Below are 55,697 nucleotides of genomic sequence, written 5' to 3' on the forward strand. Positions count from 1 at the left end.
GGTCGAGGTGCTCGACGGCTCGCACGAGGTGGAGGTCGAGTACGTGCTGGGGTCGGCGGCCGTGGCGGCGGGGCCCGTGTCGGGTGGGGCGGCCCGGTCGGGTGCGGCGTCCGGTTCGGGCGCGGGCTCTGATACGGGCGCGGACTCTGATGCGGGCGCGGGCTCTGATGCGGGCGCCGGCGCGGGTTCGGGCTCGGACGCGGTGGTCGACTCGGTGCGCTGGGCCGCCCTCCTCGAGTCGTGGGAGTACGACTCCAACTGGGGCGACGACCCCGGCCTCGACCCGTTGCGCCTGGAGCTCCGGATGCCCGAATCCCTCGCCTCCGAGGCGATCGCCGGCGGCTGGATCACCCTCGACACCGACTCGGCCGACGAGCCGAGTCAGTGGGCCGAGGACGTGATCCCCTTCGGCGCGGTCGGCGACGACCTCGCCCCGTCCAGCGACTCCACCGCGACCACCGACGGGATGCGCTCTTACGTGCTCGACCTGAAGCAGGACGGCGACGCCGGCTGGCCCTTCGAGCTCACCACCGACGACCTCGGGGCCCGCCTCGACTTCCCGGCCGGAACCTTCGCCGGCCCCGATCCCGACGCCCTCGCCGCGACCCGGGCCGCCGCCGTGCTCCCGGTCGCGGTGGTCGGCGCCTTCGGCGGCCTCGCGCTGCTCATCGGCCTCGCCGGCCTCCTGCTGCGGCGCCGGCATCTCGCGTCGCTCACGACACCCGGCCTCGCCCGTGACCTCGTGCGCTGGCTGGCGCCGGCCCTCGGCCTGGCGGCGGTCATCCTCTTCGTCTGGATGACGATCGACATGCCCGACGACCGCCCCGAGTTCGCCCCCCTCGCCCTGGCGGCCCTTGCCGCGGCCGCGGGCATCGCCCTCGCCCTCACGGCCACCCGCCGCCCCCGCCCCACCCCTGCCCGCGCCCGCCCCTGAGGCCGGCGTCGCCGCCGCGTCGCCCCGAACGGGTGGGGCGCGGCGGCGGCCCGGTTCCCCTACTGTGTGCACAGGGGCGGACGGCCGGGACGGGGTGCGGTGAGCGGGCACAGCGACCACAGGCGTGCGAGCGGCAGGCCCCCGGCGAGCACCGCCGGCACGCAGAGCGACGACGGCATGGCCGAGTTCGGCTACCGCCCCACGCTCTCCCGCAGCATCGGCCGCTTCGCCAGCTTCGCCGCCGGCGTCAGCTACATATCGATCCTGACCGGCACGTTCCAGCTGTTCTACTTCGGCTTCCTCAACGGCGGCCCGGCCTACTGGTGGTCGTGGCCGCTGGTGTTCGGCGGCCAGCTCACGGTGGCGCTCTGCTTCGCGGAACTGGCCGCCCGCTATCCGGTGGCAGGATCCGTCTACAACTGGAGCAAGCGAGTCGCCGGCCCCACCGTGAGCTGGCTCGCCGGCTGGCTGATGGTGATCGCGTCGATCGTCTCGCTCGCCGCCGTCGTGCTCGCCTACCAGGTCACGCTGCCCCAGATCTGGAGCGGCTTCCAGCTGGTCGGCGACGGCACGGGCGCGAGCTTCGGCGTCAGCGCGGTGATCTGGGGAACGATCCTGGTCGTCTTCACCACCGTGGTGAACGCGGTCGGCGTGACGCTGATGGCGCGCATCAACAGCATCGGCGTGATGATCGAGCTGGTCGCGGCCGTGCTGCTCGTCGTGGTGCTCGCGGCGAACGCCGTCAACCCGCCGTCGGTGCTCGTCGAGACCGAGGGCTTCGGCACCGGGATGCCCGGCGGCTACGCGGGCGCCTTCCTGATCGCGGCCATCGCGTCGGCCTACGTGATGTACGGCTTCGACACCGCGAGCTCCCTGGGCGAGGAGACGATCGACCCCCGCCGCACCGCGCCCACCGCGATCCTCCGCGCCGTCGTGGCGTCGTTCGTGATCGGCGGGCTGATCCTGCTCTTCGGCATCCTGGCCGCGCCCGACCTCGCCGATCCGGCCCTCGGCGAGCCCTCGGGCGGGCTGCAGCTGATCGTGCTGCAGGTGCTGGGCGGCCCGCTCGGCTCCGTCTTCCTCGGCTGCATCGTCGTCGCGATCACGGTCTGCGCGCTCGCGGTGCACACGGCGGGCATCCGTCTGGTCTTCGCGATGGCCCGCGACAACGCCCTCCCGGCCAGCGCCGCCCTCGCGAGGATCGACCCTCGCCGCCGAACGCCCCTGATCCCGGCGATCGTCATCGGCGTGCTCGCCGTGCTCATCCTCGCCGTGAACATCGGCACCCCACAGATCTTCACCGCGGTCACGAGCGTCGCGGTCATCCTGATCTATCTCGCCTACCTGCTCGTCACGCTGCCCCTGCTGATCAGGCGCCTGCGCGGCGAATTCCGGTCGACGGATGCTCGTGCCGGCCGCTTCTCGCTCGGCCGACTCGGGCTGCCGATCAACATCCTCGCCGTACTCTGGGGCGCGGCGATGGCGGTCAACCTGGCGTGGCCGCGCGTCGAGGTCTACGGCTCCGACGGGCTGCTGCAGTACATCGCGGTGATCGTGATCGGCGCGGTCGTGGTGCTTGGGCTCGCGTGGTACCTGCTGCGGGGGCGGCACCGTGACGGCACGCTGCCGGAGCACGCGGAGCCGACCCGGAATGCCGGCCAGCCCCGGAATGCGGGGGAGGCCGGCTAGACGCCGGGACGGCCCCAGAGCGCCAGGACGCTCAGCACCAGCGCGGCGACGGCCGACGCCGAGACCGCGAGGGCCTTCAGAGCCGCCGAGCGGCGTTCGCGGACCTGGTGCCGTGCGATGTCGGGGTAAGCGGTGTGGATGTCGATCGCCATGGGTTCTCGCCTTTGAGTGGGTGGCAACGGGTGGACGGATGATCCGGGTGGCCGGGGACCACGACGGAACCCGGTCATCCGATCATGCCATGACCGCCGCACTCGGGCGAGGGTGCCGGCGCGTGTCGGCGGGGCCCGTCAGGCGCGGTCGTGCAGGGTGATCTGGTAGCCGTCGGGGTCGGCGAAGGTGAAGGTGCGGCCGAAGGGGCCGTCGATCGGCTCCGCCACGATCGTCACACCGGCCGCGACGAGGGCGTCGTGCACGGCCTGGGTGTCGGGGGTGTGCAGCCAGACGGCGACGCCGATGCCCGGCTGAGGGATCGTGTCGAGGTCGACGCCCGGGAGCGCGCTCCGCACCGCGAAGGCCGCCGGGGTCGTCGCGAAGACGACGGCATGGGGAGGGCCCGCCTGGCGGGTGAAGCCGAGGTGCGTCTCGTAGAACACCGCGGAGGCGTCGAGGTCGCGCACCTGGAGGGAGATGAAGCCGGGGCCGGAGGAGGTCATGGGAGCTCGCTTTCGTTGATGTCAGTTTGTTGACATGTTCGACTATGTCAGAATACTGACATGAAAAGCGAATCCCTCGGTATCGAACTGCCCACATCGGTCGGATACCTCCTGAAGGAGGCGGCGACGGCGCTGAGGGTCTCGATGGAGGCGGTGCTGCGTCCGCTCGGGATGAGTGTCACGCACTATTCCTGCCTCGAGCTGCTGGCCCAGCGACCGGGGCTGTCGAACTCGGAGCTGGCGCGCGGCGCCTTCGTGACGCGGCAGTCGATGAACGTGCTGCTGCAGTCGCTCGAACGGGACGGGCAGGTGACCCGTCCGGAGCAGCCGTCGTCGGGTCGCGTGCTGCCGACCGAGCTCACGCCGGAGGGGCGCCGTCGGCTGGCCGCGGCCAGCGCCGCCGTGCGACGGGTCGAGGACCGGATGGTCTCCGGCCTGAGCCCGGCCGAGCGGGCGACCTTCGGCGAGCTCCTGGCCCGCTCGGTCGCGTCCCTCCGAGGCGAGACGGACGCCGCCCCTCCGCAGCGGTGACCACGGGTACTATTCCGGGCATGGATGCTCGACGGCCGTTGCCTCGCATCGGCGCCCCGGCCGTCCGGGCGCTCGCCGAGGCCGGGGTGCACGACCTCGACGACGCAGAGGAGTTCGGTCTCGACGCGCTGGCGGCGCTCCACGGGGTGGGCCCGAAGGCCATCCGCCTGCTGCGGGCCGCCCTCGAGGAGTAGCGCGCCCCGACGTCGACGCCGACGTCGACCCCGACGCCCGCGCCGCCACCGGTCAGACCAGGACGAGCTTGAGCCCGAGCTTGAGCTCGAGCCCGAGCCCCATCCCGCCTACCGCTCCTCGGCCCTGCACGACGGTCGTCAGGCGGCGGGGAGGGCGCCCGCCACGACGCGGCCGCGCGAGATCACCGCCACGATGCGGGAGGTGTCGAGCTCGGCGAGGTTCTGCCAGGGTCGTCCCTCCATCACGAGGAAGTCGGCCGCCGCGCCGGGAGCGAGGGTGCCGAGCCGGCCCTCCTCGCCGATCGCCCGGGCGGCGCGGGAGGTCGCCGACTCCAGCGCCCGCGCCGGCGACCAGCCGAAGGTCGCGGCCATCAGGCGCACCTCCTCCATCTGGTCGCCGAAGTCCACGTGGTGGCCGTTCGCGTCGGTGCCCAGCACGAAGTCGACGCCGAGGTCGGCGGCCTCGCGCATCCGGGAGTCTCGCTCCACGACGAGGGCAGCCGCCTTCTCGGCCTGCTCGGCCGAGACCCCGGCCCGGCCGGCCGCGATGCGGTCGTTGATGAGCAGGGTAGGGGCGACCGTGATGCCGAGGCCGACGATGCGGCCGGCCTGGGAGGCGCTCAGGAGCGTGCCGTGCTCGATCGAGTCGACCTCGTGCCAGATGGCCGCGTCGATGCCGGCCTCGGTGTGGGCGTGGGCGGCGACGCGCAGGCCCAGTGCGTGCGCCTCGTCGACGATCGCATCGATCTCGGGCGCGGTGTAGTTGCGCCAGGCGCTCTTGTCGCCCACTGAGAGCACGCCGCCGCTGGTGGCGATCTTGATGCCGTCGGCGCCGGCGCGTGCCCAGTGCCGAACCAGCTTGCGGCACTCGTCGGGGCCGTCGGCGACCGGCTTCCGCAACGGGAACGCCGGCGGGATGAACAGGTCGCCGTGCCCGGCGGTCATGCTGACCATGCCGTGCGCCTGCAGCCGTGGACCCTCCACGACACCCTGATCGAGTGCCCGCCGCAGCGAGAACTGGATGTCGTCGGCCGAGAGGTCGCGCAGCGTCGTGACCCCGCCACGAAGCGCGGCGCGCGCGTTGGCGAGGCCGTGCAGGGTCTGCTCCTCGGGGCGGGTGGTGAGCGGCCAGGTGAGGAAGTCGCTGGTGCCGTGGCCGGCGTGGCCGACGAGGTGCACGTGGGTGTCGATCAGCCCCGGGATGATGCTCAGCCCGGCCGGCAGAGCGGATGCGGGCAGAGCGGATGCGGTGGTGCCGCCATCAGCCGGCCGCAGCCCCGAGATGGTTCCGTCGACACCGTCGACCGTCCAGTCGAGGGTGACGGTGCCGCGGGCGGAGGTGCCGTCCCAGAGCTCGGCGGTGAGGGAGTGGTTCATGGGGTCCTGACGGGTGGTGAGGGCCGCAGCATCGGCGGCGAGCAGGGCGGATGGGGCGGGGGCGATCGGGGCGGGCAGGCGGAACGGCGGGTCAGCTGCGAGAGGTGCGGCGGGGGAACAGGTGCCCGAGGGCCGCGGGCGGCCGCATCGTGGTGCCCGCCACCACGAGCACCGCGAGAGTGACGAGGTAGGGCGCCGCCGTGGCGAGCTCGGGCGGCAGGGGCACGAACAGGAACACCAGCACGAGCACCGCGCCGAGCGCGAGCGGGGCGATGCCCGAGCGACGGGCGCCGCGCCAGAACCGCAGGGCTCCGACGACGAGGAAGATCACCGCGAGGATGAACAGCAGCGCCCGGAACGTCTCGGGCCGCCCCAGCCCGACGGCGTCGGAGAAGCCGAACAGCGACGATCCGAGGAAGACGCCCGAGGGCATCCAGTTGCCGAAGATCAGCGTCGCGAGGCCGATGAAGCCGCGCCCCGCGGTCTGGTTCTCGACGTAGGCCTGGGAGATGAGCGCGAGGTAGCCGCCGGCGAAGCCGGCCAGCCCGCTGCCGACGAGCACGGCGATGTACCGGGTGCGGTGCACCTTGCCGCCGAGCGCCTGCAGCGCAGCCGGCTCCTCACCCGCGGCCCGCCAGCGCAGGCCGAACTTGGTGCGCCAGAGCACGTAGGCCGTGGCGGGGATGAGCAGCAGCCCGATCACGGCCGCGAGCGAGACGTCGTGGGTGAGCCCCCCGACGATGCCGCCGAGCTGCGAGACGACCGGGATGCCCGACTGCTCCATCGTGGCGGTGAGGTCGGGCGTGCCGAGCCCGCCCGAGAGGAACGGCACGCTGAGCACCGGCAAGGAGCCGTCGATGCGCGGCGAGCGGGCGATCGTGCCGCCGTCGACCCCGTTGAAGACGATGTCGCTGGCGAAGCGCGCCGACGCTCCGGCGATCACGTTGATGGCCACACCGACGACGAGCTGGTTCAGCCCCATCTCGATGCAGAGCACCGCCATCAGCAGCCCGAACACGAGGCCGCCGACCACCCCGCCGCCGAGGGCGGCCCAGGGGCCCCAGAGCCAGCCGAAGACACCGGCCATCCAGGTGCCGCCGATCATCATGCCCTCGAGGCCGACGTTGATGACGCCGGCCCGCTCGGAGTAGAGGCCGCCGATGGCGACCACCGCGATCGGCACGGTGAGCCGCAGTGCCGAGCCCCAGGTGGACGAGGCCGCGATGCCGGGCGCGTCGGCGACGTACTGGGCGACGATGATGAGGCCGAGGCCGAGCAGGCCCCAGCGGAGGCCGGCGCGCAGCCGCTGCCGGCTGGGGGCCAGCGAGCGCGGGGCGGCCGCCGGGGCGGTGGGGGCGGTGGGCTCGACGGTGTCGGTCATCGCGAGGCCTCCATTCCGGTCGGCAGGGGAGCGGCGGGCGGCGGGGTCTCGCGGCGACGGCGGCGCAGCGCGTTCCAGAGAGCGACGCGCTGGTCGGCGCGCTCGGTGAGCCAGTAGCCGACCGCCGAGCTCAGCAGGATGACGGCCATGAACACCGAGCCGACCTCGGTCGGCAGCTGCACGAGACCGAGCACCTGCGAGCTGCGCTCGACGAAGGCGAGCACGAAGGCGCCGGCCGCGATGCCGATCGGGTGCGAGCGGCCGAGCAGCGCGGCTGCCAGCCCCGTGAACATGAGGTCGGTGGGCAAGGTGCCGTCGAAGCGGAACGCCGTGCTCAGCACGTGCGGCATGCCGACCAGCCCCGCGATCGCACCCGAGCCGAGCATGGCCCAGATGATGCGCCGGTTCACCTTGATGCCGGCCGACTCGGCCGCCTCGGGTGAGCGCGACGCGACCTGCAGGGTGAAGCCGAAGACGGTGCGGTACTGGATCAGGTAGAACAGGATGCCCACCACGATCGCCACGACGAGGAACCCGGTGATCGAGGTGCGGTTGCCGATTCCGAGGTCGATAAGCACGGGCATCGCGCCCTCGTCGCCGATGATCGCGGTGCCGGTGTTCTGACCGCCGCCCGAACGGAAGACGTCGGCCAGCAGGATGGCGACGACCGTGGTGGCGATCGCGTTCATCAGGATCGACGTGATGACCTCGCTGACGCCCCGGTAGACCTTCAGCAGCGCGGGCACGAGGGCCCAGAGGGCGCCGGTGACGCAGCAGACGATCAGGGTGATGGGCAGCCGGAGGTAGAGCGGCAGCGGCAGGTTGGCGGCGACGACCGCGCCGGCCAGGGCGGCGACCCGGTACTGGCCGTCGACGCCGATGTTGAACAGGCCCATCCGCAGCGCGAAGGCCGCGGCGACGCCGGCGAGGTAGAGCGGCACGGCGTTGTTCAGCGCCGAGACGAGCGAGGCGGGTTCGATGCCGTAGTTCCACATCACCTCGTAGGCGCTCGTGGCCGAGTAGCCGCCGATCGTGAGGAACAGGGTGGTGACGAGCAGGGCGAGCAGCACCGAGACGACGGGGCCGGCCAAGGTGACCGCGATGCGCCGGATCATGCGGCACCTCCTTCGGCTGTGTTCTTCGTGTGGCCTCGCACCCCGGTCATGTACTCCCCGAGCTCCTGCGCATCCACCCGCCGCGGGTCGAGCGCCCCCACGATGCGCCCGCGGTAGAACACCAGCAGCCGGTCGCTCAGCGCCAGCAGCTCGTCGAGGTCGGCCGAGATGAGCAGGGTGCCGAGACCGCGGTCGCGGGCAGCGGTGAGCTCGCTCCAGACCGCCGACTGGGCGCCGATGTCGACACCGCGGGTCGGATGCGCGGCGATCAGCACGCGCGGATCGCTGCCGAGCTCCCGCCCCACGATGAACTTCTGCTGGTTGCCGCCCGAGAGCGCCGACGCGGGCGTGGACGGGTCGCCGCCCCGCACGTCGAAGCGGCTGATGATGGCCCGGGCCTGGGCTGCGGCACCGGCCCGGCTGAACCACGGCCCGCGCTTCACCGGCGGCCGGCCGTGGTAGCCGAGGGCGGCGTTCTCGCGCAGCGCCATCGACAGCACGACGCCGTCGCGGTGCCGGTCTTCGGGGATGTAGGCGAGCCCGCGGGCCCGCCGGGTCTCGGTGGGGAGGGCGTCGATGCGCTCTCCTCCCATGCTGATGCGCCCGGTGTGCGTGACGCGGCCGAGCAGGGCCAGCAGGAGCTCCGACTGCCCGTTGCCCTCGACGCCCGCGATGCCCACGATCTCGCCGGAGTGCACCTCGAGCGAGACGTCGTCGAGCGCCGGCACCTCGCCGGCCTCCCCGACGGTGACCCCGTGCGCGGCGAGCACCACGTCGGTGCCCGGCGGAACCGCCCGTGGGGCGACCGCCGGCATCGCGACCTTGACCATCAGGGCGGCGAGGTCGGAGGCGGAGGACTCCGAAGGGGTGGTGTGCCCCACCACGGCGCCGGCGCGGATGACGGTGATCTCGTCGGCGAAGTCGAGCACCTCGTCGAGCTTGTGCGAGATGAAGATGACGGCGGCGCCCGCCTCGGTGAAGCGGCGCATGGCGGCGAACAGGGATGCCGCCTCGCTCGGCACGAGAACGGCGGTGGGCTCGTCGAGGATGATGATCTGCGCGTCGCGGTAGAGCACCTTGAGGATCTCGACCCGCTGGCGGCCGCCGACCCCGACATCGCGCACGACCGCGTCGACGTCGACCTCGAAGCCGTTGCGCGTCGCGAGCGCAGCCACCCGTGACCGGGCGGCGGCGCTGTCGAGCCGGAAGGCCGATCCGGGTTCGTCGGCCAGCACCACGTTCTCCCACACGCGCAGCGCCGAGGCGAGCAGGAAGTGCTGGTGCACCATGCCGATGCCGGCCTGCTGCGCATCCCGAGGCGAGGAGAAGGAGCGGGGGGAGCCCGCGATCTCGATCGTGCCCTCGTCGGGCCGCTCCTCGCCGGCGAGGATCTTCATCAGGGTCGACTTGCCGGCCCCGTTCTCACCCACGATCGCGTGCACCGTGCCGGCGCGCACCGTGAGGTCGATGCGGTCGTTCGCCACGAAGGCGCCGAAGCGCTTGACGATGCCCGTCAACCGCACCAGCACGTCGTTCTCGGCTGTCTCGCTCATCGGGTGCTCCTGTCGGGGGAGGGAAACGGGGGACGGAGGCGGCGGGGGGAGTGGAAGCGCCCGACCGCCGGCGGTGTGGGGCCGCCGGCGACCGGGCGCCGTCTGGGTGCGCGGATCAGACCGCGCTCGGCACCTCGATGGTGCCGTCGATGATGTCCTGCTTGGCCTTCTCGAGCTGGTCTGTGTATGCATCGAGGAAGTCGCCACTTGTGGAGTAGCCGACGCCGTCGTTCGAGAGGTCGAAGTCCTGCTCGCCCGCCTCAAGGCTGCCGTCGAGGAACGACTTGATCGAGTCCTCGACCGCGACGTTCACGTTCTTGATCGCCGAGGTGAGGATGAACGGCTTGATCGACTCGTCCACCTGGTTGTAGACGTCGCCGTCGACCCCGATGGCCCAGTTCTTCTGCGCATCCGTCGACGAGGCCGCGGCCTGCTCGTAGACGCCCTGGCCCGAACCGCCCGCGGCGGCATAGATCACGTCGGCGCCACCGGCGTACATCGAGGCGGCGGCCTCCTTGCCCTTGGTGGGGTCGGAGAAGCCGGTGAAGTCGCCGAGGGGGGAGAGGTAGGTGGTGTCGACCGTGATCGACGGGTTCACCGACTTCGCACCGGCCTCGTAGCCCACGAAGAAGTTCTGGATGCTCGGCTGGTCGACGCCGCCGATGAAGCCGATGTGGCCGGTCTTCGAGGTGAGGGCGGCGGCCACGCCGACGAGGTAGGAGGACTGCTCGGCCGCGAACGAGATGGTCGTGACGTCGGGGATCGAGGTGCCCTTGTCGATGTCGACGGCCACGAACTGCGTGTCGGGGTGCTCGGTGGTCTGCTCCATCGGGGTGGCGTACTGGAAGCCGATGCCGATGGCGAGACCGGCGCCCTGCGAGATCGCGAGGTCGAGACGGTCCTGGTAGTCGTCGGTGTTGGGGCTCGAGAAGTCGAGCGGGGTGAACGAGAACTCCGACTGCGCGTCGGTGAAGCCCTTGTAGGCGCTGTCCATGAAGGAGAAGTCGCCGGTGGTGCCGTAGAGCATCGCGACCTTCGGCAGATCGGCGTCGGCGCTCGGCTGCACCGTGGCGGTCTTGCCCGAGCAGGCCGAGAGCAGCAGGGCTGCGGTGAGGGCGGTGGCGCCGAGGGCGGCGGCCTTGCGGGAGAACGTCATGGGGCTCCTTGGAAATCGTTTGCAGAAACGTCGGGTGAGAGGAACGGAAACCGGTGCGAGACTCAGTGTTCGCCCGCGCCGTTGCCACCGCATTTCTCGAATGTTTCTAGCATGTTTAACGTCGGCAAGGCACTGCAATCGTTTGCCGAGAATTGCCCGAAGCGCGGCCCCGGAGAGCCTATGCTGTCGGCATGCAGACCCCCGAGCCGACCCTCGCCGACGTGGCCGCCCGCGCCGGCGTCAGCGTGGCCACGGCCTCGCGGGCGCTCACCGGGGCCCGGCCCGTCAGCGACACCCTGCACCGCAAGGTGCGCGACGCCAGCCGTGAGCTCGGCTATCGGCGGAACGCCGTGGCGAGCGCCCTCCGCCTGCAGCGCACCGAGACGGTCGGCCTGGTGCTGCCCCGGTACACCACCGGCTTCCTCTCGGCCCTGATCGAGTCGGTCAGTGACGGCCTCGAGCGCAACGACCTGTCGCTGGTGCTGCGCTACTCCGAGCCCGACGCGCTGCACGACGTCGGCAACGTCGAGTCGCTGATGGCGCGCCGCGTCGACGGCATCATCATCTGCCCCTCCTCCCTCGAGGCGAGCCAGGAGTCGATCGAGGCCGCCGGCTCCGTGCCGATCGTGCAGGTCGGCCGCTTCGTCATCACCGACCGCTCCGACTCGGTCGGCCTCGACGAGGACCGCGCGACCGCGATGCTCGTGGCGCACCTCGTCGAGCGGGCGGCCCGGCGCATGCTCGTCGTCGGGCTCGATCCGGATGCTCCCGCCGACGCGCGCCGCATCCGGGCCCTCCGCGGCGCCGCCGAGGGCGCGGCGGTCGTCGACGTCGCCCCCTTCACCCCGGCGGTGCTCGACGGCGGCATCCGTGCCGCCGAACGTCTCGGGGCGGCCGGACCAGCTGCCCTCCCCGACGCCATCGTCTGCGCCAACGACGACGTGGCCGCGGGCGTGCTGGCCGTGCTGCGGATGCGCGGCCTCGCCGTTCCCGCTCGGGTGCAGGTCGCCAGCCTGCTCGATCTGTCGCCCGGCCGGGAGGATCTCACGGTCACGACCCTGCGGCATCCGTGGCCCGAGATGGGGCGGGAGGCGGTGCGCCTGCTGCTGGACTCGCAGCAGCGGGGGCGCGGGCCCGCCGCCGAGCGCATCGCCCGCCGCGTCAGTCTCGCCCCGCAGCTCGTGCCCGGTCAGTCCACCCGCGAGCACCCCGTTCCCGAACCCCTCGTCGCCGTTCCGACGACGACCGCCACCACCCCTCATTTGAAGGAGACCCCGTGACCCGAATCCTGCTGCTCGGAGAGTCGTGGTTCGTGCACTCGATCCATCAGAAGGGCTTCGACTCCTTCACCACCTCGGAGTTCACGCTCGGCGGTGCCGAGTTCACCGCCGCCCTGCGCGAGGCGGGCCACGAGGTGACGCACCTCCCCTGCCACGAGATCGTCGACGGGCTGCCCGGCACGGCCGAGGGGCTGCGTGCGATCGCCGACGTCGTGGTGATCTCCGACGTCGGAGCCAACACCTTCCAGCTGCCGCCGGCCACGTTCAGCCGCTCGGAGACGACGGTCGACCTGATCGAGGTGCTGCAGCGTTTCACCGAGCTCGGCGGCGGGCTGATGATGGCGGGCGGGTACATGACCTTCTCGGGCATCGACGCCAAGGCCCGGTGGGGGCGCACCGCGCTCGCCGAGGTGCTGCCGGTGGGCGTGCTCGACCGCGACGACCGGGTCGAGCTGCCGTCGGGAGCGGCGCCGTCGACGGTGTCCGCCCATCCGGTGACGGCGGGCCTCGAGGGGGAGTGGCCGGCGCTGCTCGGGCTGAACGAGGTCACGGTGCGCAAAGGAGCGGTGGAGCTCGCACGGTGCGGCGGGCATCCGCTGCTCGTCGTCGGAGCCTACGGCGAGGGCCGCACCGCTGCGTTCAGCTCGGACATCGCGCCGCACTGGGCGCCGCCCGGTTTCGTGCAGTGGCCGGGCTACGCCACGCTCTTCGACCGGCTCGTGCGGTGGCTGGCGGGGGAGCAGCTCCCGCTGACGTCCGAGCTGGCCGCGGGCGCGACGAGCGAGGTGTCCGCGTGAGCGGCGACGAGCGGATGCGCGCCGACTCGGTCACGCTGGCCGACGGTTCCGACACCGTCGACACCGTCATCACGCCGGTAACCGTGCTGGCGGGCACCACGCGGCCCGCGCCGGGCTACCCCGACCTGCCGCGCGACGACGTGGCCGCCCGGGGGACGGCCACATTCCTCGAGGGGCATGCGATCGGCATCCGCGACGGGGTGATCGCCTGGATCCGGCCGGCGGCCGAGGTCGAGGCCGCCACTCTCGCGCAGGCGGCGGTGATCGACGGCAGCGGGCAGGTCGCCATCCCGGGCCTGATGAACTCGCACACGCACTCGCCGATGACCATGTTCCGCGGTTCGGCCGAGGACGTTCCGATCAAGGACTGGTTCAACAAGCACATCTGGCCGATGGAGGTGAACCTGACCGAGCGCGACGTGACACTGGGCGCCCGCCTGGCCGTCGGCGAGATGCTGCTCGGTGGGGTGACGAACTTCGCCGACCACTACTTCTTCACGGATCGCATCGCCGAGGTCGTCGCGGAGAGCGGCGCGCGCGGGCACCTCGCCTCGACGTTCTTCTCGTCGCAGGGCACGGAGGGGCTCGAGCGCTCGGCCGCCTTCGCCGAGCGGTGGAACGGGGCGGCCGACGGGCGCATCACGACCGCTCTCGGACCGCACGCGACCTACACCGTGACCGACGCCGACCTGGAGGCGACGGCGGAGCACGCCCGACGGCTGGGGGTGCGCACGCACGTCCATGCCGCCGAGAGCATGAACCAGACGGAGTCGAGCCTCGAGCGGCACGGGCGCACGCCGGTGCAGGTGCTGCACGACACCGGAATCCTCGAGACCGGTGCGATCATTGCGCACGGCGCGGGCATCGTGGAGAGCGACCTCGAGTGGCTGGTGCCGTTCGCCGACCGGGTCGCGGTGGCCTCGTGCACGAAGGTCTACATGAAGCACGCGCACACGACGACGCCGGTGCGGATGCTGCACGACGCGGGTCTCACCGTGGGGCTCGGCACCGACGGTCCGGCGTCGCACAACACGCTCGACGTGCTGGAGAGCATGCGGATGATGTCGCTGAAGCAGAAGGACGACCACCTCGACGCCACCTGGCTGACCTCGGCCCACGCCCTCGACCTCGCCACCCGGCAGAGTGCTGCGGCGTTCGGGCTGCAGGACTCGCTCGGGGTGCTCGCGCCGGGCTACAAGGCCGACGTGGTGCTGATCGACCTGCAGAAGCCGCACCTGCAGCCGATGCACGACCTCGCAGCCGCACTCGCGCTGAGCGTGAAGTCGAGCGACGTCACCACCGTGCTCGTCGACGGCCGGCTCGTGGTGGAGCACGGCCGGCTCGTGACGATGGACCTCGCCGACACCATCGCCGAGCTCAACCGCCGCCTGCCCGAGCTCACCGACCGCTCTCGCGGCACGATCCAGGACTACGCCCCGTGAGCGCCCCTGTGCCTGCCCGCGCGCACACGCCGGGAGGCCGGCCGATGACCCGCGTTGACGCCTACTCCACGCCCTGGACCGACGTGGCTCGCCACCTCGCCACCGGCGACGGGCTCGCGCTGCTGCCGTTCGGCGCGCTCGAGCAGCACGGCCCGCACCTCCCGCTCGGCACCGACACGGCCACCGCCGTCGCGGTCGCGGAGCGCCTCGCCGACCGGCTCGACGCCCTGCTCCTGCCGCCGATCCACTACGGCGACACCTGGAACAACGCCGGCTACCCCGGCACCGTGTCCCTCTCGCCCGAGACGGTCACGGCGATCGCCGTCGACATCGGCCGCTCGCTCGCGGCGTCGGGCGCCCGAGCGCTGATCGTCGTGAACGGGGATTGGGGCAACCGACAGCCGCTCTACACGGCGGTGCGGCGGCTGAACGCCGAGCGCATCCTGCCCGCTCTCGCGCTGGACTACCCGGGGATGGACGAGGCCGTCGCCGAGGTGCGCACGAGCCGCGGCGCCGCCCCGGGGCTCAACCACGCCGAGGAGGTCGAGACGTCGATCATGCTGGCCCTCGAGCCGGGGCACGTGCATCCGGAGCGCTACGCGGCCGAGTACCCCGGGTTCCCGAGCGACTTCGGCACGCGGCCGATGCAGCTGCACCCGTTCTCGCCGACGGGCGTCTTCGGCGACCCGTCGCACGCGACCGCCGCCAAGGGCGAGCACATCCTCGCCGCCACCGTCGAGGGCTCGCTCGCTGTGCTCGCCGACTTCATCGCGGGGCTGCCCTCGCGCTGAGCGATGCGGCCGGGAGCCTCACCAGTCCGCCGGCCCCGCGCTCCCCGCCTCGTACTCCTCGAGCGGCGTCTCGCCCGCGGCCCACGCGTTCAGCACCGGAGTGACGATGCGCCAGCACTGCTCGGCGATGTCGCCCCGCACCGACAGCAGCCGGTCGTGCGCCAGGATGCCCGCCAGCACCTGCCCGTAGGCATCGAGCTCGGCCTCCCCGGGCCGCGCCTCGAGCCGCACCCGCTCGAGCCGGTCGGTGTCGTCGGCGCTGTTGACGAACAGGTCGAGGTCGACGTCGCCATTCAGGAGCGACATCCGCAGCACGGTGCCCTCGCCCGCGTCGGCGCCGCCGAGACCCTCCGGGGGAACCGACGGCCGGAAGTGCACCGCGACCTCGGCGCGCGGCGAGCCGATCGCCTTGCCCGAGCGCAGCACGAACGGCACGCCGGCCCAGCGCGGGGTGTCGACCTGCAGCAGCAGCTGCGCGAGGGTCTCGATGCCGTTGGCGGGATCGACGTCGTCCTCGTCGACGTACGAGGGGAAGAACCGGCCGTCGACGCGGCCCTCCGTGTAGCGGGCGCGGCGGGCGGTGTGCGGATCGTCGCGCCAGAGCCGCACGGCGCCGAGCACCTCGGCCATCCGGTCGTGCACGTCGTCGGCCGTGATGCGGTCGGGCCGTTCGAGCGTGGTCAGCGCGAGCACCATCGGCAGGTGGCTCTGCAGCATGTCGCGCAGAGCGCCCGTGGAGTCGTAGAACGCGGCCCGGCCCTCGAGCCCGAGCTCCTCGTCGAAGACGATCTCGACCTTCTCGATCTCGTCGGCGCTCCAGCCCGACTCGAGCAGACGGTTGCCGAAGCGGAGCCCGAGCATGCCGAGCACGGTGGCGTTGCCGAGGAAGTGGTCGATGCGCCAGAGCCGGTCCTCGGGGATGACGGTGGCCAGCGCCTCGTTCAGCGCGCGGGCGTCGTCGAGGTCCTCGCCGAAGGGCTTCTCGATCGCCACGACGAGGTCGTCGGGCAGCTCGAGCTGCGCGAGCGACTCGGCGACGGCGTGCCCCATCGCGGGCGGCAGGGCCACGTAGAGCACGGGGGAGGACGGGCAGGCGTCGAGCAGGGCCTTCAGCTGCTCGGGGTCGGAGGCGTCGGTCGCCACGAAGCGCGCCGCCTTCGACAGGGCGTCGACGGTGGCCGGCGCGATCTCGGCCGCCTCGAGGCTGCGGCGCACCAGGCCCTGCCACTCCTCGTCGCTCTGCGGCGTGCGGGCGGCACCGATCAGGGTGATCTCGAGCCCGCCGGCGAGCTCCGCGACCTTCCCCAACCCGGGCAGCAGCAGCCGCTCGGTGAGGTCGCCGCCGGCGCCGAGGATGGCGATGCTCCGCGGCTCGCGGCCGAGCGACTCGGCGTCGGGGATTCCGGGCTGATCCGACATGGCTGACTCCTCGCTGATGCGGCCCGTGCAGCCGCTCCGAGCGCGACCCTACCCGGCCTTTCTGGCCATGGCCCGCCCCGGCCCGCCCGCGGCCGGCCCGCTTCCGCGCCGCACCCACCATGCGTCACACTGGCACCACCACGGCCGGCAGGAGGCCGACCACCAAGGAGGACCCATGTCGTTCCAGGCCTACCTCGACACCGTCGAGAAGAAGACCGGCCTCACCCCCCGCGAGCTCGTCGCCCAGGCGACCGAGCGCGGCTTCGGCCCGGACACCAAGGCGGGCCCCATCCTCGCCTGGCTCGCCGAGGACTACGGCCTCGGCCGCGGTCACGGCATGGCCATGGTGCACGTCATCACCAAGGGCGATCGCATCGCGTCGAAGCACGTCGGCTCCGGCACCGCTCACAGCGATCCGAACGACCACCTCTGGCTCGACGGTGTCGCCACCAAGCCCGAGGGCTACTGACCCAGCCGGGTTGAATCGTTATACCGGAAAGAAGTCCGCGCTTGACAGCGATCCCCGGCGTTCTTATGGTGGTCACTTGAAGCGCTTCAATTACGAAGGCTCGCACTTCAAGGAGGAATTGTGACCACAGCACGCACCGCTCGTCTCCGCCGCTCCCTCGTCCCCATGGTCGCGCTGGCCGGTGCCGGCGCCCTGGTTCTGACGGGATGCTCGGCGGGAGGCGGAGGCTCAGAGGGTTCCGGCGACGGAGCCTCCGAGTTCACCTACCTGTCCCTCACCGAGAACACCGCGGTGGCCGACATCCTGACCGGTCTCAGCACCGGCGCCTGCAAGGCCGAGAACGACGCCCTGCCGCTGAAGATCACGAACCAGCCGCAGGCGAGCTTCGACCAGCAGCTCCAGCTGCTCGCCGGCCAGGACGCCCTGCCCACGATCTTCGCCGCCGGCAACACCCCGCAGCTCGCCAAGGACCTCAACGACAACGGCCAGCTGCTCGACATCCAGAGCACCTTCGACGACCTCGGTGTCTCCGACGACCTCCTGCCCGCCGCGACCTCGACCATCGAGAGCCTCTACGGTTCGGTGATCGCCCTGCCGACGGAGTTCAATGTCGAGGGCCTCTGGTACAACAAGCAGATCCTCGAGCAGAACGGCATCACCCCGCCCACCACGTGGGACGAGCTGACCGACGCCGCCGCGACCCTGAAGGCCGCCGGCGTGCAGCCGTTCTCGGCTTCGGGCGAACAGGGCTGGCCGCTGACCCGCCTCGTCGGCAACTACTTGTTCCGCACGATCGGGCCGGATGCGCTGCAGAAGGTCGCCGACGGCGACGCGAAGCTCACCGACCCCGAGTACGTCGAGGCCGCCGCCGCCGTGGCGGAGCTGGGCTCCGAGGGCTACTTCGGCGAGGGCGTCGGATCGATCGACTACGACACCTCGCTGAACACCTTCACCACCGGCAAGGCCGCGTTCCTCTACATGGGCAGCTGGGCGCTCAGCGCCTTCAACGCCGACACGAACGAGATCGGCGCCGACAACATCGGCTTCGTGGCGTTCCCCGACGTCGCCGGCGGCGAGGGCTCGAACGCCCAGCTCGCCGCCAACGTGGGTGTGCCGATCGCGGTGTCGAAGAAGGCCTACAACGACAAGGTCGGCGCGTGGCTGAGCTGCATCGCGGACAACTACGGCGCGGCGTCGCTGGGCGACCAGGGTGTGCTGAGCGGCTTCACGGTGAACGACGACGCGGTCGAGGTGCCGCCGCTGACCGCGGAGCTGCAGACCACGATCGACGAGTCCAGCGACAGCGTGCTCTGGTTCGAGGCGCTGTTCGACGCGCAGGCCACCACGACCAGCCAGACCAACGCGGCCCAGCTGGTCACCGGCGCCATCACCCCCGAGCAGTTCATGGAGCTGGTGCAGGCCGACCTCGGCAACTGACCCCGCTGACCGGGCCGGCATTCCGACCGGCCCGGCCCGGTCGATCCACCCGGCGGCGGAGCGAGCCCTGCTCCGCCGCCCTCACCCAGAAGGCCCACCATGAACAACGTCTTCGGCAACAAACGCGCCGTGCTCGTCTTCGTCGGACCGGCGCTGCTGATCTACACCGTGATCATGCTCGTGCCGGTGCTCTGGTCGCTCGGCTACACGCTCTTCACCGGCAGTGTCATCACCGGGTTCGAGTTCTCCGGCCTCGACAACTTCGCGAAGCTGTTCAGCGATCCCAAGGTCGGCGAGGCGCTGCTCTTCACGCTGAAGTACGCCGTGATCCTCACGGTCGGGCAGGTGCTGGTGGGCTACGCCCTCTCCCTCCTCTACGTCTTCTGGCTGCGCAAGGCCTCGAGCCTCGTGCGCACGCTCGTCTTCTTCCCCATCGTGCTGCCCACCGTCGCGGTCTCGCTGCTGTTCCAGAAGATGTTCGAGGTCGCCCCGCAGAACGGCATCGTCAACGAGTTCATCAACTTCTTCGGGCTTCCCTCCGTGGACTGGTTCGGCTCGCCCGACACCGCGTTCCTCGTGCTCGTGATCATGGACATCTGGCGCTCGATGGGCTTCTACGCCGTGCTCCTGTACGCCGGTCTCCTCGACATCCCCGAGGAGGTGATGGAGTCGGCCCGCCTCGACGGCGCCGGCGGCTGGACCCTGATCCGCCGCATCGTCATCCCGATGTCGCTGCCGGTGCTGCTCTCCTCGATCATCTTCAGCATCAACGGCACGCTCAAGGTGTTCGACTCGGTGCTCGCCCTGACCAACGGCGGGCCGGGATCCTCGACCACCCCGCTGACCCTGCTGATGTTCCGCACGGCCTTCAGCTACGGCGACTACGGCTACGGCAGCACCATCGCGCTGCTGCTCACCGTGATCTGCCTGCTGGTCACGATCTTCATCTTCCGCTCGTCACGACGTGACCTGACCAAGGGCTGATCCCATGACCACCACCGCCTCCGCCCCCGGCCGCCCGACGTCGGCGAAGCCCGGCCGCCCGCTGCGCATCCGTCGCCGGATGACCCCGCGCCGTGCCGGCAGCATCGCCCTGAAGACCCTCGTCATCGGCTTCCTGCTCGCCATCACCGTGCTGCCGCTGATCTGGCTGCTGCTCGGGTCGCTGAAGACCCAGACCGAATGGCTGAACAGCCCGTCGTGGGCGCTGCCCGAGAACTTCCTCAACTTCGAGAACTACCAGGTGGCCTGGGTCGACGGCGACATCGGCCGGTACATCCTGAACAGCGCGCTCGCGACGTTCCCGTCGCTCGCCCTGATCGTCGTGCTCGGCGTCGCCGCGGGCTTCGCACTCGAGGTGCTGATCTGGAGGGGTCGCGGCGGCGTGCTGCTGCTCTTCCTCGCCGGCATCATGGTGCCCGGGCAGATGATCCTGCTGCCGCTGTTCTCGGCCTACTTCCAGACCCACCTGACGGGAACGATCTGGCCGCTCATCCTGACCTACACGGCCACGGGTCTGCCGCTGACCGTGTTCATGATGGCCACCTACTTCCGCGCCGTGCCGCGTGAGATCTTCGAGGCCGCCGCGATCGACGGGGCGAGCATCTACCGCTCCTTCCTCTCGATCGGCTTCCCGATGGTGCGGAACGCCGTCTTCACGGTCGCCCTCGTGCAGTTCTTCTTCATCTGGAACGACCTGCTGATCGCCCTGACCTTCACGAGCGTGGGCGACTTCCAGACCATCCAGGTGGGCCTGCTCAACTTCACCGGTCAGTTCGGCCAGGTGCAGTACGGCCCGACCTTCGCGGCGATCTGCATCAACGTGGTCGGCATCCTCGTGCTCTACCTGTTCCTGAACCAGCGGGTCATGCGCGGCCTCACCGCCGGCTCCGTGAAGGGCTGACGTGACCCGCCTCGACGATTCCCCCGCGGGGGCCCGGATGCTCGACCGCGCCCACCCGCCGGCCGCCCCCGTGGTCATCCGCGTCTCGGCCGAGCACCTCGACGTGCCGTTCGGCCTCGGCACGGCCGTTCCCCGCCTGAGCTGGCAGACCGAGGCGGCGCCCACCTGGAGCCAGCACGGCTACGAGCTGAGCGTGTGGCGCGAGGGTGTCGGCGAGGAGCGGTTCGCCGTCGACTCAGCCGAGCAGCTACTCGTGCGCTGGCCGGCTGCGCCCCTGCGCTCGCGCGAGATGGTCACCGTGGCGGTGCGCGTGATCGGCGCCGACGGTGCGGCCTCCGACTGGTCGGCACCGCTGACGCTCGAGGCCGGGCTCCTCGATCCGCTCGACTGGACCGCGACCGGCATCCAGCCGCCCTGGCCGGAGGACCACTCCGACGACGACCGCCGGCCGCCGCTGTTCCGTCGGGAGTTCGAGCTCGCCGAGGCACCCCGCCGAGCCCGCCTGCACGTCACGGCCCACGGCCTGACGGAGCTCGAGATCAACGGGCGACGCGTCGGCGACGACATCCTCGCCCCCGGCTGGACCGTCTATCAGGACCGCCTGCGCACCCTCAGCTACGACGTCACCGACCATCTCACCGCCGGCGGGAACGCGATCGGCGCATGGATGGCCGACGGCTGGTGGCGCGGACGCTACGGCTTCGACGGCGGCACGCTGAACATCTACGGCACCGACATCGCCCTGCTCGCGCAGCTCGAGATCGAGCGGGCCGACGGCACGGTCGAGGTGATCGGCACGGGAACCGACTGGGTCGCGCATCCGTCGCCCATCGTCAAGTCGAGCCTCTACACGGGCGAGACCTTCGACGCGACGCTGGTGCCGCACGGGTGGACCAAGCCCGGCTTCGACGACTCGGCGTGGCAGCCCGCCAAGGTCGCCGAGTTCGCCCCCGGCACCTTCGTGGCCGCCGAGGGCCCGCCGGTGCGCTGCACCGAGGAGCTCGCGCCGGTGTCCGTGCGGCGCACCGAGCGCGGCTCGGTCGTGCTCGACTTCGGCCAGAACTTCTCGGGGCGCCTGCGCGTGCGCGCCGCTACCGGGGTCGGGGAGCGGCTCGTGCTGCGGCACGCGGAGGTGCTGCAGGACGGCGAGCTCTACACGCGCACCCTGCGCGACGCGACTTCGGTCGACGAGTACCGCGGGTCGACGGGCGCGATCGACTGGGAGCCGCGGTTCACGATCCACGGCTTCCGCTACGCCGAGATCGAGGGCTACGATGGCCCGCTCGACGAGCTCGACGTGGTGGGCCGGGTCTACCACTCCGACATGCGGCGCACCGGCTGGCTGAGCACCTCGCACGAGGGGCTGAACCGGCTGCACGAGAACATCCGCTGGAGCATGCGCAGCAACTTCGTCGACATCCCGATGGACTGCCCGCAGCGCGACGAGCGGCTCGGCTGGACCGGCGACATCCAGGTGTTCGCACCCACTGCGAGCTACCTCTACGACTGCTCGGGCCTGCTCAGCAGCTGGCTGCGCGACCTCTCGGCCGAGCAGGAGCGGTTCGGCACGGTGCCCTGGTACGTGCCGGTCATCCCCGGGGCACCGATGTGGACGCCGATCCAGCCGGCCGCCGTCTGGGGCGACGCCGCCGTGCTCACTCCCTGGGCGCTCTGGCGGGCCTTCGCCGATCGCGAGCTGCTCGCGCGGCAGTACCCGAGCGCCTCGGCCTGGGTCGACCAGGTCACCCGGCTCGCCGGCCCGTCGCGGCTCTGGAACACGGGCATGCAGCTCGGCGACTGGCTCGACCCGAACGCGCCGCCGGACGACCCGGCGCTCGCCGTCACCGATCCGTACCTCGTGGCCACGGCGTACTTCGCCTGGTCGGCCGAGACGCTCTCGCAGACGGCCGCCGCCCTGGGGCTGACCGCCGATGCCGAGCGCTACCACCGCCTGCACCTCGAGATCGCCGACGCCTTCACGGCCGAGTGGGGCGGCGCCGACCGGCCGCTGGATCAGCAGACGCAGACCGCGCTGGCACTCGCCGTGCGCTTCGGGCTGCTCCGCGACCCGGCCCGCCGCCAGGAGGCGGGCGACGCGCTGGCGCGGCTGGTGCGGGACGGCGGACACCGGGTCGGAGCCGGCTTCGCGGGCGTGAACCTGCTGAGCGACGCCCTCACCGAGACGGGTCACGCGGACACCGCCTTCGCGCTGCTGCTCGAGCACCGGAGCCCCTCGTGGCTGTCGATGGTCGACAAGGGCGCCACCACGACCTGGGAGCGCTGGGACAGCCTGCTCGACGACCTCACGGTGAATCCCGGCAGCATGACGTCGTTCAACCACTACGCGCTGGGCTCGGTCGCCGACTGGATGCACCGGGTGATCGGCGGCATCGAGGCGACCTCGGCCGGGTACCGCACGGTGCGGATCGCTCCGCGTCCGGGGCCGCTCGAGCGCGCATCCGCTCGTCTCGAATCGGGCTACGGGCCGATCACGACCGAGTGGTCGGTGCAGGGGGAGGAGTTCTCCCTGCTCGTGCACCTGCCCACCGGCGTGACCGGGGCCGTCGAGCTGCCGGACGGCACGGTGACCGAGGTGGGTCCGGGCGACCACGCGTTCCGGGCGAGCGTCGAGGCGGTGTCGGGCGTAGCGTGACGAAGGCGCCGATCCGGCGTCCGCCGAGGTCCGTCGAGGACAGCTGGGATCACGCGCCATGTCGAAGAAGAAACCCCGCCCGCAGGTCGAGCGCATCCGCAAGGACCTCTACGAGGCGGAGCTGGAGCGGCTGCAGATCGAGCTGGTGACCATGCAGCGCTGGGTGATCGAGACCGGCGCCCGCGTGGTCGTGCTCTTCGAGGGCCGCGACGCCGCGGGCAAGGGCGGCGCGATCAAGCGCATCGTGCAGTACCTCAACCCCCGCTCGGCCCGGGTCGTGGCGCTGCCGACGCCCAGCGAGCAGGAGAAGGGGCAGTGGTACTTCCAGCGCTACATCGAGCACCTGCCCACCACGGGCGAGATCGTGCTGATGGACCGCTCCTGGTACAACCGCGCCGGCGTCGAGCGCGTGATGGGCTACTGCACCCCTGAGCAGTACCGCCTGTTCCTGCGTCAGACCCCGGTGTTCGAGCGGATGCTCGTGGAGGACGGCATCATCCTGATCAAGTACTGGTTCTCGGTCTCCGACGACGTGCAGGAGGACCGGTTCCGCTCGCGGCTGGACGACCCGATGCGCCGCTGGAAGCTCTCGGACACGGATCTGCAGTCGATCACCCGCTGGGAGGACTACTCGCGGGCGAAGGACGAGATGTTCGAGGCCACCGACCACGCGGACGCGCCCTGGTGGACCATCGAGAGCGACGACAAGCGGGCCGCGCGACTGAACGCGATCAACCACCTGCTGTCCCGCATCCCCTACGAGCACCGCGAGCCCGAGCCGATCGACATCCCCGGGCGACCCGTGTCGGACTCGTACGAGCGGCCGGCGCGCGAGCGGTTCCAGTACGTGCCCGACCACGCGCACACGCTGGGCTGACGCGGGGCTGCGCGCTAGCGCCGCACCGAGCTCGCGCGGGCGATGAGGGCCGGTGCCAGCACGACGTGCTCGTGCTCGTGGCCCTCGTCGGCGACCTCGCTCCAGAGCAGGCGGGCGCCGATCTCGCCCATCTCTCGCCCGGGCTGGGCGATGGTGGAGATCGGGATGGCGCTCTCGCGCACGGCGCTGTTGTTGTCGTAGCCGATCACCGCGAGGTCGTCGGGGATGCGCAGCGCCGCCGAGAGCGTCTGCACGAGCCCGAGGGCCAGCAGGTCGGAGGCGGCGAAGACGCCGTCGGGCCGCTCCTCGGGCGCGCGGTCCAGGATGATCGAGCCGGCCGCCCGGCCCTCGGGGGCGTTGACCGCGCCCACGATGATCTCCTCGAGCGTGACGCCGCCGTTCGTCTCGGCCACCGCGCGCTCGGCCCCGAGCCGGCGCTCGAGGAGCGGCTCGAGCCGGTCGGGCCCGCCCACGAAGGCGAGGCGCCGGCGGCCCTCGTCGATCAGGTGGCGGGCGGCGAGGTAGCCGCCCTGGAAGTTGTCGACCACGATCGAGCAGCCCTCGTCGATCGGCACGGCGACGTTCAGCAGCAGCACCGGGCGGCCGTGGCCGCGCAGGCGGTGGGCGCTCTCGGGTGCCGCCTCGAACGGGGCGAGCAGGATGCCCGCGAAGCGCGCCTGGTCGAACAGGTCGAGGTAGGTCTCCTGCTTGGCGTAGTCGTTGTCGCTGTTGGCGAGCAGGAGGGTCATGCCGTTCGCGGCCGCGCCCTCCTCGGCGCCCCGGGCGATGTCGACGAAGAACGAGTTGCCGATGTCGGTGACGACCAGGCCGAGGGTGGTGCTGCGGCCCATCGCGAGCGAGCGGGCCTGGTTGTTGCGCACGAAGCCGAGCTCGTCGATCGCCGTGTGCACCCGCTTCAGCGTGGCCTCGGCCACCTTGTCGGGGTGGTTGAGCACGTTCGACACCGTGCCGAGGGCGACGCCGGCGCGCGCCGCCACGTCGCTCATGCTCGGCATGCTCCTGCTGGTCGACATCGTTCTCCGCGACTGAAGTTCGGGGTGCAGCCGGAGCTCCGCTCCGGGCTCCAGCCAGCTTAGGGAATTTCCCGTCGACTCCTGTTGACACACGCTGACCCGCCGCCTACTTTAACTTGAAGCGCTTCAATACGGCGCCCACAACACCTCTAGTCACATTGGAGTGGCATGAATTCATCGAAGAGATCGAGGCGTGGACTGCTGGCCGGGGGGCTCGCGCTGGCGCTGGCCGCGGGCGGTTCGGCCCTGGCGGCGGGGCCGGCATCAGCTGCCGACGCGACGGCCGGAGCGACTGCCGGCACGGCAGCGGCGTCAGGAGTGACGGCGGCACGAGCATCCGTCGACCTGGCCGAGTGCCCCTGGATGGACACCGCCCTCGGCGCCGACGAGCGCGCCCGGCTGCTGCTGGACGCGAGCTCGCTCGGCCAGAAGTACCGCTGGCTGAACGAGCAGGCGGCGAACACGCCCCGGCAGACCGAGTTCAGCGGGGTCTCGTACCCGGAGCAGGTGGGCTGCACCCCGACGATCGTCTACACCGACGGCCCCGACGGCGTGCGCTTCACCGAAGGGGTCACCGCGTTCCCCGCCCAGATCGCGCTCGCCTCGAGCTGGAACGCCGACCTCGCCTTCGACAAGGGCGCCGCCCAGGCCGCCGAGGCGTGGGACACGGGCAAGGCCGGCGTGCTCGGCCCCGGAATCGCCAGTGGCCGCACCCCGCTCTCGGGCCGCACCGCCGAGTACCTCGGCGAGGACCCGCTGCTCAGCGGCACCCTCGGCGCCGCGAACACCCGCGGGCTCGAGGAGGGCGACCCCGAGAAGCCGACCCTCGCCGTGCTCAAGCACTACGTGGGCAACGAGCAGGAGGAGGCCCGCCAGACGAGCTCGTCGAACCTCGACGAGCGCACGCTGAAAGAGGCCTACGACCTGCCCTTCGAGATCCTCGTCGACGGCGGGGCGCCGGCCGGCGTGATGTGCTCGTACAACCAGATCAACGGCGTGTACGGCTGCGAGAACCCGCTGCTGAACACCGATCTGCGGGCTCAGCTCGGCTTCGACGGCTACGTCGTGTCCGACTTCGGGGCCGTTCACAGCACAGCGGATGCGCTGAACGCCGGTCTCGACCAGGAACTGAACCGTCCCATCCACTACACGCCCGCGCTGCTCGACGCGGCGATCGCCGACGGCTCCCTCTCCGAGGCCACCGTCGACACCGCCGCGTACACCGTGGTGAAGTCGTACATCGGCGCTGGACTGTTCGACAAGCCGGCGCCCGAGACTCCCGTGGAGGACGCCTCGACGCCCGAGCACAAGGCGCTCGCGCGGAGCATCGCCGAGGAGGGCTCGGTGCTGCTGAAGAACGACGGCCTGCTGCCGCTCGACGCCTCCGACGGCTCCACCATCGCGCTGATCGGCCCGACGGTGTCGAACACCCCGACGAACGGCATCAGCGCCTCGTCGGTCTGCAGCATGTCGTGGCGCTTCGGCAGCCCCAACACGCTGGCCTGCGAGGACGTGGTCGCGCCCGACACGGCGTTCGCTTCCCGTGCTGCGGAGGCGGGAGCATCCGTCGTCGTGTCGAACGGAGCCGACCCGGCGGCCGCTGCGGCGACCGCGGCCTCGGCGGACGTGGCGATCGTGTTCGGCTACTACCGCTCGGGCGAGTTCAGCGACATCCCGGGCCTCGGGCTCGCCGACGGCGGGGACGACCTGATCGCGGCCGTCGCCGCCGCGAACCCGAACACGGTCGTCGTGCTCGAGACCGGCAGTGCCACCGACATGCCCTGGCTCGACCAGGTCGACGGCGTGCTGCAGGCCTGGTACCCCGGTGAGCAGCAGGGCCCCGCGCTCGCGTCGCTGCTCTGGGGTGACACGAACCCCTCGGGCAAGCTGCCGATGACCTTCCCGAAGTCGCTCGCCGACACCCCGACCTCCACCCCGGAGCAGTACCCGGGCGTCGTCGATGCGTCCGGAATCACGCAGGTCGACTACAGCGAGGGCCTCGCGATCGGGCACAAGTGGTACGACGAGCAGGGCATCGACCCGCTGTTCGAGTTCGGGCACGGGCTGTCGTACACCTCGTTCGGCTACTCCGACCTCGAGCTGTCGACCACGGTCTCGGGCGGCACGGTCTCGACCACCGCGTCGTTCACCGTGACGAACACCGGGTCGGTGGCGGGCACGGAGGTGCCGCAGGTGTACCTCACGCTGCCGTCGTCGGCGGAAGCGCCGGGCAAGCGGCTGGTCGGCTACGAGCGGGTCGCCCTCGAGCCCGGCGCCTCCCAGCGGGTCACGACGACGATCTCGTCGGAGTCGGCCGACCACCCGTTCTCGATCTGGGACGTGAACGCGGACGCGTGGGAGGTCGTCGACGGCGGCTTCACCGTGTCGGTCGGGTCGTCGTCGCGCGAGCTGCCCCTCACGGGCTCGGTCGTGGTCGACACCGCCGGCACCGCGCCGGTCGTCTCGGTGGCGACCTCGCCCTCGGCGCCCGACGGCGCGGCGGGCTGGTTCGTCTCGCCCGTCACGGTCACGGCCACCGCGGTCGACGACGTCGACCCGGCTCCGGTCGTCTCGACGAACCTCGACGGGGCCGGTTGGGTCGACGGCGGCACGGTCACGGTCTCTACCGACGGGGCGCATTCCCTCGAGGTGCGGGCGACGGATGCGGCGGGCACCGTCTCGCCCTCCACGAGCGTCTTGCTCCCGGTCGACCGCACCGCGCCCACCGTCTCGGCGTCGGCCGACCGCTCGGCGGGTGCGATCGTGCTGGCGGCCACGGACGCTGCCTCCGGCGTCGCCTCGGTCGAGTGGGCCGTCGCGGCCGACGCGCCCTCGTGGCAGGCGTACACCGGGCCGGTGCCGGTCGCGTCGGCGGGGGAGCGGATCGTCTTCCGCGCCACCGATGTGGCGGGGCTGGTGAGCTCGGTGGGGACGTTCGACTACGCGGCGGCCGGGCCGTCGCCGTCGCCCACTCCGTCCTCGTCGCCCTCCGCCTCGCCGGCGCCGGGTGCCGGGTCGTCGCCGGCGGGCGGGCTCGCCTCCACGGGCCTCGCGGCCGGTGGTATCGCCGCCCTCGCGCTGCTCCTCGTGGCAGGCGGCGCGGTGACGGTGCTCGTGCGCCGGCGCGGCGCGCGGAACGCGGGCTGACGCAGCCGGTGGCTCGTCCCCGACGGCCCTTCCCCTCACGGGGGAGGGCCGTCGGTCATTCTCCGCCCGCTCAGCCGAGCAGGCGCCGCAGGGTCGCCGAGACCGGCAGGGGCGCACGGCCGAGCAGCTCGCCGAGCGCCGGGTCGACCACGTCGAACTCGCCGCGGCGCGCGGCCCGGTAGAGCCCGAGCGTGAACTCGGCGGCCGGCGCCGGCATGCCGTGCTCGATCATCGAGGCCAGCCACTCCTCGTCGTCCACGACCGTGCGGGTGATGGTGCGGCCGGTCAGGGCGCTGAGCTCGGTGGCCACCTGCTCCAGGTCGAGCGCCTCGGCGGCCGTGAGCGGAGCGGTCACCCCGTCGCCCGGGTGCTCGGCCGCCAGCAGGATCGCGGCGGCCTCGGCGAGGTCGTCGTGCGCCGTCCAGGACACCGGGCCGTCGGCCGGCGCCGCGATCGTGCCCGTCGTCAGCGCGCCGTCGAGCTGGAACGCGAGGGTGTTCGCGTAGAAGCCGTTCCGCAGCGCGGTGGTGGGCACCGCGAGTCGGGCGAGATGCTGCTCGGTCGCCGCGTGCACGGCCTGGGGTGCGAACAGCGAGTCGGCAGCCGACGCCTGATGGCTCGTGTAGAGGATGCGCCCGGCGCCGGCCGCGACCGCCGCGTCGACGGCGGCGAGATTCGCTCCCACCGCGGCGTCGCCCCGGATCGAGGCCGAGATGACGAGCACCCGGTCAGCGCCCTCGAAGGCGTGCGCGAGGGTCTCGGGCTCGGTGAAGTCACCCGCCCGCACCCGCACACCGCGGTCGGCGAGCGCCTGCGCCCGGGCAGCGTCGCGCACGCTGACGCCGACGGTCTCCGGCGGTACCCGCTCGAGGAGCCGGTCGACGATCCGCGAGCCGAGTTCCCCGGTCGCTCCCGTGATGATGATCATTGATACTCCTATCGTGTTTCCAGTGGTAACAGACGGTAGCAGGGTGTTTCCGTTGATCGCAAGTCACTGTTATCGTTGATCCGTGAGCGTCGACGAGTCCGCCCCCGTGGCCACCCAGCCGCAGCGGAGTGTTGTGCGCTCGCGCATCGTCGAGGTCGCCGCCGAGATGCTGCGCGAGAGCGGGGCCGCGGCCCTCACCACCCGCCGCGTCGCCGACGCCGCCGGGGTGCAGGCGCCCACGATCTACCGCCTGTTCGGCGACAAGGACGGGCTCGTCGACGCCGTGGCCGAGCACGTGCTCGGCGAGTTCGTGGCCCGCAAGACGGCCCTGCCCACCGGCACCGACCCGGTCGAGGCCCTGCGCGACGGCTGGCGCCAGCAGCTCGACTACGCCCTGACGAATCCCGAGCTGCACCGGCTGCTCGGCGAGGCCGGCCGCAGCCGCCGCTCCCCGGCGCTCGATGCCGGGCTCGCGGTGCTGCGCGCGCGCATCCACGCCCTCGCCGCGGCCGGCCTGCTCCGGGTCGACGAGCAGCGCGCGCTCGGCGTCATCCGCGCGGCCGCCACCGGCACCGTGCAGCAGCTGCTCGACAGCCCGCCCGACGACCGCGACGAGGGCCTCGCCGAGGCGATGCTCGAGGCCGTCCTCGGTCGCATCCTCGTCCCCGGAGCCGACAGGGCGGGCGAGCATCCCGGCGCGGCGCTCGACGGCCCGCGAGCCGCCGCTATCGCGCTGGCGGCCCAGCTCGACGCGTTTCCGGCGCTCTCGTCCGCCGAACGCCGGCTGCTCGCCGAGTGGCTCTCCCGCGCCGTCGAGGATCAGCACGCCACGGGGCACGACGTCAGCGGGCAGGACGCCACCGGGCCGGCCGCCACCGGGCCGGCCGCCACCGGGCCGGCCGCCACGGGGCTCTGACGCGCGGCCGCTGATCGTGGCAGGGTGGCTGGGATGACGCCGCGCATCCTGAACCCCTACGGCAAGTTCCTCTACGTGCTGATCGGCGGGATCGCCGTCGTGCTCCTCAATCTGCTCGTCGCCGCCCTGGTCGGGCCGGTCGTCGGCCCGGTGCTGTACGTGGTCGTGCTGTTCGGCTGGATCCTCGTCGGCGCGCGCATCTTCCGGGTGCCCGAGGAGCCGATCGAGCCGCCGCGGCCGTGGTGGAAGCTCACCGGGCGACCGACCGCCGGCTTCGTGCTGGCGGCCCTGTTCGCGCTGCAGGCGATCACGAATCAGCTCACGCTGGTGCTGGGCGACCGCGGTCGAGCCGGCGACGACGGCGGCACCGCGTCGGTCACCGCTATGACGGCCGCGTGTGGGATCGCGGCGGTGGTGTACCTCGCGTCCTCGGTCCGTCTGCGCGCGCGCCGGGCCGAGTAGCGCCTCAGCACATCAGGTGCCCGACGGCCGGCGCCGCAGCGAGCGAGCGCCTCAGCGGCTGCGGGCCGTCTCGCGCCGGTTCGCCTTTTTGATCGCGTCCACGAGCTCGTCCTTCTTCATGGTCGAGCGCCCCGAAATGTCGAGCCGCTTCGCCAGCTCCATCAGGTGCGCCTTCGAGGCATTGGCGTCGACGCCCTCCTGGGTCTCTCCCGCCGACCCGCGTCCGCCCGCGGCCTTCTTGTCCGACGGCCCCGACTCGTCCTTCCGCTCCCAGTGGTCGCCGACCTTCTCGTACTCGTGCTTCAGCGCGGCGAACGCCGTGCGATGCGCTCGCTCACCCTCGCCGTAGCTGTCGACGGCCGAGTCGTGCGCCTTGCTCCAGAGCGCCTGCGCGTGCTTCTCCGAGCGGGCGAGGGTTGAGGGGAGTTCCTCCGATGCTGGCATGATCGTCTCCTTCGTTCCCCTCCACCCTCATCCCGCCGGCCGTCGCCCGCAAGACGCGCCCGCGCGCCCGCGCGCCCTAGGCGTCGTAGTTCTGGATGCTCTTCCCGTGCGACCGGTCGGTCAGCCGGGCCAGGCGCGGCGCCAGCTCCGCGACTACGCCCGGCACGTCGACCGTGAGCAGCCGGCGGTCGCGCATCAGCACCCGGCCGTCCACGATCGTGGTGTCGATGTCGTTCGAGCGCGCGCTGTAGATCAGCGTGCTCGCCAGGTCGTGCACGGGCTGCACCCGCGGATCGCTGAGGTCGACGAGGATCAGGTCGGCCCGGTAGCCGGGCTCTATCCGACCGACGACGCCCGCGAGCTGCACGGCGGCGGCGCTCTGGGTGGTGGCGTGGTCGAGCAGCTCCTCGGCGCGCATCCACGTGGTGTCGAGCTCGGTGGCCTTCTGCACATAGGCCATGAAGGTCATCGACTCCCAGACGTCGAGCGTGTTGTTCGAGGCGGCACCGTCGGTGGCGAGCCCGACCGGCACGCCCGCCGCGGCGAGCAGCCGCACGGGCGTCGTGTCGAAGCCGAGCTTGAGGTAGCCCTTCGGTGCGCTGCCGACGCCGACCCGGCCGTCGGCCGCGGCGGGCGCGAGCAGCGGCAGGTCTTCCGGAACGATGCCGATGCCGTGCGCGATCAGCACCTTGCCGTCGAGCAGCCCGGTGTCGTGCAGCACCCCGATGGGCGTGCGGCCCGTGCGCTCGCGGCTGTGCACGGTCTGTGAGCGGCCCTCCGCGGCGTGGATGTGCACGAGCAGGTCGTGCTCCTGCGCCGCCCGCGCGGTCGCGGCGAGGTCGTCGTCGTTCAGCGTGTAGGTCGCGTGCGGGGCCAGCGCGGTGCTGATCCGGCCGTTCGCCGCGCCCCGCCAGCGCGTCGCGAACTCGAGCGACTGCTCGAGCCCGGCCTGCCCGTCGCTCGAGAAGTAGGTCGAGCCGAGCACGCCCCGGAGGCCGGTCTCGTCGGTGACCTTCGCGATCCGGTCCATGTTGAAGTAGTGGTCGGCGAAGGTCGTGACGCCGTGCCGGATCATCTCGGCCGCCGCGAGCCGGGTCGCCAGCTCCACGTCGTCGTCGGTGAGGTTGACCTCCATCGGCCAGATGAAGTCGTTGAACCAGCGGTCGGCCGGCACGTCCTCGGCCGCTCCGCGGAACATCACCATGGGGGAGTGCGTGTGGCAGTTGATGAAGCCGGGCATCGCGACCTTGCCGCGCGCGTCGATGGTCTCCCGAGCCGCGGGCGGGGCGACGGATGCTCCCCGGGAGTCCACCGCATCCGTCACCGACTCGAACACCCCGTCACGGATCGCGACGATCTGGTCGGGCACGAACGAGATGGCGCCCGTCTCGTCGTGCCGCAGCACGGTGGCGCCGGTGATGACGAGGTCGGCCGGCCCGAGGTCGGGAGAGCTCGTGGGCGAACCGAGGGCGGAGCCGCCGGGGCCGAAGCCGCTGGGGCCCGAACCGCTCAGGGCGGATCCGCTCATGCCAGCGCCGCCAGCCCGAACGACACCATGTTCTCGAAGGTGGCCTCGCGCTCGGCGGCGGTCATCTCCGAGCCGGGCAGGTCGCTCACGGTGCCGACCATCAGCGACTCGAAGCCCTCCTTCAGCGCCACGGCGTAGAGCCCGGCCGCCTCCATGTCGATGCCGATCGTGCCGTAGGCGAGCAGCCGCGGAACCAGGTCGACGTCGGGGTTGTAGAAGGCATCGGTCGTGAAGAGGGGGCCCACGTGCATCCGCTTGCCCGTCGCCTCTCCGAACTCGACGGCCTTGCGCAGCAGCCCGAAGGACGGCGCGTGGCTGAGGGTCACACCGGGCACCCACTCGCTCGTCATCGCCGAGTTGGTGTGGGCGGCGCTCGCCGCGATCACGTCGCCGAGCTCGAGGTAGGGCGCGATGCCGCCGATGGTGCCGACGCGCACGATGCGCTTCACGCCGTAGTGGCGCGCGAGCTCGGTGCTGTAGATCGACATCGACGGGATGCCCATGCCCGAGGCGAGCACCGACACCGGCCGGCCTTCGAAGGTGCCGGTGTAGCCGAGGATGCCGCGCACCTCGGTGACCAGCCGGGGCGAGTCGAAGAAGGTCTCGGCGATGAGCTTGGCGCGGCGCGGGTCGCCGGGCATGAGGACGTCGGGGGCGAAGTCGCCGTCGAGGGCGCCGATGTGCGGGGTGGGCATGATGTTCCTTCCGAAGGGGATGGTGCGGGCGGGTCGGGCGGGGTCGTCGAGCGGATGCGCGGCGCGCCGTGTGGGTCAGCCGAGCTGGGTCGGCGAGTACTTCGCGAGCACCGCGCGCTCGGCCCAGCTGACGAGGCTGTAGAAGATCAGGGAGACGGCGGTGAGGATCGCGGCCGCCGCCCAGAGCCCGGTGTAGTCGGAGTGCGCGCGGGAGGCCACGATCTCGTGACCCAGCCCGTCGCCGGTGGCCAGCCACTCGGCGAGGGTCGCGGCGAGCACGGCGGTGGGGGCGGCGATGCGCGCCGAGGCGAAGATCGACGGCAGCGTGTACGGCAGCTGCAGGCGCCAGAGGTTGCTCCAGATCGAGGCGTCGTAGCTGCGCATCAGGGTGAACGCGTCCGACGGCACCCGGCGCAGCCCGCTCTGCGTGTTCGCGAGCGTCGGGAAGAAGGTCACGATCGCGGTGATCGCCACCACCCCGCCGAGCCCGCGGCCGAGCGCGAGGATGAGCACCGGGATCAGCACGATGATCGGCACGGAGCGCAGCCCCACCGCGAGCGGTGTCAGCACCCGCTCGACCACCGGGAAGGTGACGAACGCCACGGCCGCCGCGATGCCGATCACGAGACCGGCGACGTAGCCGACGCCGGCGTGCACGAGGGTCTCGCCGAGGGCCTTCAGCATGACGGCCTGATTCGCCGCCGCATCCTCGCTCGTGAACAGGTACGCGAAGACGTCGAGCGGAGACTTGCCGACGAACGGCGACATGTCGAAGGCGATCAGGTAGGCCCACCAGGCGGCGAGGATCACGAGGATCGAGCCGACGGTCCACGCCACCGTGCGCAGCAGCCGGGCGGCGAGCGGCCCGCGCCGGGCCGGGGCGGCGGCCTGCGCGGTCGAGATCGACGCCGACCACGGGGTGAGCCACCGGCGCAGCAGCCCGAACACGCCGTAGGGCACCGCGGCCATCACGGTCGCGATGACCGCCACCGACCAGACGCGGCCGAGCTCGAGCGACATCAGACCGTTGATCAGCAGCACGCCGAGGCCGGCCTTCGCGCCGATGAACTCGCCGAAGATCGCGCCCAGCACGGCCGCCGCGGCACCGATCTGCAGGCCGGTCAGGATGGCGGGGATCCCCGAGGGGAAGCGCACGAAGCGCAGCGCCGAGAGCGAGCGCCCGCCCCAGGCGGTGACCATCGTGAGCGGCCCACCGTCGGCCGAGCGGAGGCCGAGCATCGTGCCGACGAGGGTGGTGAAGAACACCGACAGGGCGGCCAGCACGACCTTCGCGGTGTCGGGGTCGAAGGTGAGCTGCAGCAGCGGGTTCACCGCCACGAGCGGCAGGCAGAACAGGGTGAGCGCGAGGCGCAGGAAGAGCGACTCGAGCGCCGGCAGCTGCACGAACAGCACCGCCACGACGACGGCGGCGAGGTTGCCGAAGAACCAGCCTCGCACCGCCACCCAGGCGGTGGCCGAGAAGGCGTTGAGGTAGACGGGCCAGTCGGCGACGAGGCTCTGCACGATCGCGGTCGGTGAGGCGAGCACGCCGAGGCGGGTCAGCCACAGCTCGGCGGCGATCTCCCAGAGCACGACGAGGGCGACGCTGACGAGGGCGGTGACGACCCAGCCGTTCAGGGCGCCGCGGCGGGAGTCGCGGCGGGAGCGGGCGCGCTCGGTGGCGATGGCGCTCGCGGCGCGCTCGGCGGCTGCGGCCCGAGCGGCTGCGGTGTCAGCGGGCGCAGCCGTGCCCGTGCTCACGCTCACGCCTCCGCCGGGGCGACCGAGGCCAGCTCGCCGTCGCTCACCAGGTCGTCGGGGTCGTCGTCGGTGCCGGCGTGCAGCATCCGCGACAGCTCGTCGCAGACGGCATGGAACTCGGGCGTCGCGAGCAGCTCGCGCCGCCGGGGCCGCGCGAAGTCGAGGTCGATCTCGCCGACGATCCGGCCCGGCCGCGGCGACATCACCACGACCTTGTCCGCGAGGAACGCCGCCTCGGAGATCGAGTGGGTGACGAGCAGTGCGGTCGCCTTGGTGGCCGACCAGAGCTTCTGCAGCTCCTCGTTCATCCGCTGCCGGGTGATCTCGTCGAGGGCGCCGAACGGCTCGTCGAGCAGCAGGATCTCGGGCTCGGCGACGATGGCGCGGGCGATCGCCACGCGCTGGCGCATGCCTCCCGAGAGCTGGGCGGGACGCGCATCCGCGAAGCCCTCGAGGCCCACGAGGCGGATCAGCTCGTCGATTCGCGAGGCCGGGATGGGCGTGCGCATGACTTGGCCGGGCAGCCGGATGTTGTCGCGGACGCTGCGCCACGGCAGCAGCGACGGGTCCTGCAGGGCGAGCCCGAGGCGGTGCGCCGAGCGGATGGCGGCCGGCGTCTCGCCGTGGATCGTGACCTCGCCGGCCGAGTACGACTCGAGGTCGGCGAGGATGCGCAGGATCGTGGACTTGCCGCAGCCCGACGGGCCGAGCAGCGCGGTGAACGAGCCCTGCGGCACGGCGAGCGACACGTCGTCGAGCGCGAGCACGTCGCTCTTCTTCGACGAGTAGACCTTGGTCAGATTGCTGAGGGTGAAGCCAGAGCCGGTCACGGCGCCTCCAGTGCTGGTGGTGAAGCCCGGGCCCTCCTCCCGCGACGAGATCGTGCGGGAGGAGGGCCCGGGTCGGTGCTACTTGATGGTGTTCGAGCCCGCGTAGACCTCGTCGAGCACCGAGGTGTCGAAGAGCGAGTCGTCGACGCCGGTGATGCCGAGCGTGTCGAGGGTCGCGACGTTCTTCGCGATGGCGTCGGAGGACATCGTGAGCAGGCCGTTCTCCTTGGTCTCGTCGGTGACGAGCAGGTCCATCTGGAGCTGGGCCTGCTTGGTCTGCTCCTCGATGGTCAGGCCGCCGTCCTTCGCGTAGTCGTTGACGGTGAGCTCGACGGCCTCGGTCGGGTCGGCGACGTAGTCCTGCCAGCCCTCGATCTCGCCCTTGAGGAAGCCCTCGATGGCGGCGCGCTTGCTGTCGTCCTCGAGGCTCTCGCGGGTGACCGCGTAGACCTGGGCGTAGATGTCGAGGCCGTAGTCGGCGGTGAGGAAGACGGTGCCGGCCTTGCCGGTGGCCTCCTCGTAGGCGATCGGCTGCTCGGAGTAGAACACCCAGAGGCCGTCGACCTCGCCCGAGACGAGCGGGGCGACGTCGAAGCCGACCGGCACGCTCGTGACCTTCGAGGGGTCGACGTCGTTCGCGGCGAGCAGCGCCTCCTGGGCGGCCTCGTCGCCCGAGGGCACGCCGATCTTCATGCCCGTCATGTCGGCGGGCGTCGCGATCGGCTTGTCGGGGCTCGACAGGATGGCGAGCGGGTTCTTCTGGAAGCCGGCGGCGATGATCACCAGGTCGGCGCCCTGCTCGTTCGCGCGGGCGACGGTGTCGGCGTTGCCCATGCCGATGTCCGCCTGGCCCGAGACCACGGCGGCCATCGAGTCGACGTCGGGGCCGCCGGGGAGGATGTCGACGTCCACGCCGTTCTTCTCGTAGTAGCCCTCCTTGTCGGCGACGTAGCTGCCGCCGAACTGCACGAGCGGGATCCACGAGGTCTGCAGCGTGAGCGGCGTCACGGCGTCGCCCGAGGCGGTCTCGCCGCTGGAGGAGGAGGCGCAGCCGGCGAGCACGGCGAGGCTGAGGGCGCCGGCCGTCGCGGCGGCGAGCACGCGGCGGGTGCGGCGTGAGGGCAGTGAGGACATGGGGTTCTCCTAGGAGTCTCGGGAGGGGAGGCGGAACCGGGGGAGGTGCTTTCGGGCTGTGGTGCTGTGGGTGCTGGTGTGGGTCTGCAAACCGTTTTGCGGCGGGTGCGTGGCCCCAACCTAGAGCGTCGGTGTTTCGGCGCCATTACCCGGTGTTTCGGGGGTGTAAACGCCCGCGCATCCGGCCGCCGTGATTTCAGGATGCTGTGCAACACGTTTTGCGAAACCGGCGTCGGGGCGCCGCCCGCTCGGCTACTCTGAGGGCGTGAACGACCGACCCCGGCCCTGGACCATGCAGCAGATCGCTCTGGCCGCCGGCGTGAGCGTGACCACGGTGTCGCACACGCTCTCGGGCAAACGGCCCGTGCATCCCGACACCGCGCTCCGCATCAACCGGCTGATCGACGAGTTCGGCTACGTGCCGGATGCGGGGGCCCGGCGCCTGAAATCCGGGCGCAGCCAGATGATCGGGCTGGCCGTGCCCGACATCTCGCACTGGTACTTCGGCCGCATCGCCCGGGGCGTCGAGGAGATGGCGAACGAGCACGACTACGGCCTGATCATCGCGAGCACCTCGAACTCCGATCCCCGGCGCGAGAAGCGCTACTTCAACATGCTGCGCACGCGCGCGATCGACGGCCTCGTCTACACCGCCAGCCGCGAGATCAAGCCCACCGACGAGCTGATGTCGATGGCGTCCTCGCCCGCCCCGATCGTGCTCGCCGACGAGGACATCGAGGAGCTCGAGGGCCTGCCGTCGGTCACCTCGACCAACTACTCGGGAGCCCGCGACCTCGGCCGGCACGTGCGGTCGCTCGGCCACACCAAGGCCGTCATCATCGCGGGCTTCCCGGGGCTGCACTCGACGGTGCAGCGGATGCGCGGCATCCGCGAGTCGTTCCCCAACGCCCTGGCGATCCACGGCGACTTCGAGATCCGCTCGGGCTACGAGCTGATGGGCGACCTGATCGCGCACGAGGTGAAGTTCACCGCGGTGTTCGCCTGCAACGACTTCATGGCGATCGGCGCGATGCGCCGGCTCTGGGAGGAGGGGCTGCGCGTGCCCGAGGACGTCTCGGTCGTGGGGTTCGACGACGTCGACATGGCGTCGGTGGTGACCCCGGGGCTGACGACGGTGCGGCAGGACATGCTCGAGATCGGCCGGCAGTCGGCCCGGCTGCTGATCGAGGGGCTGGCCGCCGGGACGATGGAGGGGCTGTCGTCGGTGCAGCTGCCCGTGGAGCTCGTGGTGCGGGGGACGACCGGGCCGGTCGCGGAGTGATCCGCTAGGCCGCCGTCAGGGGCTCGATCAGCGTCGGGTCGTCTTTCGCGACCGAGGTGTCGCGCACGTTGTTGACGCGCTTGGAGACCGGGTAGGTGGTGATCGTCGACGCCACCGCGAGCGAGGAGCGGTCGAGCATGGCCAGCAGCTCCTCCTTCTCGTCGCTCTTCTCGAGCTTCATCGGTTCGACCCACGGCTCCCAGGTGTCGGGAGTGAGGAACACGGGCATCCGGTCGTGCACCTCGCCCGAGGCGTCGGCCGCCTCGCGCGTGATGATCGTGAACGAGACCGACCACTCCTCGCCGACCTTGCGCACCTCGTAGAGCCCGGCCGCGGCCAGCACGCTCTCGGGCGCGTGGATGTAGTGCGGCTGCTTGCCGTGCTCGGTCGCCTCCCACTCGTAGTAGCCGTTCATCGGCACGATGCAGCGGCGCTGGGCGAAGGCGTTGCGGAACAGCCCGTTCGTCGACACGCTCTCGAGCCGGGCGTTGATGGGAGCCGGCCCGCCGGGCTTCGCCCAGGACGGCTTCAGGCCCCAGCTCGCCGCGTCGAGCTGACGCACGAGCTCGCCGTCGATCAGGCGCTCGCGCACGATCGGCGACTCCTCGGTCGGGGCGACGTTGTAGGAGGGCCGCCAGTCCTCCAGGCGACCGCCGCGCGCCACGAACTCGGCGATCAGCTCATCGGTCTCGGCGCTCATCGCGAACCGTCCGCACATGATCGCTCCTCTCGTCCGTCTCCATCATGCTCCCACCGGGTGGACCACTCCGGGGTGCGGGCCCGCTGCGCGCAGCGCCGGAAGCCACCCGAGCAGAGCGGACGACGCGGAGGCGAGGATGACGACGTTGCCGGCCCGTGCCTCCGTCACCACCGAGGACGGGCCGGACAGCACGAGGTGGCCGAGCACCGGCTCGAGCGCCTCGAGGTGGGCGTGCAGCGCGGGGGCGTCGTCGTCGTCGGCGACGTTCACCACGAGCACGCCCTCGGGCGCCAGCAGAGTGGATGCCGCCCGGTAGAAGCCGGTCGTCCGCAGGTGGGCGGGCGTCGTGGTGCCCTGGTAGAGGTCGGCGATCACGAGGTCGGCGCGGTGGGCGACGCCGGCGAGGTCGCCCCCGTTCAGCACGCGGGCGGCGTCGCCGGGATGCGTCGTGAGCCGAGTGCCTTCCGGCAGGGGCAGCGTGTCGGTCACGAAGGGCACCAGCTCCTCCGCGAGCTCGACCACGTGCTGCTCGGAGTCGGGACGGGTCGCCTGCACGTAGCGGGGGAGGGTGAGGGCGCCGGCGCCGAGGTGCACGGCCGTGATGGGTTCGCCGGGCATCCGGAGCCGGTCGATGACGGCGCCGATGCGGCGGACGTAGTCGTGGAAGAGCGCCCCGGGGTCGCCCAGGTCGACGTGGGACTGCGGGCTGCCGCCGATGACGAGCTCGAAGGCGCCGGGCATCAGGGGGTCGCGGCGGATGACGGCCTCCTCACCGGTCTCGCGCAGTCGCCGTCGGGCGACCGTTTCGTCAGCGGTCATCTCTCGCCCCTCACCGTCAGCGGGAGCTCGAGGAAGGCGGCGTACCGTCTCAGGGCGCGCTCGGAGCCCTTCTGTTCGGTGCCGGTGAGGGGCTCGAACGGATCGGTGGTGACCGTGACGGCCTTCGCGGTGATGCTGCGCTTCCAGGTGCCGACGATCGCACCGCGCGAGACGAGCATGGGGAGGAACATGCCGTTCTCGCCCGGCACCACCCGGGCGCTGAACTCGGCGGCGAGGGCGGGCTGACGCGAGCGGTAGCCGAGGAGGTACTCGTCGAAGCCGGGGAGGGCCAGCTGCTGCGGAGCGGTGCCCGCTTCCCTGGCTCGTGCTTCGGTGTCTCCCGCCTCGACCAGGTAGCTCGCACCGCCCAGTTCGACCTCCTCCAGCCGGTCCCGGATGCGCGCGAGCGCCGCCGCGGAGTCGGACACGAGCAGCTTGCTCCAGTGGCAGAAGTCCTTGAGCGTGGTGGGCCCGTGCCCCCGGACGTACCGCAGCAGCAGCTCGTCGTGCGCCTCGTCGGGTGACCAGTCGCGGGTCGCCGGCGCCCACTCGTCGAGCAGCACCAGCGCCTGCTGCGTGCCGCCCTCGGCCATCGGACCCCAGCAGATCAGACCCTCGTGCGCCAGCAGCCAGATCAGGTGCATGCCCCGCTGCCCGGCCGGCTCGAGCCCGGCGCCCTCGAGCGCCACGGTGAACTGCTCCCGCGTCGCCCGCCCGCCGCCGCGGAGCAGCCCGCTCGCGACGTCGCGGGCCCGCGCGACGGTCTGTTCGTCGATGCCGAGTCCGCGATGACGGGCGGCCGCACCCATCACGGTGCGGCGGGCCGTCACCGACAGGAACCCGCGCAGGTCGTCGGGATCGATCAGGTGCAGCGTGCCGCGCATCGGCCACGACCGCACCACGGAGCCGTCGTCGAGCGCTCTCGTCACATCCCGCCGGGTGCTCCCCGGCGCTCGGACGCCCAGCGCCCAGACGCCCTGCCCGAAGTCCTGCGCCTGCGTGGCGAGCAGGTGCCGCGCGACGGCGGCGATGCGCGCGGCGCCGTCGCCACCGCCGTCGCGGTCGCCACCGCCGTCGCCGCGCTCGCCGGGGTTGCGCTCGCCGCCGCCGGGCGCGAGCCACTGCGACACCAGTCGGCGCTGCAGCAGCTCGCGCTCACCCGCCGGGATGCGTCTGCTCATGCGCCCAGTATGGCGACGTCCTCCGACATCGGTGCTGCCGGTGACATCCGTGCGGCCGCAGCCTCAGAGCAGCGCCGTGAGCGCCGCCACGCCGAACAGCGCCGCCGCGAGCGCCCCGCCCACCGCGCGCACGTGATTGCCCCGCGTCCACTCGGTGACGTAGCGCGACCAGGCGACCACCGCATCCGGATCATCGACCCCCACCCGGGCGAGCGCCTCGTTGCGGGGAACGTGGAACCCGATCGTCACCCCCACCACCGCCCCGAGGTACACGACCGCGCCGCCGACCGCCCACCAGACCGCGTGCCCGGCGCCGTCGACGGCCAGCAGCACGGCGGCCGCCGCTCCCACGAGGAGCGTGCCGAACAGCGCCACCATCAGCGGCGGGCGCACGGCCGCCCGGTTGACGCCCTGCATGGCGGCCAGGCCGGCCGTCGGCGGCGCATCCGCGAGCCCTTGCATCACGAAGGCCGAGAAAGCGAAGAACACGCCGCCGACGAGCCCGGCGCCGAGCGCGCTCACGGCGGTCAGCCCGATGGCGACGGGAGTCAGCGCGTCCATGCGCCCATTCTCGCGCTCGCCGGCGCCCTCGTCACCAGCGCAGCTGCGCGGCGTCGGTCAGCTCGATCCACAGCTCGCGATGGACGGCGGCCGTGGGCACCCTGCTCGCGAGCACGTCGGCGGCCACGAGCGGCCCGAAGTCGAGCCCGGTGAGCTTGTCGAGGTCGGCGACCGGCACCTGGAAGGTGCGGAAGGGCCCGAGGGGCGGCGGAGCATCCGTCGCCGTCTGCTCGTTCAGATCGATGTCGCCCAGCTGCGGCGACTGGTCGAGCAGGTACCCGCTCGCCCGCAGTCGCCCTTCGCTCGCCCAGGCGGCGACCTTCCAGAACTGCTTCGGGATGCGCACCCCGCGGTACGGCTCGTCGTCGTCGGCGAACACGGGCCCGGTGAACACGCTCAGCCGCAGCCGATTGGCGCTCGCGTACTGGAGCACGAGATCTTCGAGCCCGTTCCACAGCTCGATCGACTGGTTGAACACGGCCGCCTGCGGGGCGGCGTTCGTATAGCAGAAGCTGTCGAAGTTGGCCTCGGAGGCGATCTCGACGTCGCCCCACACCGGATCCCGCCGCCGCACCAGGTGCCCACGGTCGAGGTCGTTCCGGGCGTACAGCTCGGGCCCGGCCTGCTCGTCGGCACCCACGCGCTCGTCGAGGTGCCAGTCGTCACCCCGCCCCAGATCGAGCAGCGCGCTCCCGTCGATGTTCACGGCGGTCGCCGCAGCCAGCCGCCGCTCCGTATCGAGCGCCACCGTGAAATGCACGTACTCCAGCCGCCGGATGCGCGCCCCCGCCGCCTCCCCGCGCGCCGCCGGCATCGGCACCGCCCCCGCGCCCCCCGGCTCGCCACCACCCGTGCCGCCGCCGCTCTCGATCCCCAGGAACCCCTCGTCATAACCACTCATGCCCCGAGTCGACCACGCACCACCGCCGCCGCCCACCGCCCCTCAGCCGATGTTCACCTCCGACGTGTCGGCGATGGCCTGCACTCGATCAGCGTCGCGAGCGAAGAGGTCGCATCGACCCACTCGCCGGCCGACGGACGGATCCAGGCGGCGAGGTCGACGGCGAACCGCAGATCGCGGCCAAGATCCCTCGAATGGATGGGCTCGTGATGAGCTGCCCGATTCCGCACGAAGGTGAGCTGCTGCAGACGGAAGGCGACGACTTTCTGCCGGCTTCTCGACCGACCCGGTTCAGGGGCCTGTGGAAAACCGTCCAGCTGCGAGACCGCGAAGATGAGATCGGCCCGGGAAAATAAGAAACCCCCGCCATGTAGAAGCTAGTCGAGGGTTTCAGTGGCTCCGACGGGCGTCGATCCCGTGACCTCACGATTTTCAGTCGTGCGCTCTACCAACTGAGCTACAGAGCCGAAACGGCGGAATGCGCCGCTTCTAGCGAAAAGCCCTTCCGAGTGGAAGGGCTTTCACGCCATGGCGACCCTGACGGGACTTGAACCCGCGACCTCCGCCGTGACAGGGCGGCACGCTAACCAACTGCGCTACAGGGCCTTACTTGTGTTCCTATTGTATGTGTTCTCGCACTGGAGCTTGTGACCCCAACGGGATTCGAACCCGTGCTACCGCCGTGAAAGGGCGACGTCCTAGGCCGCTAAACGATGGGGCCGCGGCGCGACAACTCGTCGAGTATGCCACATCTCCGGCACAGTCGCCAATTCGGCCGAAGTTGTCCACATGCTGAGGGATGAACCGACCCCCGAGCCCCCCGCAGGTTAGATTCGCAGTTATATGAGCACCGACCAGATCTCCACCGGCCTCGCGCGACTGCGGGTGGCCGTCGTCGCTGCGGCCGCCGGTCTCGCCGTCGCCGCCGCGGTGGTCTTCGGCGCGGGTGTCGCTCCGGCCTTCGCCGACGACTACCCCACGTGGGACGACGTGAAGAACGCCCAGGCCAACGCCGAGGCGAAAGATCAGGAGGTCACGCGCATCCAGGGCCTCATCTCCGAGATGAACGCCCAGGTCTCCGCGGCCCAGCAGCTCGCCACCCAGCGCGGCAGCGAGTACCAGAAGGCGCAGGAGGCCTTCGACACGGCGAACTTCGTGGCGGCCGAGCTCGAGCAGCAGGCGACGGATGCTCGGGCGACCGCCGAGGCCTCGAACCGTCAAGCCGGCCAGCTCGCCGCGCAGCTGGCGCGAACCGGCGGCAACGACCTCAGTGTCAACCTGCTGGTCGGCGGCGAGCAGCTCTCGAACGACCTGCTCTACCAGCTCAGCGCCATGTCGAAGCTGGCCGAGAAGACCTCGCAGATCTACGCGAGGGCGCAACAAGACACGAACACCGCCACCGCCCTCACCGCCCAGGCCGAGGTCGCCCGCGACGAGCTGAAGGGCCTCGCCGACGAGGCGCTGCGCCTGCGCGACGAGGCGGTCGCCGCCCAGCAGCAGGCCGAGGCCGCGCTGCAGGAGCAGGAGGACCACCAGGTCGAGTTGCAGGCCCAGCTCCAGGTGCTGCAGGAGAACCGGGTCGCCACCGAGGCCGACTACCAGAAGGGCGTCGACGCCCGGGCCGAGGCGGCCCGCGCGGCAGCGGCAGCGGGGCTGTCGACGCTGCCGTACATCGCGGCCAGCGGGTGGGCGAGCCCGTTCCCGGGCGCGTTCTCCTCCGACGAGTACGGCATGCGGGTGAACCCGGTGTCGGGCGCGTACATCCTGCACTCGGGCATCGACCTCGTCTACAACGGCGGAACCTGCGGCGCCACCGTCTACGCCGCCGCCGAGGGCATCGTGAACTACGCCGGCTGGAACGGCGGCTACGGCAACTTCATCCAGATCGACCATGGCGGCGGCATCGCCACCGCCTACGGCCACAACACCACGCTGCTCGTCGGCAACGGCACCTACGTCTCGGTCGGCCAGCCGATCGCCTACGCCGGCACCACGGGCAACTCCACCGGCTGCCACGTGCACTTCGAGGTGCGCGAGAACGGCACCGCCATCAACCCCCGCCCCTTCATGGCGGCCCAGGGCATCGAGTTCGGCTAGGCCGACCATGACCCGCGCCCGCCTCCGAGCCCACCGACGATTGAGCGAGTCCCGACGATGAGCACCGCGATCCCCACCCCGCCCCCCGCCCTCGCTGCCGCCCGCCGGGCGCGCGCCCGGGCGAAGCGCCCCGTGCACACGTGGGTCGCCGCCGTGGTGCTCGCGCTCGCGATCATCTGCGTCGAGGTGCTGCGCGGCGTCGAGCCCGCCTCGGCGATCGACTACCCCTCGTGGGAGGACGTGCTGGCCGCCCGCGGCAGCGAGTCGGCGAAGCAGGCCGAGGTCGAGCGCATCCAGGGCCTCGTCGCCCAGCTGCAGACCGAGGTCGAGGCCGCGCAGGCCTTCGCCGCCCAGAAGGCCGACGAGTACTCGGCCGCTCAAGACGCGTACGACACCGCCACGTTCCGCGCTGACGAGCTCGACCGCCAGGCGGCCGAGGCCACCGGCCGGGCCGAGCAGTCCAACGGACAGGCGGGCCAGCTGATCAGCCAGCTCTCCCGCGCCGGCGGCACCGACCTGACGCTCAACCTGATCGTCAGCGGCGACGCGTCCGGCGACCTGCTCTACCGCCTCGGCGCCATGAGCCAGCTCTCCGAGCAGTCCGTGCGGCTCTACGAGCAGGCCGCCCAAGACCGCAACACCGCCAAATCCCTCACCGACCAGGCCGTCGTCGCCCGCTCCGAGCTCGAGGGCCTGAAGAACGCCGCCGAGGCCGCGCTGGCCGAGGCCCAGGAGGCCCAGGCCCAGCTCGAGGGCGCGCTCGCCGAGCAGGAGGCCCAGAGCATCGTGCTCGACGAGCAGCTGAAGGCGCTGCAGGAGAGCACGGCGAAGACCGTCGCCGACTACGAGGCCGGCGTCGCCGAGCGCAAGCGCCTCGAGGAGGAGGCGCGGGAGCGGGCCCGCCAGGAGGCGATCCGCCGCGCGCAGGAGGCGGCTGAGGCCGGCGGCGGCGGGGGAGGCCCGATCGCGTCCGTCGACGGGTGGACGAGCCCGCTGGCGAGCTGGAGGGTGTCCGACGAGTGGGGCCAGCGGTTCCACCCGATCTTCCACGAGTGGCGGCTGCACGCCGGCATCGACCTGGTGGCGCCCGGCGGCACCTGCGGCGTCCCGGTGTACGCGGCGGCGACCGGCACGGTGAGCCAGGCCAGCTACAACGGCGGCCTCGGCAACTCCGTCACGATCAACCACGGCGGCGGCCTCACCACCGTCTACGGCCACAACAGCTCGCTCAACGTGGGCCGCGGGCAAGACGTCGGCGTCGGCGAGCTCATCGCCTGGGCCGGCACCACCGGCTCCTCGACGGGCTGCCACGTGCACTTCGAGACCCGCGTCGGCGGCGTCTCGCAGAACCCCCGCAACTTCGTCGGATTCTGACGCCGACGAGCCGGCGCCACCCCGCCGCGCGACGCCGCACCCCACCGCGCAACGCCGCAGCCCCCCCCGACGCCGCGTGACGCGCCACCCCGCCGCGTGACGACCCCGCAACGCAGAACGCCCCGCCACCTCGAACCGAGGAGCGGGGCGTTCGACGTCAGAGCGGCCGGAAGGTCAGTGACCCTCCTCCGCGAGCTTCGTGATGCCGGCCTGCACGATCGCGTCGGCCTCGGCGGCGTCGCCCCAGCCCTCGATCTTGACCCACTTGTTGGGCTCGAGGTCCTTGTAGCGGGCGAAGAAGTGCTCGATCTCCTTGCGGGTCTGCTCCGGAACATCCGTGATGTCCTGGATGTGCGCCCACCGCGGGTCCTTGTGGGGAACCACGACGACCTTGGCGTCCGAGCCCGCCTCGTCGCTCATGTTGAGCACGCCGACGGGGCGCACCTTGACGCCCACGCCGGGGAACACGGGGTACTCGAGCAGCACCAGCGCGTCGACGGGGTCGCCGTCGAGGCCGAGGGTGTTCTCGAAGTAGCCGTAGTCGGTGGGGTACACGAAGCTCGTGAAGAGCACGCGGTCGAGGTACACGCGACCGGTCTCGTGGTCGACTTCGTACTTGTTGCGGCTCCCCTTGGGGATCTCGACGACGACGTCGTACTCGGCCATGATCTGCTGCTCCCTCGTTGTGGACGACGGCGCCGGATGCGCGCCGCGAAACTGCAATAACGTTACTGGATGCAGACCGACGGCCGCCGACCGCGCCTCACCCCGGCCATCGCCGACGTGCGCCGCGCCGTGCGCGAGGGTCTCGCTGAGATCGCCGGCCGAGACAGCACGAGCACCGGCAGAGCGGATGCCCGAGCCGACGTCCTCGTCGCCCTCAGCGGTGGCCCCGATTCCCTCGCCCTCGCAGCGGCCACCGCCTTCGAAGCCCCCCGGGCGGGCCTCCGCGCCGGCGCCGTGATCGTCGACCACGCGCTGCAGGAGGGCTCCGCCGACGTCGCCGCCCGAGCCGCCCGCCAGGCGGAGCAGCTCGGCCTCACCCCCGTGATCATCACCAGAACAGAGGTCACGGGCGCCGGTGGCCCCGAGGCGGCCGCCCGCAGCGCCCGCTACGCCGCCATCGACGAGGCGCTCGCCGCGACCGGTGCCGCCGCCGTCCTGCTCGGCCACACGCTCGACGACCAGGCCGAGACGGTGCTGCTCGGCCTCGGCCGCGGATCGGGAGCGGTCAGCCTCCGCGGCATGGCGGCGGTCGCCGAGCAGTCGGGCGGAACGCGCATCCGCCCCCTGCTCGGCATCAGGCGTCAGCAGACCCACGACTTCTGCCGCGACGCCGGGCTCGAGCCGTGGCACGATCCGCACAACGACAGCGCGGCCTACACGCGGGTGCGCGTGCGCCACGAGGTGCTGCCGCTGCTCGAGCGCGAGCTCGGCCCGGGCGTCGCCGAGGCGCTCGCCCGCACCGCCGAGCAGCTGCGCGAGGACGACGACACCCTGCACGCCATGGCGATCGAGACCATCGAAGACCTCGTGGAGCACGCCGAGGCGGGCATCGCCATCTCGGCACCGGCGCTCGAGGCGAATCCGGCGGCGCTGCGCAACCGGATCATCCGCTACGTGGTCGACAGCGAGTTCGGGGTGTCGCTCTCGCGCGCCCAGACCCTCGCGGTCGCGGCGCTGGTGACCGACTGGCACGGTCAGAAGGGCGTCGATCTGCCAGGGATTAGAGTGGTGCGGCGGGGCGCGCTGCTGGAGTTCGCCCGCGCCTAGCACTCGCCCCGACGGCCACGCTCCCGAGGCCCCACAAGCCCGGGCGCGAGACCCGCAACACCAGACCCGAGAGGATCCGCATGGACATCGACGACGTCCGCGACGACATCACCGAGGTGCTGCTCACCGAGGAGCAGATCGCCGAGAAGATCGCCGAGCTCGCCCGCCGCATCGAGGCCGACTACAACGACGATGACGACGTGCTGCTGGTCGGTGTGCTCCGCGGCGCGGTGATGGTCATGGCCGACCTCGCGCGCGAACTGCGCCTGCAGCTCAACATGGACTGGATGGCCGTCTCGTCGTACGGCTCCGGCACGCAGTCGAGCGGTGTGGTGCGCATCCTGAAAGACCTCGACACCGACATCACGGGCCGCAAGGTGCTGATCGTCGAGGACATCATCGACTCCGGGCTCACTCTCTCCTGGCTGCTCGCGAACCTCCGCAGCCGCGGTGCCGCCTCGGTCGAGATCTGCGCTCTGCTCCGCAAGCCCGAGGCCGTCAAGGTCGAGATCGACGTGCGCTACGTCGGCTACGACATCCCGAACGCCTTCGTCGTGGGCTACGGCCTCGACTACGCCGAGCGGTACCGCAACCTCAAGTCGATCGGTGTGCTGGCTCCGCACGTCTACTCCTGAGCAACCCTCGATTTAAGCGAGCGGATGCGCTAGCCTCCTCATGGGTGGGCCGACGAAAGGCCGTCCCATGCGCTCACCCCGCCCGCTCCTCCGAACCGTGTCGGCCGGCGCCCTCGTCCTCGCGGCGGTCGCCGTCGCCGCACCCGCACACGCGGAGCCCGGCTTCGCCGACCCGCGCGCACCACGCTGCACGGCGCTGACCTCCGACCCGCAGATCGTCGTGGTCGGCGAGCTCACCGCCATCACCACCCGCTGCACGAGCCCGAGCGGAGCACCGCTCGCGGTCACGGCGATGCACGGGTCGGTGACGTCCCTGTTCGGCACCCTCGTCTACCGCGCCGACGAGCCGGGAGACGGGTACGACAAGCTCACCGTGCACCTGGCGGGCGTCGGCCCCTCGGGGCCGGGTGCCGTCATCCTGGTCGGCCTGGTGGAGCGATGAGGGCGGTTCGGCCCGGGTGGCGGGTGCTCGCGGTGCCCGTCGCCGCACTTCTGCTGGTGGGGGCGGGCCTGGGGGCGGCGCCGGGGCGGGCATCCGCTCTTCTGCCGTGGCCGACGTGCGAGACGACGGCCGACCCGCCGCAGAAGGTGGTGTCGCTGCTCACCACGCGGCTCTCGACGTGGTGCACGTCGATGATCCCGCGGCCGCTGCTGATGGTCGCCGAGCACGGCGACGCGATCATCGACGACCACGGGCGGGTGAGCTATCGCTCGAATCCCGAATTCCTCGGCGTCGACACCATCTGGGCGGTGGTGACGATCGGGGGCCGCCCGTCGATGTACCGCACGGGCTTCGAGGTGGAGGTCGTCGCGCCCGCGGTGGCACGGGCCGACGCCTACGCTGTGCCCGCGGGAGCCCGGTTCGACTCGCCGGTCAGCCTGCTGGCGAACGACGAGGTTCCGACGGAGGGCTGGCTGATCCAGCAGGGTAGCACCCCGCCGGCGCTCGGCACGATCGAGATCGACACGGTCATGGGGTCGTTCGTCTACACCCCGAGACCCGGTGCGACCGGGGTCGACACCATTCGCTACCGACTCACCGGGCCCGACGGCGGCGCCTATTCGAACGCGGTGACGGTCACGCTGGCGGTGGGCTGAGGGCGGTTCGGGAGGGCGTTCGGGCCCCGTTACGCCCACGGGGAACATGGAGGCGGCGCCCAGTCCGCGACGGGTACCCTTGCAGCACGACATAGGCATCGTGCCGCCGCCACCGGCACACCGAGCGTAGAAGAGTCATGAACGCGAAACGCATCCTTCGATCTCCCATTCCCTACATCCTGCTCGGCGCCATCGCGCTCTGGATCGGGTTCAGCCTCATCACCGGCGGCGGCTACCAGCAGGTCACCACGCAGGAGGGGCTCGGGTTCCTCTCGAGCGGCAAGGTCTCCGAGGCGACCATCATCGACGGCGAGCAGCGCGTCGACATGACGCTGGCGAACGCCGACGACAAGTACGGCACGAAGGTGCAGTTCTACTACGTCGCCCCGCGCGGTGAAGAGGTCGTCAACGCGGTCACCACCGCCGAGCCCGCCGACGGCTTCAACGACGAGGTGCCCCAGCCGAACTGGCTGCTGTCGGCCCTCGGCCTGCTGCTGCCGATCCTCCTGATCGGCGCCTTCTTCTGGTTCATGCTCTCGGGCATGCAGGGCGGCGGCAACAAGGTCATGCAGTTCGGCAAGTCGAAGGCGAAGCTCGTCTCGAAGGAGTCGCCGAAGGTCACCTTCGCCGACGTCGCCGGTGCCGAGGAGGCGCTGGAGGAGCTCGAGGAGATCAAGGACTTCTTGAAGGAGCCGGCCAAGTTCCTCGCGGTCGGCGCCCGCATCCCCAAGGGCGTGCTGCTGTACGGCCCTCCCGGAACCGGCAAGACCCTGCTCGCCCGCGCCGTCGCGGGTGAGGCCGGCGTGCCGTTCTACTCGATCTCGGGTTCCGACTTCGTCGAGATGTTCGTCGGTGTCGGCGCGAGCCGCGTGCGCGATCTGTTCCAGCAGGCGAAGGAGAACTCGCCCGCCATCATCTTCATCGACGAGATCGACGCCGTCGGCCGCCACCGCGGCGCCGGCATGGGCGGCGGTCACGACGAGCGCGAGCAGACGCTCAACCAGCTGCTGGTCGAGATGGACGGCTTCGACGTCAAGACGAACGTCATCCTGATCGCGGCGACCAACCGCCCCGACATCCTCGACCCCGCGCTGCTGCGCCCGGGCCGTTTCGACCGCCAGATCGGTGTCGACGCGCCCGATCTCAACGGCCGCAAGAAGATCCTCGAGGTGCACGGCCGCGGCAAGCCGCTCGCCGCCGGCGTCGACCTCGAGGTCGTCGCCCGCAAGACGCCCGGCTTCACGGGCGCCGACCTGGCGAACGTGCTGAACGAGGCCGCGTTGCTCACCGCGCGCAGCAACGCTCAGCTCATCGACAACCGCGCGCTCGACGAGGCGATCGACCGCGTCATCGCCGGCCCGCAGCGCCGCACCCGCATCATGCGCGACCAGGAGAAGCTGGTCACGGCGTACCACGAGGGCGGCCACGCCCTGGTGGCGGCGGCGATGAACAACACCGACCCGGTCACGAAGGTCACCATCCTTCCCCGTGGCCGCGCCCTCGGCTACACGATGGTGCTGCCGCTCGAAGACCGCTACTCGGTCAGCCGCAACGAGCTGCTCGACCAGCTCGCCTACGCCATGGGCGGCCGTGTCGCCGAGGAGGTCGTGTTCCACGACCCGACCACGGGCGCGTCGAACGACATCGAGAAGGCCACCGGCACCGCCAAGAAGATGGTGACCGAGTACGGCATGACCGCCTCGCTCGGCGCCGTGAAGCTCGGCAGCGCCTCGGGTGAGATGTTCCTCGGCCGCAACATGGGCCACGAGCGCGACTACTCCGAGAACCTCGCCCAGCAGGTCGACGCCGAGGTGCGCAACCTCATCGAGGCGGCGCACGACGAGGCCTGGCAGGTGCTGAACGCCAACCGCGAGATCCTCGACCGGCTGGCGGCCGAGCTGCTCGAGAAGGAGACGCTCGACCACGACCAGCTGGCCGAGATCTTCACCGGCATCAAGAAGTTGCCTGCTCGCCCGCAGTGGCTGTCGAGCCAGAACCGTCCCGTGTCGACGCTGCCGCCCGTGGCCTTCCCCACCGCGAAGGCCCCGATCGACGGCGGCGCCGTCGATGGCGGTGTCGATTCCGAGCCGGAGCCGGAGTCGAAGTCGAAGCGCACTCCGCGCATCAACCCCCGGCCCGCCACCGCCTAGGCGTCACGTGACCGTCGACCGCGGCAGGATCGAGGCCGCCGTCAGCGAGATCCTCGCCGCCATCGGAGACGATCCGGGCCGCGAGGGTCTCGTCGACACGCCCCGCCGCGTCGGGGAGCTGCTGGCCGAGCTCTACGCGGGCACGGGCCTCGACCCGGCCGACGCGCTCGGCACCACGTTCACCGCCGGCGAAGCGGGTGCGCCGGGCGCAGCGGGTGCATCAGGTGCACCGTCCGGGCGAGCGGATGCTCAGCCGGCCGGTCCCGTGCTCATCCGCGACATCGCCTTCCGCTCGGTCTGCGAGCACCACCTGCTGCCGTTCGAGGGCGTCGCCCATGTGGCCTACCTCCCGGGCGAGCAGGTCGCCGGGCTCGGCGGCGTCGTCCGCGTGGTCGAGTCGGCCGCCTCGCGGCCACAGCTGCAGGAGCGCCTCACCGACGACATCGCGGATGCGCTGCAGCGCGGTCTCGGAGCCCGCGGCGTGCTCGTGGTGCTCGACGCCCGCCACGGCTGCGTCACGGCACGCGGCCCCCGCCAGACCGGGAGCACGACCCTCACCCTCGCAGCCCGCGGGGAGCTCGCCGATCCGGCCGCCCGCGCCGAACTCACCGCGCTCATCGCGGCACCGCGCCGGCCCGTCGAGGGCGGCCTCTCCGCAAGCTACCCGGATGCGCCGGCAGCCGACACGGAGGCCGGGGCGTGACGAGCATCCTGGGCATCCTGAACGTCACGCCCGACTCGTTCAGCGACGGCGGGATGTGGATCGACCGCGACGCCGCCGTGAAGCACGCCCTCGGGATGGTCGCCCGCGGTGCCGACATCATCGACGTGGGCGGCGAGTCGACCCGGCCGGGGGCGCAGCGGGTCGCGATCTCGGAGGAGCGCCGGCGCGTGCTTCCGGTCGTGCGCGACCTGGTCGCCCAGGGTGTCACCGTGAGCGTCGACACGATGAACGCGTCCACCGCGGCCGCCGCCATCGAGGCCGGCGCGACGATCATCAACGACGTCTCGGGCGGCCTCGCCGACCCCGAGATGGACGAGCTGATCGTCGGAAGCGACGCGCGCTTCGTCGTGATGCACTGGCGCGGGCCGAGCGAGGGCATGAACGAGCTCGCCCGCTACCGGGACGTCGTCTCCGAGGTGGTGTCGGAGCTCGAGCTGCGGGCCGCCCAGCTGATCGTGAAGGGCGTCGACCCCGAGCGGCTCATCCTCGACCCGGGGCTCGGCTTCGCGAAGAACGCCGACCACAACTGGGCCGTGCTCGGCCGGCTCGACCGCCTCGTCGGCCTCGGGCTGCCGGTGCTGATCGGGGCGTCGCGCAAGCGGTTCCTCGGCGACCTCGTGCCCGGCGGGGCCACCGCGGTCGAGCGGGATCTGGCATCCTCGACGGTGGCGGCGCTCGCGGTGAACGCCGGGGCGTGGGGGGTTCGGGTGCACGACGTGTCGCTCACGCGGGGTGCGGTCGACGTGGCCGAGGCGTGGATCCGGGGGCGGGACGGCGGCGCCGCGGCGGCTGCGACGGGCAGCACGGCCGAGCGGCCGGGAACGGGGCGGCGACGATGACGGCGGGGGAGAGCATCCTGGATCACATGACGACCGACCGCAGCACGCAGCCGACGATCGACGAGCTCGACGTGCTGACGCTGACGGGGCTCGAGGTGTTCGCGCACCACGGCGCCTTCGACTTCGAACGCGAGAACGGGCAGCTGTTCGTGCTCGACGTGCAGCTCTGGCTCGACACCGCGGGTGCGGCCGGCGGCGACGACCTCGCGCAGACGGTGCACTACGGCGAGCTCGCCGAGGAGATCGAGGCGGCGGTGGCGAACGACCCCGTCGACCTGATCGAGACGCTGGCCGAGCGGGTGGCGGGCGTGGTGCTCGCGCATCCGCCGGTGCGGCAGACGCGCGTGGTCGTGCACAAGCCCGACGCGCCCATCACGGTGCCGTTCGCCGATGTCAGCATCACGATCACCCGCCGCCGTGCGCCCGTGTCACCGCCCGTGCCGCCGCTCGCCGCGGATGCCCGGACCGCGCCCGTTCCCGCCGCGACGCCGCCCGTGGCCGCCACGGCCACGCCAGCCGCCTCGGCCGCCCCTACGCCCGCTCCCAGCCCCACGAGAACGGCCCCCGCATGAACCCCCGCCCCATCGGCAGCGTCGAGCGCCGCATCATCCGGCTGCCGGCGGTGCTCGCCTTCGGCAGCAACCTCGGCGATCGCGAGGCGACGATCCTCGCCGCGGTCGACGACCTCCGCGCCACCCCCGGCATCGTGGTCGAGAAGGTCTCGCGCCTCTACGAGACCGTCGCGGTGAAGCCCCAGGGCATCGACGTCGACGCGCCGGGCTACCTCAACGCCGCCGCCACGATCCGCACGAGCCTGCACCCCGAGGAGCTGCTCGGCGAGGTCAACCGCATCGAGCACGAGCACGGCCGCGTGCGCACCGAGCGCTGGGGCGACCGCACCCTCGACGTCGACATCGTCACCTTCGCCTCGATCGTGCGCGACACCCCGCGCCTCACCCTCCCGCACCCGCGCGCGGCCGAACGCGACTTCGTGCTCGTCCCGTGGCTCGAGATCGACCCGAACGCGACCCTGCCCGGCATCGGTCGAGCGGATGCTCTGCTCAGCTCCATCCCCCAGACCACCCTGCGCCCCTACGTGGGGGAGTCGCGGTGAGGCACACCCGACCGCTCACCCTGCTGGCCTTCGCGGCCGTCGGGCTCGCCCTCGGCTTCGTGCTGGAGGTGGCGCTCGCGTCGGCGGGGCAGCCGGTGCTGATCCCGCCGTACACGCTGACCATCACGCTCGTGGCGGCGGCGGCGATCGTGGTGGTGCTGGCGATCCCGATCGCGCGGGCGCTGCGGGGCCGCTCCACCACAAGGATCAACCCGTTCCGCGCCATGCGCACCGTCGTCCTGGCGAAGGCGTCGAGCCTCGTCGGCAGCCTGATCGCGGGGCTCTCGGCGGGCATCGTGATCTTCCTCGTGACCCGGCCGGTCATCGCCGACGTCGGCTCGATCTGGCCCGGCATCGCCGCGGCGATCTCGGGGGTGGCCCTGCTGGTGGCCGGCCTCGTCGCCGAGCGCCTCTGCACCCTCCCACCCGACGAACCCGATGACGCGGCCGGGGCGGGCGCCGCATGAGCCGGCTCACGGCCGGCGACCCGGTCCCGCCCGACCCGGACGCCGTGCCCGGCCCCGCGGCTGCGCCGGACCCCGGCACTGCGCCCGACGCCACCGCGCCCGACGCCAACGCGCTCGACCCCGCCGCGCCGAACCCCGCCGCGCCCGACGCGGCGCACACGGGGGCAGACGCGATCGGCGACGGCTGGCGCGGCGTCAGCCCGAAGTTCGTCGGCGTCGAGCTCGTGTCGAGCCTCGTCGGCGGGCTGGTGCTCTGCGCCATCACGGTGCCGTTCATCCTGCTGCGCACCTGGTTCGGCTGGCCGGCGCTCGCGGTCGCCGTCGTGATCACGATCGTCACGCTGGCCCTCGCCCCGCGCCGGGTGCGGGCGATCGGCTACCGGCTGCGCGCCGACGACCTCGTCTTCCGCCGCGGCATCATGTTCCACCGCGTCGTCTCCGTGCCGTACGGACGCATGCAGCTCATCGACATCAACCGCGGCCCCGTCGCCCGGGCCCTCGGCCTCGCCGAGCTCAAGTTCGTCACGGCAGCGGCCGCGACGGGCGTGGCGATCCCGGGGCTCGTCGCCGCCGACGCCGATGCGCTGCGCGACCGCCTGGTCGAGCTCGCCGAGTCGCGCCGCGTCGGTCTGTGAGGCAGCGCCGATGACGGCTCCGGATGCGCGACCCTCCGACCCCTCGGACGACCCCACCCCACCCACCGCTGCGACCCCGCCGGCCGCTGCAACCCCGCCGGCCGCTGCAACCCCACCCGCCGCCGCGACCCCGCTCGAACCCGCCCCCACCACCGAGCTCACCGACGGCGAGTGGCACCGCCTGCACCCCGCGACACCGCTGCTGCGGGGCGGTATCGTGCTGATCGCGATCCTCGGCTTCGTGCTCGCCAACTTCCGCGAGCGGCTCGTCGACTGGGTGTTCGGCGCCCCCGAGCTGCCGGGCGACCCGCTGCAGACCGCCTACGAGCGCGGCCAGATCGGCTGGCTCTCGCTGATCGCCGTCGTGGCGCTGGTGGTCGGCGTCGTCAGCTTCTACGTCTCCTGGCGCCTGCACACCTTCCGGGTCGGCGACGACGTCGTCGAGGTGCGCAGCGGGGTGCTCTTCCGCACCCACCGCCGGGCCCGGCTCGATCGCATCCAGGGGGTGTCGATCTCGCGCCCGTTCTTCGCCCGCCTCTTCGGCGCCGCCCGCCTCGAGGTCAGCGTCGCCGGACAGGACGCCAAGGTGCAGCTTGCCTACCTCGGCAGCGCCCAGGCCGACGACCTCCGCCGCGACGTGCTGCTGCTCGCCTCGGGCGCGCAGCTGGCCCGCGCCCAGGCGACGGGGGCGCCGATCGCGCTGCCCCTCGATCCGGCGGCGGTGGCCGCGGCCCAGGCGGCGGCCGGCGGGCCCGCGGGAGCCGACGGCCGCGCAGGCACCGTCGCCCAGGCCGACCCCGCTCATGAGGGGACC

Annotated in this window: 54 protein-coding genes and 3 tRNA genes (2 of these 57 cut by a window edge); 32 read left to right on the forward strand and 25 right to left on the reverse strand. The window is 71.9% G+C overall.

Annotated elements, in window-relative coordinates; genetic code table 11:
* Together HQQ85_RS21485 and HQQ85_RS14330 are read left to right on the forward strand one after the other, a co-directional pair.
* A protein-coding gene (locus HQQ85_RS21485) for a DUF2207 domain-containing protein (protein WP_173183211.1) crosses the window boundary here: on the forward strand, positions 1 to 934 show its 3' end. The gene continues 2,345 nt to the left of window position 1, outside the view; 934 of the gene's 3,279 nt are visible here — the last part of the coding sequence; its start codon lies beyond the left edge, outside the window; the stop codon is at positions 932 to 934.
* A 99-nt stretch (positions 935 to 1,033) separates the two neighbouring features.
* On the forward strand, positions 1,034 to 2,623 hold the full coding sequence (locus tag HQQ85_RS14330) for an APC family permease (protein ID WP_371741914.1): 1,590 nt from the start codon (positions 1,034 to 1,036) through the stop codon (positions 2,621 to 2,623).
* Here the strand turns inward: HQQ85_RS14330 and HQQ85_RS14335 are convergent.
* Entirely contained in the window at positions 2,620 to 2,775 is a 156-nt protein-coding gene (locus HQQ85_RS14335) for a hypothetical protein (RefSeq protein WP_173183212.1), read from the reverse strand. The genes HQQ85_RS14330 and HQQ85_RS14335 overlap by 4 nt on opposite strands.
* A 138-nt stretch (positions 2,776 to 2,913) precedes the next feature.
* The gene (locus HQQ85_RS14340) at positions 2,914 to 3,279 is read right to left on the reverse strand and encodes a VOC family protein (protein WP_173183213.1); all 366 of its coding nucleotides are present in this window, start codon (positions 3,277 to 3,279) and stop codon (positions 2,914 to 2,916) included.
* A gap of 60 nt (positions 3,280 to 3,339) precedes the next feature.
* Here HQQ85_RS14340 and HQQ85_RS14345 point away from each other — a divergent pair, with 60 nt between their 5' ends.
* Together HQQ85_RS14345 and HQQ85_RS14350 are read left to right on the forward strand one after the other, a co-directional pair.
* Positions 3,340 to 3,810 (forward strand): MarR family winged helix-turn-helix transcriptional regulator, encoded by a 471-nt coding sequence (locus HQQ85_RS14345; protein ID WP_173183214.1) that lies wholly within the window; start codon positions 3,340 to 3,342, stop codon positions 3,808 to 3,810.
* Between the two features lie 20 nt (positions 3,811 to 3,830).
* Entirely contained in the window at positions 3,831 to 4,004 is a 174-nt protein-coding gene (locus tag HQQ85_RS14350) for a DNA-binding protein (protein ID WP_173183215.1), read from the forward strand.
* Positions 4,005 to 4,142: 138 nt separating this feature from the next.
* Here the strand turns inward: HQQ85_RS14350 and HQQ85_RS14355 are convergent, their stop codons facing one another.
* The 5 genes from HQQ85_RS14355 to HQQ85_RS14375 all read right to left on the reverse strand — a co-directional run bounded on the left by HQQ85_RS14355 (position 4,143) and on the right by HQQ85_RS14375 (position 10,586).
* Positions 4,143 to 5,381, reverse strand: coding sequence for an amidohydrolase family protein (locus HQQ85_RS14355; protein ID WP_173183216.1), 1,239 nt, complete (start codon positions 5,379 to 5,381; stop codon positions 4,143 to 4,145).
* Between the two features lie 91 nt (positions 5,382 to 5,472).
* Positions 5,473 to 6,762 (reverse strand): ABC transporter permease, encoded by a 1,290-nt coding sequence (locus HQQ85_RS14360; RefSeq protein ID WP_173183217.1) that lies wholly within the window; start codon positions 6,760 to 6,762, stop codon positions 5,473 to 5,475.
* A complete protein-coding gene (locus tag HQQ85_RS14365; protein WP_173183218.1) occupies positions 6,759 to 7,877 on the reverse strand; it encodes an ABC transporter permease in 1,119 nt (372 codons plus the stop codon). Before HQQ85_RS14365 ends, HQQ85_RS14360 begins: the two co-directional genes overlap by 4 nt.
* A complete protein-coding gene (locus HQQ85_RS14370; protein ID WP_173183219.1) occupies positions 7,874 to 9,430 on the reverse strand; it encodes an ABC transporter ATP-binding protein in 1,557 nt (518 codons plus the stop codon). Before HQQ85_RS14370 ends, HQQ85_RS14365 begins: the two co-directional genes overlap by 4 nt.
* A gap of 115 nt (positions 9,431 to 9,545) precedes the next feature.
* Positions 9,546 to 10,586: a BMP family protein gene (locus HQQ85_RS14375; RefSeq protein ID WP_173183220.1), complete on the reverse strand. Its 1,041-nt coding sequence runs from the start codon at positions 10,584 to 10,586 to the stop codon at positions 9,546 to 9,548.
* Between the two features lie 191 nt (positions 10,587 to 10,777).
* Between HQQ85_RS14375 and HQQ85_RS14380 the strand changes: the two genes are divergently transcribed.
* The 4 genes from HQQ85_RS14380 to HQQ85_RS14395 are packed head-to-tail and all read left to right on the forward strand — an operon-like array spanning position 10,778 to position 14,896.
* Entirely contained in the window at positions 10,778 to 11,866 is a 1,089-nt protein-coding gene (locus HQQ85_RS14380) for a LacI family DNA-binding transcriptional regulator (RefSeq protein WP_173183221.1), read from the forward strand.
* Complete coding sequence (locus HQQ85_RS14385; RefSeq protein WP_173183222.1) at positions 11,863 to 12,663, forward strand: glutamine amidotransferase; 801 nt, start codon at positions 11,863 to 11,865, stop codon at positions 12,661 to 12,663. The genes HQQ85_RS14380 and HQQ85_RS14385 overlap by 4 nt, the downstream gene beginning before the upstream one ends.
* Positions 12,660 to 14,105: an amidohydrolase gene (locus HQQ85_RS14390; RefSeq protein ID WP_216851757.1), complete on the forward strand. Its 1,446-nt coding sequence runs from the start codon at positions 12,660 to 12,662 to the stop codon at positions 14,103 to 14,105. The genes HQQ85_RS14385 and HQQ85_RS14390 overlap by 4 nt, the downstream gene beginning before the upstream one ends.
* A 44-nt stretch (positions 14,106 to 14,149) precedes the next feature.
* On the forward strand, positions 14,150 to 14,896 hold the full coding sequence (locus tag HQQ85_RS14395; RefSeq protein ID WP_173183223.1) for a creatininase family protein: 747 nt from the start codon (positions 14,150 to 14,152) through the stop codon (positions 14,894 to 14,896).
* 18 nt (positions 14,897 to 14,914) lie between these two features.
* Here HQQ85_RS14395 and HQQ85_RS14400 read toward each other — a convergent pair whose 3' ends face one another.
* Positions 14,915 to 16,315, reverse strand: coding sequence for a glucose-6-phosphate dehydrogenase (locus HQQ85_RS14400; RefSeq protein WP_173183224.1), 1,401 nt, complete (start codon positions 16,313 to 16,315; stop codon positions 14,915 to 14,917).
* A gap of 175 nt (positions 16,316 to 16,490) precedes the next feature.
* On the opposite strand from HQQ85_RS14400, the gene HQQ85_RS14405 reads away from it, so the two are divergent.
* The 6 genes from HQQ85_RS14405 (at position 16,491) to ppk2 (ending at position 23,654) form a co-directional block, all read left to right on the forward strand.
* A complete protein-coding gene (locus HQQ85_RS14405) occupies positions 16,491 to 16,784 on the forward strand; it encodes a DUF4287 domain-containing protein (RefSeq protein ID WP_173183225.1) in 294 nt (97 codons plus the stop codon).
* A 120-nt stretch (positions 16,785 to 16,904) separates the two neighbouring features.
* On the forward strand, positions 16,905 to 18,221 hold the full coding sequence (locus HQQ85_RS14410) for an ABC transporter substrate-binding protein (protein ID WP_371741915.1): 1,317 nt from the start codon (positions 16,905 to 16,907) through the stop codon (positions 18,219 to 18,221).
* A gap of 99 nt (positions 18,222 to 18,320) precedes the next feature.
* Positions 18,321 to 19,205 carry a carbohydrate ABC transporter permease gene (locus tag HQQ85_RS14415; protein ID WP_173183226.1) on the forward strand — a complete coding sequence of 295 codons (885 nt, stop codon included), beginning with the start codon at positions 18,321 to 18,323 and terminating at the stop codon, positions 19,203 to 19,205.
* 4 nt (positions 19,206 to 19,209) lie between these two features.
* The gene (locus HQQ85_RS14420; protein ID WP_173183227.1) at positions 19,210 to 20,124 is read left to right on the forward strand and encodes a carbohydrate ABC transporter permease; all 915 of its coding nucleotides are present in this window, start codon (positions 19,210 to 19,212) and stop codon (positions 20,122 to 20,124) included.
* 1 nt (position 20,125) lies between these two features.
* Positions 20,126 to 22,777 (forward strand): alpha-L-rhamnosidase, encoded by a 2,652-nt coding sequence (locus HQQ85_RS14425; protein ID WP_216851758.1) that lies wholly within the window; start codon positions 20,126 to 20,128, stop codon positions 22,775 to 22,777.
* Positions 22,778 to 22,835: 58 nt separating this feature from the next.
* A complete protein-coding gene (ppk2, locus tag HQQ85_RS14430; protein ID WP_173183228.1) occupies positions 22,836 to 23,654 on the forward strand; it encodes a polyphosphate kinase 2 in 819 nt (272 codons plus the stop codon).
* A 14-nt stretch (positions 23,655 to 23,668) separates the two neighbouring features.
* On the opposite strand, the gene HQQ85_RS14435 is transcribed toward ppk2, so the two are convergent.
* Positions 23,669 to 24,661, reverse strand: a complete 993-nt coding sequence (locus HQQ85_RS14435; RefSeq protein ID WP_173183229.1) for a LacI family DNA-binding transcriptional regulator — start codon at positions 24,659 to 24,661, stop codon at positions 23,669 to 23,671.
* A 195-nt stretch (positions 24,662 to 24,856) separates the two neighbouring features.
* Between HQQ85_RS14435 and HQQ85_RS14440 the strand changes: the two genes are divergently transcribed.
* On the forward strand, positions 24,857 to 27,835 hold the full coding sequence (locus tag HQQ85_RS14440; protein WP_216851759.1) for a glycoside hydrolase family 3 C-terminal domain-containing protein: 2,979 nt from the start codon (positions 24,857 to 24,859) through the stop codon (positions 27,833 to 27,835).
* Between the two features lie 70 nt (positions 27,836 to 27,905).
* Here the strand turns inward: HQQ85_RS14440 and HQQ85_RS14445 are convergent, their stop codons facing one another.
* Positions 27,906 to 28,763 carry an NmrA family NAD(P)-binding protein gene (locus HQQ85_RS14445; protein ID WP_173183230.1) on the reverse strand — a complete coding sequence of 286 codons (858 nt, stop codon included), beginning with the start codon at positions 28,761 to 28,763 and terminating at the stop codon, positions 27,906 to 27,908.
* 82 nt (positions 28,764 to 28,845) lie between these two features.
* Here HQQ85_RS14445 and HQQ85_RS14450 point away from each other — a divergent pair, with 82 nt between their 5' ends.
* Entirely contained in the window at positions 28,846 to 29,679 is an 834-nt protein-coding gene (locus HQQ85_RS14450; RefSeq protein WP_371741916.1) for a TetR/AcrR family transcriptional regulator, read from the forward strand.
* Positions 29,680 to 29,712: 33 nt separating this feature from the next.
* Entirely contained in the window at positions 29,713 to 30,141 is a 429-nt protein-coding gene (locus tag HQQ85_RS14455; RefSeq protein ID WP_173183231.1) for a hypothetical protein, read from the forward strand.
* A gap of 51 nt (positions 30,142 to 30,192) precedes the next feature.
* Here the strand turns inward: HQQ85_RS14455 and HQQ85_RS14460 are convergent, their stop codons facing one another.
* The 6 genes from HQQ85_RS14460 to HQQ85_RS14485 form a co-directional block, all read right to left on the reverse strand.
* Complete coding sequence (locus HQQ85_RS14460; protein ID WP_173183232.1) at positions 30,193 to 30,585, reverse strand: ChaB family protein; 393 nt, start codon at positions 30,583 to 30,585, stop codon at positions 30,193 to 30,195.
* A 76-nt stretch (positions 30,586 to 30,661) separates the two neighbouring features.
* Positions 30,662 to 32,113: an amidohydrolase gene (locus HQQ85_RS14465; RefSeq protein ID WP_173183233.1), complete on the reverse strand. Its 1,452-nt coding sequence runs from the start codon at positions 32,111 to 32,113 to the stop codon at positions 30,662 to 30,664.
* Complete coding sequence (locus HQQ85_RS14470; RefSeq protein WP_173183234.1) at positions 32,110 to 32,808, reverse strand: DeoD-type purine-nucleoside phosphorylase; 699 nt, start codon at positions 32,806 to 32,808, stop codon at positions 32,110 to 32,112. The genes HQQ85_RS14465 and HQQ85_RS14470 overlap by 4 nt, the downstream gene beginning before the upstream one ends.
* A 75-nt stretch (positions 32,809 to 32,883) precedes the next feature.
* Positions 32,884 to 34,569, reverse strand: coding sequence for an ABC transporter permease subunit (locus tag HQQ85_RS14475; protein WP_173183235.1), 1,686 nt, complete (start codon positions 34,567 to 34,569; stop codon positions 32,884 to 32,886).
* Positions 34,570 to 34,571: 2 nt separating this feature from the next.
* Entirely contained in the window at positions 34,572 to 35,399 is an 828-nt protein-coding gene (locus tag HQQ85_RS14480; protein ID WP_371741917.1) for an ABC transporter ATP-binding protein, read from the reverse strand.
* 78 nt (positions 35,400 to 35,477) lie between these two features.
* Positions 35,478 to 36,533 (reverse strand): ABC transporter substrate-binding protein, encoded by a 1,056-nt coding sequence (locus tag HQQ85_RS14485; protein WP_173183236.1) that lies wholly within the window; start codon positions 36,531 to 36,533, stop codon positions 35,478 to 35,480.
* A gap of 265 nt (positions 36,534 to 36,798) precedes the next feature.
* On the opposite strand from HQQ85_RS14485, the gene HQQ85_RS14490 reads away from it, so the two are divergent.
* Positions 36,799 to 37,815: a LacI family DNA-binding transcriptional regulator gene (locus tag HQQ85_RS14490; protein ID WP_173183237.1), complete on the forward strand. Its 1,017-nt coding sequence runs from the start codon at positions 36,799 to 36,801 to the stop codon at positions 37,813 to 37,815.
* A 4-nt stretch (positions 37,816 to 37,819) separates the two neighbouring features.
* Here HQQ85_RS14490 and HQQ85_RS14495 read toward each other — a convergent pair whose 3' ends face one another.
* The 8 genes from HQQ85_RS14495 to HQQ85_RS14530 form a co-directional block, all read right to left on the reverse strand.
* A complete protein-coding gene (locus HQQ85_RS14495) occupies positions 37,820 to 38,533 on the reverse strand; it encodes an SOS response-associated peptidase (RefSeq protein ID WP_173183238.1) in 714 nt (237 codons plus the stop codon).
* Positions 38,534 to 38,557: 24 nt separating this feature from the next.
* On the reverse strand, positions 38,558 to 39,334 hold the full coding sequence (locus tag HQQ85_RS14500) for a spermidine synthase (RefSeq protein WP_173183239.1): 777 nt from the start codon (positions 39,332 to 39,334) through the stop codon (positions 38,558 to 38,560).
* Positions 39,331 to 40,515, reverse strand: coding sequence for a winged helix DNA-binding domain-containing protein (locus tag HQQ85_RS14505; RefSeq protein ID WP_173183240.1), 1,185 nt, complete (start codon positions 40,513 to 40,515; stop codon positions 39,331 to 39,333). Before HQQ85_RS14505 ends, HQQ85_RS14500 begins: the two co-directional genes overlap by 4 nt.
* Positions 40,516 to 40,578: 63 nt before the next feature.
* The gene (locus HQQ85_RS14510; protein WP_173183241.1) at positions 40,579 to 41,076 is read right to left on the reverse strand and encodes a DUF1772 domain-containing protein; all 498 of its coding nucleotides are present in this window, start codon (positions 41,074 to 41,076) and stop codon (positions 40,579 to 40,581) included.
* Between the two features lie 31 nt (positions 41,077 to 41,107).
* Positions 41,108 to 41,977 (reverse strand): DNA/RNA non-specific endonuclease, encoded by an 870-nt coding sequence (locus HQQ85_RS14515; protein ID WP_173183242.1) that lies wholly within the window; start codon positions 41,975 to 41,977, stop codon positions 41,108 to 41,110.
* Between the two features lie 394 nt (positions 41,978 to 42,371).
* A tRNA-Phe gene (locus tag HQQ85_RS14520) sits at positions 42,372 to 42,444 on the reverse strand.
* 62 nt (positions 42,445 to 42,506) lie between these two features.
* A tRNA-Asp gene (locus tag HQQ85_RS14525) sits at positions 42,507 to 42,583 on the reverse strand.
* 42 nt (positions 42,584 to 42,625) lie between these two features.
* Positions 42,626 to 42,698, reverse strand: a tRNA-Glu gene (locus HQQ85_RS14530).
* A gap of 122 nt (positions 42,699 to 42,820) precedes the next feature.
* On the opposite strand from HQQ85_RS14530, the gene HQQ85_RS14535 reads away from it, so the two are divergent.
* Together HQQ85_RS14535 and HQQ85_RS14540 are read left to right on the forward strand one after the other, a co-directional pair.
* Positions 42,821 to 44,074, forward strand: a complete 1,254-nt coding sequence (locus tag HQQ85_RS14535) for a M23 family metallopeptidase (RefSeq protein ID WP_173183243.1) — start codon at positions 42,821 to 42,823, stop codon at positions 44,072 to 44,074.
* A gap of 57 nt (positions 44,075 to 44,131) precedes the next feature.
* Positions 44,132 to 45,448 carry a M23 family metallopeptidase gene (locus tag HQQ85_RS14540; RefSeq protein ID WP_173183244.1) on the forward strand — a complete coding sequence of 439 codons (1,317 nt, stop codon included), beginning with the start codon at positions 44,132 to 44,134 and terminating at the stop codon, positions 45,446 to 45,448.
* 174 nt (positions 45,449 to 45,622) lie between these two features.
* Here the strand turns inward: HQQ85_RS14540 and ppa are convergent, their stop codons facing one another.
* Positions 45,623 to 46,114, reverse strand: a complete 492-nt coding sequence (ppa, locus tag HQQ85_RS14545) for an inorganic diphosphatase (protein WP_173183245.1) — start codon at positions 46,112 to 46,114, stop codon at positions 45,623 to 45,625.
* A gap of 69 nt (positions 46,115 to 46,183) precedes the next feature.
* On the opposite strand from ppa, the gene tilS reads away from it, so the two are divergent.
* The 12 genes from tilS to HQQ85_RS14605 all read left to right on the forward strand — a co-directional run.
* Positions 46,184 to 47,221, forward strand: a complete 1,038-nt coding sequence (tilS, locus tag HQQ85_RS14550; protein ID WP_173183246.1) for a tRNA lysidine(34) synthetase TilS — start codon at positions 46,184 to 46,186, stop codon at positions 47,219 to 47,221.
* A gap of 80 nt (positions 47,222 to 47,301) precedes the next feature.
* The gene (gene hpt / locus HQQ85_RS14555) at positions 47,302 to 47,856 is read left to right on the forward strand and encodes a hypoxanthine phosphoribosyltransferase (protein WP_173183247.1); all 555 of its coding nucleotides are present in this window, start codon (positions 47,302 to 47,304) and stop codon (positions 47,854 to 47,856) included.
* A gap of 67 nt (positions 47,857 to 47,923) precedes the next feature.
* Positions 47,924 to 48,298 (forward strand): hypothetical protein, encoded by a 375-nt coding sequence (locus HQQ85_RS14560; RefSeq protein WP_173183248.1) that lies wholly within the window; start codon positions 47,924 to 47,926, stop codon positions 48,296 to 48,298.
* Positions 48,295 to 48,954, forward strand: a complete 660-nt coding sequence (locus HQQ85_RS14565) for an Ig-like domain-containing protein (protein ID WP_173183249.1) — start codon at positions 48,295 to 48,297, stop codon at positions 48,952 to 48,954. Before HQQ85_RS14560 ends, HQQ85_RS14565 begins: the two co-directional genes overlap by 4 nt.
* A 137-nt stretch (positions 48,955 to 49,091) precedes the next feature.
* Positions 49,092 to 51,104 carry an ATP-dependent zinc metalloprotease FtsH gene (gene ftsH, locus HQQ85_RS14570; RefSeq protein ID WP_173183250.1) on the forward strand — a complete coding sequence of 671 codons (2,013 nt, stop codon included), beginning with the start codon at positions 49,092 to 49,094 and terminating at the stop codon, positions 51,102 to 51,104.
* Positions 51,105 to 51,111: 7 nt separating this feature from the next.
* The gene (gene folE / locus HQQ85_RS14575) at positions 51,112 to 51,807 is read left to right on the forward strand and encodes a GTP cyclohydrolase I (protein WP_173183251.1); all 696 of its coding nucleotides are present in this window, start codon (positions 51,112 to 51,114) and stop codon (positions 51,805 to 51,807) included.
* Positions 51,804 to 52,667 carry a dihydropteroate synthase gene (gene folP / locus HQQ85_RS14580; protein WP_173183252.1) on the forward strand — a complete coding sequence of 288 codons (864 nt, stop codon included), beginning with the start codon at positions 51,804 to 51,806 and terminating at the stop codon, positions 52,665 to 52,667. The genes folE and folP overlap by 4 nt, the downstream gene beginning before the upstream one ends.
* Positions 52,668 to 52,693: 26 nt before the next feature.
* Positions 52,694 to 53,239, forward strand: a complete 546-nt coding sequence (folB, locus tag HQQ85_RS14585; RefSeq protein WP_173183253.1) for a dihydroneopterin aldolase — start codon at positions 52,694 to 52,696, stop codon at positions 53,237 to 53,239.
* Positions 53,236 to 53,781, forward strand: coding sequence for a 2-amino-4-hydroxy-6-hydroxymethyldihydropteridine diphosphokinase (gene folK, locus HQQ85_RS14590; RefSeq protein ID WP_173183254.1), 546 nt, complete (start codon positions 53,236 to 53,238; stop codon positions 53,779 to 53,781). The genes folB and folK overlap by 4 nt, the downstream gene beginning before the upstream one ends.
* Positions 53,778 to 54,248, forward strand: coding sequence for a DUF3180 domain-containing protein (locus tag HQQ85_RS14595; protein WP_173183255.1), 471 nt, complete (start codon positions 53,778 to 53,780; stop codon positions 54,246 to 54,248). Before folK ends, HQQ85_RS14595 begins: the two co-directional genes overlap by 4 nt.
* Before the next feature lie 173 nt (positions 54,249 to 54,421).
* On the forward strand, positions 54,422 to 54,883 hold the full coding sequence (locus HQQ85_RS14600; RefSeq protein WP_371741954.1) for a PH domain-containing protein: 462 nt from the start codon (positions 54,422 to 54,424) through the stop codon (positions 54,881 to 54,883).
* A gap of 10 nt (positions 54,884 to 54,893) precedes the next feature.
* Positions 54,894 to 55,697, forward strand: partial view of a PH domain-containing protein gene (locus HQQ85_RS14605; protein ID WP_173183257.1) — the 5' end (the start) only. The gene runs 1,059 nt beyond the window's last position; the window shows 804 of its 1,863 coding nt (coding positions 1-804); its start codon is at positions 54,894 to 54,896; its stop codon lies beyond the right edge, outside the window.

The organism is Herbiconiux sp. VKM Ac-2851 (assembly GCF_013205105.1).
Classification (GTDB): Bacteria; Actinomycetota; Actinomycetes; order Actinomycetales; family Microbacteriaceae; genus Herbiconiux; species Herbiconiux flava.

Bases quoted from the DNA above. Each gene is read 5' to 3' on its own strand.
- HQQ85_RS14335 (WP_173183212.1), bottom strand. From the start codon at position 2,775: ATGGCGATCGACATCCACACCGCTTACCCCGACATCGCACGGCACCAG.
- HQQ85_RS14340 (WP_173183213.1), bottom strand. From the start codon at position 3,279: ATGACCTCCTCCGGCCCCGGCTTCATCTCCCTCCAGGTGCGCGACCTC.
- HQQ85_RS14345 (WP_173183214.1), top strand. From the start codon at position 3,340: ATGAAAAGCGAATCCCTCGGTATCGAACTGCCCACATCGGTCGGATAC.
- HQQ85_RS14350 (WP_173183215.1), top strand. From the start codon at position 3,831: ATGGATGCTCGACGGCCGTTGCCTCGCATCGGCGCCCCGGCCGTCCGG.
- HQQ85_RS14355 (WP_173183216.1), bottom strand. From the start codon at position 5,381: ATGAACCACTCCCTCACCGCCGAGCTCTGGGACGGCACCTCCGCCCGC.
- HQQ85_RS14360 (WP_173183217.1), bottom strand. From the start codon at position 6,762: ATGACCGACACCGTCGAGCCCACCGCCCCCACCGCCCCGGCGGCCGCC.
- HQQ85_RS14365 (WP_173183218.1), bottom strand. From the start codon at position 7,877: ATGATCCGGCGCATCGCGGTCACCTTGGCCGGCCCCGTCGTCTCGGTG.
- HQQ85_RS14370 (WP_173183219.1), bottom strand. From the start codon at position 9,430: ATGAGCGAGACAGCCGAGAACGACGTGCTGGTGCGGTTGACGGGCATC.
- HQQ85_RS14375 (WP_173183220.1), bottom strand. From the start codon at position 10,586: ATGACGTTCTCCCGCAAGGCCGCCGCCCTCGGCGCCACCGCCCTCACC.
- HQQ85_RS14380 (WP_173183221.1), top strand. From the start codon at position 10,778: ATGCAGACCCCCGAGCCGACCCTCGCCGACGTGGCCGCCCGCGCCGGC.
- HQQ85_RS14395 (WP_173183223.1), top strand. From the start codon at position 14,150: ATGACCCGCGTTGACGCCTACTCCACGCCCTGGACCGACGTGGCTCGC.
- HQQ85_RS14400 (WP_173183224.1), bottom strand. From the start codon at position 16,315: ATGTCGGATCAGCCCGGAATCCCCGACGCCGAGTCGCTCGGCCGCGAG.
- HQQ85_RS14405 (WP_173183225.1), top strand. From the start codon at position 16,491: ATGTCGTTCCAGGCCTACCTCGACACCGTCGAGAAGAAGACCGGCCTC.
- HQQ85_RS14415 (WP_173183226.1), top strand. From the start codon at position 18,321: ATGAACAACGTCTTCGGCAACAAACGCGCCGTGCTCGTCTTCGTCGGA.
- HQQ85_RS14420 (WP_173183227.1), top strand. From the start codon at position 19,210: ATGACCACCACCGCCTCCGCCCCCGGCCGCCCGACGTCGGCGAAGCCC.
- ppk2 (WP_173183228.1), top strand. From the start codon at position 22,836: ATGTCGAAGAAGAAACCCCGCCCGCAGGTCGAGCGCATCCGCAAGGAC.
- HQQ85_RS14435 (WP_173183229.1), bottom strand. From the start codon at position 24,661: ATGAGCGACGTGGCGGCGCGCGCCGGCGTCGCCCTCGGCACGGTGTCG.
- HQQ85_RS14440 (WP_216851759.1), top strand. From the start codon at position 24,857: ATGAATTCATCGAAGAGATCGAGGCGTGGACTGCTGGCCGGGGGGCTC.
- HQQ85_RS14445 (WP_173183230.1), bottom strand. From the start codon at position 28,763: ATGATCATCATCACGGGAGCGACCGGGGAACTCGGCTCGCGGATCGTC.
- HQQ85_RS14455 (WP_173183231.1), top strand. From the start codon at position 29,713: ATGACGCCGCGCATCCTGAACCCCTACGGCAAGTTCCTCTACGTGCTG.
- HQQ85_RS14460 (WP_173183232.1), bottom strand. From the start codon at position 30,585: ATGCCAGCATCGGAGGAACTCCCCTCAACCCTCGCCCGCTCGGAGAAG.
- HQQ85_RS14465 (WP_173183233.1), bottom strand. From the start codon at position 32,113: ATGAGCGGATCCGCCCTGAGCGGTTCGGGCCCCAGCGGCTTCGGCCCC.
- HQQ85_RS14470 (WP_173183234.1), bottom strand. From the start codon at position 32,808: ATGCCCACCCCGCACATCGGCGCCCTCGACGGCGACTTCGCCCCCGAC.
- HQQ85_RS14485 (WP_173183236.1), bottom strand. From the start codon at position 36,533: ATGTCCTCACTGCCCTCACGCCGCACCCGCCGCGTGCTCGCCGCCGCG.
- HQQ85_RS14495 (WP_173183238.1), bottom strand. From the start codon at position 38,533: ATGTGCGGACGGTTCGCGATGAGCGCCGAGACCGATGAGCTGATCGCC.
- HQQ85_RS14500 (WP_173183239.1), bottom strand. From the start codon at position 39,334: ATGACCGCTGACGAAACGGTCGCCCGACGGCGACTGCGCGAGACCGGT.
- HQQ85_RS14505 (WP_173183240.1), bottom strand. From the start codon at position 40,515: ATGAGCAGACGCATCCCGGCGGGTGAGCGCGAGCTGCTGCAGCGCCGA.
- HQQ85_RS14510 (WP_173183241.1), bottom strand. From the start codon at position 41,076: ATGGACGCGCTGACTCCCGTCGCCATCGGGCTGACCGCCGTGAGCGCG.
- HQQ85_RS14515 (WP_173183242.1), bottom strand. From the start codon at position 41,977: ATGAGTGGTTATGACGAGGGGTTCCTGGGGATCGAGAGCGGCGGCGGC.
- HQQ85_RS14535 (WP_173183243.1), top strand. From the start codon at position 42,821: ATGAGCACCGACCAGATCTCCACCGGCCTCGCGCGACTGCGGGTGGCC.
- HQQ85_RS14540 (WP_173183244.1), top strand. From the start codon at position 44,132: ATGAGCACCGCGATCCCCACCCCGCCCCCCGCCCTCGCTGCCGCCCGC.
- ppa (WP_173183245.1), bottom strand. From the start codon at position 46,114: ATGGCCGAGTACGACGTCGTCGTCGAGATCCCCAAGGGGAGCCGCAAC.
- tilS (WP_173183246.1), top strand. From the start codon at position 46,184: ATGCAGACCGACGGCCGCCGACCGCGCCTCACCCCGGCCATCGCCGAC.
- hpt (WP_173183247.1), top strand. From the start codon at position 47,302: ATGGACATCGACGACGTCCGCGACGACATCACCGAGGTGCTGCTCACC.
- HQQ85_RS14560 (WP_173183248.1), top strand. From the start codon at position 47,924: ATGCGCTCACCCCGCCCGCTCCTCCGAACCGTGTCGGCCGGCGCCCTC.
- HQQ85_RS14565 (WP_173183249.1), top strand. From the start codon at position 48,295: ATGAGGGCGGTTCGGCCCGGGTGGCGGGTGCTCGCGGTGCCCGTCGCC.
- ftsH (WP_173183250.1), top strand. From the start codon at position 49,092: ATGAACGCGAAACGCATCCTTCGATCTCCCATTCCCTACATCCTGCTC.
- folB (WP_173183253.1), top strand. From the start codon at position 52,694: ATGACGACCGACCGCAGCACGCAGCCGACGATCGACGAGCTCGACGTG.
- folK (WP_173183254.1), top strand. From the start codon at position 53,236: ATGAACCCCCGCCCCATCGGCAGCGTCGAGCGCCGCATCATCCGGCTG.